The sequence below is a fragment of the Denitrobacterium detoxificans genome (assembly GCF_015062615.1).
GTDB classification, from domain to species: domain Bacteria; phylum Actinomycetota; class Coriobacteriia; order Coriobacteriales; family Eggerthellaceae; genus Denitrobacterium; species Denitrobacterium detoxificans_A.
Genome location: NZ_SUUH01000009.1, coordinates 1 through 57671, shown reverse-complemented (window position 1 = coordinate 57671; position 57671 = coordinate 1). Strand labels below are relative to the sequence as shown.

Here is a 57671-nt window from a genome sequence, read left to right as displayed (position 1 = left end):
GGAGCGCATTCGCAAGCGATGCTTTTCTGACAACAAGGAGGAGTAACGCGTATGTCAGACGTACAGCAGAAGAACGATGCTGCCGTACGGGGAGCGGAGGAAGCCGCTGCCCCTGCGAAGAGGATTACCCGCCGCGACGTGTTGACCATGTGCGGCTGCGGCGTCGCCGGACTTATCGTTGGTGGCGTGGTTGCCAAATGGGGCGCTACGGAAAAGGCCATTGCCGCCGGTCGTATCGAAATTTCGACGACGCCGCAGAAATTCATCGTCACCGATCGTGGACGATGCAGTGGCTGTCAGCGCTGCGAGATGATGTGCTCGCTGCGCAATGATGGCTGGGTGAGCCAGCAGACCGCACGCGTGCGCGTGTGGGAGAGCTACAACTTTGGCGCATCGCCCGACACGCTTGACGGCATCTACGACAATTGCCAGTTCACCATTAAGAGCTGCAAGCAGTGCAGCGACCCGGCATGCGTGGACAATTGCCCCGTGCATGCGATTTCCGCCGATCCGGAAACGGGTGCGCGCGTGGTGAACGAGGACGTATGCATTGGCTGCGGCATGTGCCACGAGGCCTGCCCCTGGAACATGCCTCAGGTTTCCAGCGAAACCGGCAAGTCCACGAAGTGCATTTCGTGCGGCCGCTGTGCCGAGCAGTGCCCCAATGGCGCTATCAAGTTCATCGACTGGCAGGACATCTATCAGGAATGCATCGAAGCCGGAATCATCAACACGGCCGACATCGCCGGCGCGCTCGTCCGTCCGTAAATGTGCACGTGGAAGGATGAGACGATGCAAGATACAACGATAACCCGCAGGGGTTTCCTGGCGACGGCGGCGGGTGCCGCGGTTGCCACCGCTGCGGTTGGCGCCTCGCGTTCCGCGTGGGACCAGGCGTTTGGCGTGAATTACCATTCGGATGAAGACGTTCGCGAAGTGCACTCGACGTGCTATGGCTGTGGCGCGAATTGTGGTTTCACCGCGTACGTAAACAAGGGCAAGCTGGGGAAGGTGATCGGCGATGCCGAGAATCCTTCTGCCGCTGGCAAGTTGTGCGCTATCGGCTATGCGTACCCGCGCGTGGCGGAGGGCGAAGATCGACTGGTGGAGCCGCTGAAGCGGAATGCCCAAGGCGGGTTCGACCCCATTACCTGGGATCAGGCGTTCAGCGAGATTGCCACGCGCATTGGCGGCATGCAGCCGCAGGAGCTGGCCTTCATCGGCGACGGCAGGCCCACGAGCTCGTTTTATGGCAAGCGCCTTATGTGGGCTTTGGGCAGCGCGAACGTCTATACCGACGATGCCGCCCATTCCCTTTCGCGCAAGGCGGGCACCTATGCCGCCATTGGGGCGGAAGGCTACACCCCCGATGTGGAGCATTCCCAGATGACGCTGTTCATTTGCGATGGCGCTCTGGATGGCATGCGTCCGGCGCATATTGCCGCCCTGGAAGCAGCGCGTCAGAACGGCGCGCGCATCGTCATGGCGGGTCCCGTACAGTCGGGAGATACGCGTTTTGCCAGCGAATGGCTGGGCCTCAAGCCCGGTTCGCAGCTTGCGCTCGTGCTTGCGCTTTCGGCCGAGCTGCTGCGAGATGGGTACGACAAGGCGTTTGTCGATGCCCAGGGTGCTGGGTTCGATGAGTATCGCGCTGCCGTTTCCTCGTACGGCGCGAAGTGGGCGGAAGGCGTTACGGGCCTGCCCGAGGATAGCATCGAGCGTCTGGCTGTGGAGCTGCGCAATGCCGCCCCGGCGTGCTCTGTGTCGCTTGGCCTTCGCGAGGGCAACGGTGCGCTGTACGGCAACTCGGGCGAGCTTGCTCGTGCGACGGCGCTGCTGAACGCACTGCTTGGCTGCTACAACCAGAAGGGCGGCGCGCTTGTTGACGTATGCGTTCGTCCTGGTGAACTGGATGGCATTGAAGCCGTTGCAGCGCCAAACGCGCAGCGTGTGGGCGATGTCGACTACCCGTTGGCTGCGCAGGTGGGCGGTTCGTCCGCCGTTGCCCTGAAGGCTGCGCACGAGGGTGCGCTGCATGGCGTCATCTTCTGCGAAACCGATTATGTGGCCGACGCTTCGAGCCCTTCGTACGTCCGTTCCGCCATCGAAGGGTGCGACCTTTCGGTGTACGTGGGTACCGAGCTCTGCGAAACCGCGCAGGCGTGCCAGTACGTGCTGCCCGATGTGAGCTATCTGGAGCGCGCGGATTTGCCGGCGTTCGTGGATGGTCCCACTCCCAGCGTGGTCATGCATGGCGCAGCGATTGATGTGCTGCATGCTGGAACGAAGCCCCTAGACGAGATTTTTGGCGGGCTGGCCAAAGCGTGTGGCGTGGGCGATGCGTTCGATTTCAGCTTGGAAGATGTTGCGCGCGCCCAGCTGGAAAGCGTGGGCGTAAGCTACGATGGCGCCGTGAGCGTGGGCACCGTTTCGCTCGCAGAAGATGCCGTGACGTATGGCGAACTGCCCGTGTGGGGCACTCCCAGCGGCAAGATCGAATTCGCAAGCGATACGTGCAAGGCGGCGGGCCTGTCGGCATCGCCCATGTGGGTCGAGCCGACGCACGTCCTGGCCGACGGCCAGCTTGCGCTGGCTTCGGGCGCCTTGCCCGTGAATGCCGGTGGGCTTGCTGCAGACGACGATGCCATTGCCATGCTTATTTCCAAGTACGATCTGTCGCGTGTGTGGCTGAACGAGGACGATGCGAAGCGCTTGGGTATTGCCGATGGCGATACCGTGACCTTGGCGAACCAATCTGATCTTACAGCGCGCGTGCGCGTGACGAACCGCGTTGTTCCGGGTGCGGTGTTCGTTCCCGAAGGGTTCGGCCGTATGAGTTCCGGTGAGGCCCATGCGAAGGGCGTGGGCGTGAACGTCGCCGATTTGGTTCCCTTTGCCGTGGAAGCCGCGTATGGCTCCGGCATGGTGCGTGACGCCGTGCTTACCGTTCAGAAAGCAGGTGCGTAATGACCCGTTTAGGAATGCTTATCGATACTACTAAGTGCGTGGGCTGCTATTCATGCGTTACCGCATGTCAGCGTCAGAATGGCCTGGAGCCAACCGAGCAGTTCATTCGCTTCGAGGAAGCCGAGGAGGGTGCCTATCCTTCGGTGGAATGGGAAACGATTCCTCTGCAGTGCATGCATTGCGAAGACGCTCCTTGCGCAAGCGTGTGCCCTACGGGTGCAACGCATATTACCGAAAGCGGCATCGTTGCCGTCGACCAGGGCCGTTGCATTGGCTGCAAGTATTGCATGGCGGCGTGCCCCTATCAGATTCGCCAGGTGAACGAGGAGACGGGCACGGTGGACAAGTGCCGCTTCTGTACCGCTTCCGCTTCCGATGGCACGACGATGTGCAGCTGCGTGGAGGCCTGCCTTACGGGCGCGCGCATCTTCGGCGACCTTGACGACCCGAATAGCGAGCTTTCGCGGGCCATTGCCGAAACGGGCGCCCAGCCCATCTCTGGCGATTTGACCAAGGCCAAGATTTATTACGTGAGGTGATAGAAGATGCAATTTGAACCTGTATGGGGCATTCCCATCGCGCTCTACCTGTTTCTGGCTGGCCTGGGTGGCGGTGCGTTCATCACCTCGGCCTTCGTGGCGTGGAAACATCCGCATGCCGTAACTACGCGTCGCATCGGGCATTTCATCGCCCCCGTGGTGGTGGCCATTGGCCTGGTGCTGCTCATGGTCGACGCGAAGGGCGGCCTGTTGAACCCGTGGCGCTTCGCACTGCTGATCCACAATGTGGGGTCGGTAATGACCTGGGGCGTCTACTTCCTTGCCGTTTTCGAGGTCATCGCCCTGGTCGTCGCGTTTCTCGAGATTCGCAAGATCGACATTCCGCGCTGGCTCGACCTGGTGGGCGTCGTGTTCGCCGTTTGCGTGGGTGCCTACACGGGCTGCCTGCTGGGTGTGGTGAAGACGTATCCGCTATGGAACAACGCGATCCTTCCCGTGCTGTTCCTGGTATCGGCGGTTTCCACGGGCGCTGCCGCAGTGGTGCTGGGCTCGCTAATCAAGGCTCCCCAGGAAGCCGAATCGCTGCCCGCGCTGAAGCGCGCCCATTATTGGCTGCCCATCGTGGAGCTGGTGCTGGTGGTGGCAATGCTGTTCATCGTGAATTCCTCCGGCGATACGGCTCATGCCACGGTATCGAACCTGGTAGCTGGCTCGTTCGCGCCCGCGTTCTGGATTGCGTTCGTGCTTGCGGGCCTGGTGTTGCCGGCGATCATCGAAACCTTCGAGCTGTTTGTGAACACGGGCGCCCCCTCCCGCACCCTGGACATGGGCAGCGAGGCCGGCGTGCTCATCGGCGGCTTTGCGCTGCGTGCGCTCATCGTGCTCGCTGCGCTTCCTGCCACCATTGTGGTCTCCTTTGCCTAATTCGCTAGGCGCCTCCCCTGGGTGAGCACCTGTTCCTCCCAAATGCGCGCGGACGTTCCCTACGTCCGCGTGCATTTTTCGTTTCTGCGTGGCGTGTTGCGTGGCAAACGTTTTTTGGCGGGTGGGACGTTTATACTAAACGGCGGAATATCTGCATGCGCCCTTATAGGCGCAGTTGAATAGGAGGCCCGTATGGCTCGTACGCTTGATTTTCCCGGTTATGCCAGCGATGTGATTCGCGCGTTCTTCAACGGCGGCGTATTGCTAACCACCAAGGCTGACGATGTGGTGAATAGCATGACCATCGGCTGGGGTTCCGTTGGCATGGAATGGAACAAGCCCATCTTCACGGCGTACATTCGCGAGGGTCGCCATACGGTAAGCCTGCTCGAAAAGAACCCCGAGTTCACCATCAGCGTTCCGAAGGGTCCTGCCGCCAAGGAAATCCTGAACATCTGCGGTTCGCGTTCGGGTCGTGACGTGAACAAGATCGAGGAATCTGGCATACAGCTGGTCGAGCCGCGTGTTGTCAGCGTGCCCGCCGTGGCGCAGCTGCCGCTTACGCTGGAATGCCGCGTGCTCTACACGCAGGCGCAGGAAATCGACCGCATGCTTCCCGACGAGCAGAAGTGGTATCCGCAGGACAAGCCCAGCACGTTCGTGGGCGCGAACAAGGACACGCATATCGCCTACTACGCCGAGATCGTCGACGCGTATTTGCTGTAGCGTCTGCGCCGCATGGTGCGTCGGGTTTTGGCGTAATCGTCGTACCGCGTATGGTGCGTCGGGTTTTGCGTAACGCTGCATTGACATGACAAACCGGGCTGCCCGCATGTGCTGGCAGCCCGGCTTTCGTTTGTGCGTATGCCTGCGCTGTTGTGGCCTGGGCTAGTGTGCGACCGTGAGGTCGCCCGGGGTCAAGCTCACCATGATTTCCGAGGCGATGTCCATTTCGTCGGTGTTGTCCGACTGTAGGGGGAAGTCGATATCGACTTCAACGATGGACCCGTCTCCCACGTAGGCAGCGTATACGTATTCCTTCGTGCTGTCGTACTGATACAGCATCCACAGGTTGTCGATGTTCTGGGTGCTAGCGCTGGTCGAGCCATTCCACCAGCCTTCTTCCAGCTGGCTGCCGTCCAGGCCGTTCGTGTTGTTGAATCCGAAGACCTTCACGGTCATGTTGTATTCGGAGTTGAAGTACGTGGCGCCGTCACCGTTAGCCGATTCGCTCAGCAACGTAAATCCGGCCGGTAGGGTGCAGCTGTACCCATAGCGGGTGTTGGAGTAGTTGATGGCCGACGAGCTGGAGCTAGAGCCCGACGAGCCACTGCCGGAAGAGCCGGAATTGCCCGAACTACCGGAATTGCCCGAGTTCGAGGAGCCGGAATTGGATGAGCCGGAATTGCCCGAGTTCGAGGAGTTTCCCGAATTCTTGTTGTCGCTCGAGCTGCCCGAATTGGTGTTTGGCTGAGTGCTTGTGACGGCGCTTTGCGTGGCGCTCGTCGCGGCCAGGTTCGTAAGGCTGCTCATCATGCTGGTGACGAAGAAGATCGAGGCGGCAACGTAAACCGCAAACAGAACGGTGACGACGACCTTGACCGCCTTTTCCCATTTGCATGTCTTCATCCACATGAGGATGAGGCCCACGGGCCAGAAGAAGATGAGGAAGAGAATGATGACCCAGGTCTTGCCGTACCAGGGTTCCGTAGCCGCGGGTGGGACGGTTCCCGGAGGCGTGTAGCCTGGCGTTGGGGTGGTTGGCGTACCAGCTGCGTTTGCCTGACTGGCGGCGCCCACGGGAGGTATGACGGCGGTGGGCTCCACGGGCGCAGTGGCAGGTGTCGAGGTTTCTAGGGGCTGTCCGTATTGGGGAGTTTGCCCTGTTTGCGGGCTTGCTTCTGGTGTTTCGAGCGGCTTGCCGCACGAGGGGCAGAACTTCGATCCGTCGGCAACGGATGCGTTACAGTGCGGGCAGAACATGATGACTCCCTTCCCCCTGAAAGTTATGCCGTGGGCGCATGACGCCACGAAACGGCACCTTAACGCCATCAATTATGGCATGTTCGTAATGGTCTCTCAAGAATCCTATTGCAAACGAAAATAGGTCTTGCGCGGCATGGGGCGCTTGGCCTATAGTGCTCCCCAAGATATCTGTTCAGGGCGAGGTGAAATTCCTCACTGGCGGTAAGGGGCGCAAGCCCTAAGTCCGCGACCCGCGCAAGCGGCTGATCTGGTGAGAATCCAGGACCAACGGTTACAGTCCGGATGGAAGAACGGAAACTGAAGCGCGACGTATGTCGTGCTGTACATGCCGTAGTGGCATGTCTTTCGGTTGCTACGCCCGTCAGGTTTCTGGCGGGCGTTTTTCATGTCCGCTTACCTGCACGAATACGCGTGTGGGCGGTATGGCGGGCGGGGCCCGCTTGGCAACGAAAGGACATGCGATGGCAAACGATTCCTCCAGCTTGCATCGTATCGAGGCGGTTGCGTCCGTGGTGCGTGACGCTGCGGCGGGCATTGCTCGTGGCGTGCAGCGTTCCGCCGATGAGCGCTTCATGGCGCAGGCCGTCGAGCTTGCGCGGTCCGCTGCGGGTTGGACGAATCCGAATCCGCTGGTAGGTGCCGTAGTCGTGAAGGCCGGTCGCGTGATTGGCGCTGGATGCCACGAGCGTTTTGGCGAAGCCCATGCGGAGCGTAATGCGCTTGCGGCCTGCGTGGCGGCGGGGGAGGACCCCGCGGGTGCGACCGTGTATGTCACGTTGGAGCCGTGCAGCCATACGGGGCATCAGCCCCCGTGTGCCGACGCGTTGGTAGACGCGGGTGTCTCGCGCGTGGTAATTGGCAGTCGCGACCCGAATCCCCTGGTAAGTGGCCGAGGTGTGGCGCGCTTGCGTGCGGCGGGCATTCGGGTCGACCAGGATTGCCTGCGTTCGGAATGCGATACGCTCAATCCCGCGTTCTTCCACTACATCACGCGCCGTCGTCCGTACGTGGTGGCCAAGTGGGCCATGACGGCCGACGGGAAGATTACCACATCCACGGGTGATGCCCGCTGGGTGTCGGGCGAGGAGTCGCGTGCCGACGTGCATGAACTTCGTCATCGCCTGGCGTCCATCTGTGTCGGCGTGAACACCGTGCTGGCCGATGATCCCTTGCTCACGTGCCGTCGCGCGGGCGAATCGCGTCAGCCCCTGCGCGTGATCGTGGATAGCAACCTGCGTATTCCGCTGGAAAGCGCGCTCGTGCGCACGGCACGTGAGGTGCCCGTGCTGGTTGCCTATGCGGCCGACTCCCATGGAAAACGCGAGGCGTTGGAGGCCGCGGGCATCAGGCTTGCGTGCCTGCCTGCCGCCGATGGGCGCGTCGATTTCGCGGCGCTTCTTGATTACCTGGGCGAACGCGAGGTCGACTCGATGCTTCTGGAGGGTGGCGCCACGTTGTTGGCGAGTGCCTTTGCAGGCGGGTTCGTGAACGAGGCGATTGCGTACGTTGCCCCCAAGATTGTGGGCGGCGACGCCAAGACGCCGGTGGCGGGCTTGGGCGTGGAGCTCATGGCGAACGCCCTGCCGCTAGGTGCGCCGCGCGTCGAGGTGTTGGGTTCCGATGTCAAGCTTACGTATTCCCTGATGCAGCCTTCGCGGGCGGAAGGAGATAGGTAATGTTCACGGGCATTGTAGAGGAAGTGGGCTCGGTTCGGCGCATGCCTCCGCGGGGCCAGGCGGGCAAGATCGTCATTGCGTGCCGCGCCGTCCTAGAGGGAACGCGCATCGGCGACAGCATTGCCACGAATGGCGTGTGCCTTACCGTGACGGCTATGGGCGCCGACGAGTTCAGCGCCGATGTCATGCCGCAAACGCTGAGCGCGTCCAACCTGGGCGAACTTGTGCCTGGAAGCCTCGTCGACTTGGAGCGCGCCATGCCGGCGAACGGGCGGTTCGGCGGTCATGTCGTGTCGGGGCACATCGATGGCGTGGGCACGATCGTGCAGCGTCGTGCCGAGGAAAACGCCGTGCGCGTACGCATTCGCACCGAGCCGCGCATCACGGCGCTCGTGGTTCCGCAGGGCTCCATCGCCATCGATGGCATCAGCCTGACCGTTGCCAGCGTTCAGGGCAACGAGTTCGAGGTGTCTGTCATTCCGCACACTGGTGCCCAGACGGTACTGCTGAGGAAACGCCCGGGTGACACGGTCAATCTGGAAAACGACATGCTGGGCAAGTACGTGCAAAAGCTGTTGGGTGGCGCGGCAGGCGGCATGCCTGCGGCCGACGCACCTGCAACTCCGCTCGCGTCTGCGCAGGCAGACGGCTCGAGCGGCCGCCCGTCGGGCCTCACGATGGAATTTCTCGCGCGCAACGGATTCTAACCGCGCGTCATTTGGAATCAACTTCTTCAAGGAGAGAGGAACTCATATGGAACTGAACACCGTAGCAGAGGCGATTGCCGAACTGCAGATGGGCCACCTGATCATGGTGGTGGACGACCCCGATCGCGAAAACGAGGGCGACCTGATCTGCGCGGCGGAATTCGCCACGCAGGCGAACGTGAACTTTATGGCGTCGCAGGCCAAGGGTCTTATTTGCATGCCCATGAGCCAGGAGCTCGCCCATAAGCTTAACTTCCAGCAAATGGTTTCCGAGAACACCGACAATCACGAGACTGCGTTCACCGTGTCTATCGACCACGTGGAGACCACGACGGGCATTTCGGCGGCCGAGCGCAGCCTGACGGCTATGAAGTGCGTCGATCCTGCGGCGCGTCCCGAGGATTTCCGCAGGCCTGGGCATATGTTCCCCTTGGTGGCCAAGCGCGGTGGCGTGCTGGAGCGCAACGGGCACACCGAGGCGACGGTCGACCTGCTGCGTCATGCTGGCATGGCGCAGTGCGGCCTGTGCTGCGAGATCATGCGCGAGGATGGCACTATGATGCGCACGAGCGAGCTGGTCGAAAAGGCTCGCGAATGGGGACTGTGCCTTATCTCCATCAAGCAGCTGCAGGATTATTGCCGTGTGCACGATAACCATATGCGCGAGGCTGCTACGGCCAAGTTGCCCACGCAGTATGGCGAGTTCCAGATTCACGGCTTCGTGAACGACATCACGGGCGAGGAGCACGTTGCCCTGGTGAAGGGCGAGATTGGCGACGGCTGTAACGTGCTGTGCCGCGTGCATTCCGAATGCCTGACGGGCGATGTGTTCGGTAGCCAGCGCTGCGATTGCGGCGACCAGCTGCATAGCGCTCTCAAGCAGATCGAGACCGAGGGTCGTGGCGTGCTGCTGTACATGCGTCAGGAAGGTCGCGGCATTGGCCTGATCAACAAGATTCGAGCATATGCGCTGCAGGAGCAGGGCATGGATACGGTAGAGGCCAACGTGGCGTTGGGGTTCAAGCCCGACCTGCGCGAATACTGGTCGGGGGCGCAGATTCTGCGCAACTTGGGCTGCCGTAGCATTCGTCTGCTCACCAACAATCCCGAAAAGGTGTATGGCCTGGGCGATTTCAACTTGGAGATCGTGGAGCGCGTGCCCATCGAAATCGAGCCGCAGGAGCACGACCGTGCGTATCTACAGACGAAGCGCGAGAAGATGGGCCACGTGTTCGAGAGCATTCTTCAAGAGCCCGCATTGGTGTAAGCGTGGGAAATAAGCGGCTATAAGGATCAACAGGAGGAAACCAACATGGCAATTAACGTAATCGAGGGTAAGGTCGTAAACGAGAATCTGCGCGTGGGCATTGTGGTGGCGCGCTTCAACGAGTTCATCACCGGCAAGCTGCTGGAGGGCGCCATCGATGGCCTGGTGCGCCACAACGTGCCCGAGGAGAACATTACGGCCGCCTGGGTGCCGGGCGCGTTCGAGATTCCCCTGGTGGCGCAGCGCATGGCCGAAAGCGGCAAGTTCGACGCGGTTATTTGCCTGGGCGCGGTGATTCGTGGCGCTACCAGCCATTACGATGTGGTCTGCAACGAGGTCTCGAAGGGCATTGCCCAGGTGTCGCTGAAAGCTGGCATCCCCGTTATGATGGGCGTGCTTACCACCGATACCATCGAGCAGGCCATCGAGCGTGCCGGCAGCAAGGTGGGCAACAAGGGCAGCGAGTGCGCGCTGGGGGCCATCGAGCTTTGCAATGTCATGGGGCAAATTTAGCGTTTTGCGATAGCGGCGCTGTTTGCGCGTTGCATCGTTTAGGGTAGAGCTACGGGGCAATCGGCTGGCCGGTTGCCCCGTTTGCTTACGTGCGTTCGAGAGGAGCGGGCATGAAGCCCTCCACGTTGGTTTTTGATTATGACGGCACGCTGCATGACAGCATGTACGTGTATGCCAATGCGTTTCCCGCGGGATACCAGACGCTGGTTGATGCGGGGAAGGCTCGTCCGCGCACGTTCGCACGCGAGGAATTGGAGCGCAACCTGGGCTTGAACGTATTCGAGGCCTGGGCGCGCCTGGCGCCCGAGATTCCGTGGGAGGTGGCCGAGCCGGCGGCGCTGCACGTGAAGGATGTCATGCTCCAGGCTGTGGCGGCGGGCAAGGCGCGGCTGTACGATGGCGTTCCTCAGATGCTCGATGCCGTGAAGGCGGCAGGGCATACGCTGGTGTTTCTGAGTAATTGCGCGACGGAGTATCAGGAGGCCGCGCGCAAGGCGTTTGGCTTGGACCAGTGGTTTTCCGGGTATTACAACGCTCAGCAGTTCGATTACGCGCCCAAGGAAGAGATCTTCAAGTCCATCGAGCGTGACTTCGAGGGGCCGTTTATTGCCATTGGCGATAGGCATAAGGATATTGCCTTGTCAGCGGCGCATAGCTTGCCATGCATTGGCTGCCTGTATGGCTTTGGCACGCCCGAAGAGCTGGCGGATGCCACCGAGCTCGCGCATGCGCCCGCGGATATTCCCGCGCTCGTGGCGCGCATCGAGACTGCTCGCGTGTAGCGGGGGCGTGCACGGACGGCAGTGGCGTTCGTGCAGGCGGCGCGGCCGTGCATGCGGGGTGTCGCGCACGTGGTGGTATGGCGTGGTTGCGCGTGTCAAATTTCCTTAGTAATTCGCCTGGGAGAACCGTTTTGGCAAAAAGCGCTGCTCTCATGTAAAAAATTCGTCGCTGTACAGGTGACATGGGCCGCAATTGGAGTCGTTTGGCGGCGGCAAAGGTGCAACGCGTAGGAAATGCTGGCATATCCCCAGTTCGCGAGCATCTCGGTGGTGTGAATGAGTTGGCTCGTACGCTGGTGAACCTGTACAGCGGCAAATTTTTTACAAAGCGAGCGCCGATTTTGCCGAGCGGGGTCTCCAGCGTGGAAATCGGGGCGCATCATGCCCCCTCTTCGTGTGTAGCGGGATGGCGCCGACCTGCGTAATTGGTCGCGCGGATGGTGAAATGGGTTCGTTCGGTCGCGCTCGGCAGGAAAATGAGCAAATTTGGCCGACTAAATGTAAGAAATGTCGCCGTTTACACGTTAATGAGCTCTTGATGAGGGCGATTCGGGCTTCAGATGGCTTGTTTGGGCGTTACGAGAGCGTATTGTCCCAGGTCGCGATTTTGCCTTACGGAGAGTGTCGCCTCCGCGGGCTCTCGCGACGTGTAAACGGCGACATTTTTTACAAAAGCATCGCTGATTTTGCCCAATTTGGTCTTTGCGGTGACGGAAGCCGCTGCGGGCGTTGTTGCTCGCTGCGGGATGGCGCACCCGTTGCCTGTGTTGGCCAGCACGCGGGGCTTTTCCGTGCGTGCCGGGTGGGCAAGTCCCTACGACTATGCCTTGCAAACGGGGTGGCGCACGACGGTCTTTAGCTTCTCGGGTTTGGCCTTGTTTGGGTCGGAGAGGTAGATCTCGTGGTGCCTGCGGTCGTCCGAGAAGTCGAGTTCGTAGCCCTGTGATGCTGCGAACTCGTGCATGAGGTCGATGGTTGCGGGTTCGTTATCGTAGGGGCCAATGTGCATGCATTGGACGCAGGTGCCCTCGTTTAGGTCGATGAGATGCACATGCGAGAGGTTGAGCTTCTTCTTTGCGGTGGCGGCTTCGATTGCCCAGGCGAACTGGGTGTCATCGACGAATTCCGGTACGCGTATGGCCGAGATCCAATGGAAGGTTGACTTGTTGGCGTAGTCGACGCCGGCGATGCCGGGCTGCCACCAGAAACCCTCCAGCGGCGGGACGACGTATTCGTAGAAGCCGGGGATGACGTGGTCGGTTTTGTAGCTCATTTTCAGCGTGTAGGCCACGGCGTAGAGCGCTCTCACGGCAATTGAGTATGCGCCGTTTTCTTCGTTTGGGTCGCCCGATCCCTCTATGGCGATGAAGCGCATGTTTGGCACGTCGACAATGGTCGGTTTCGTCTTGGGCTGGTATAGGTCGCGGTATTCCTTCTTGAAGTCGAATGCCATGGCGTGCCCTCCCTTGTGAGCGGATTACGTCGTATAGGTTGTATATCAGGTGCCGCGTGGGTTGGCAATGGGGGTGCTGGTGGTTGGTGTCCGATTGCTGATAATGTCTGCTTGACGATTGGGCGTTGGCTGTCTAATTCTTTGTTATTTTCCGGTCGGGAATAAAACAAACCCCGCGCGCGCCGAAGGTTGGCGCGGGCGGGGTTGCGTTTGCGGGTTGTTTGCGGCGCTCGTTTACAGCTCCAGCTGAGCGATGCGCTGCATGGCTTCCTTGGTTGCCTCGGCGTCGCCGAAGGCGGTAAGACGGATGTAGCCTTCGCCCGAGGGGCCGAAGCCCGCACCCGGCGTGGTGATGATGTTCGCCTTGGTCAGCAGCAGGTCGAAGAACTCCCAGGAGCCCATGCCCTCGGGCGTCTTGCACCAGACGTACGGGCTGTTCACAGCACCGAATACGGTGAAGCCAGCGGCCTCCAGGCCTTCCTTGATTACGCGTGCATTCGCGCGGTAGTAATCGAGCGTGTCCTCGATTTGCTGCTTGCCTTCGGGTGTGTAGATGGCCGCAGCGCCACGCTGGATGATGTAGCTTGCGCCGTTGAACTTCGTGGTCTGACGGCGGTTCCACATGGCGTTCAGACTCTGGCCGTCGCGCACCAGGTCCTTCGGCACCACGGTGTAACCGCAGCGTGCGCCGGTGAAGCCGGCCGTCTTCGAGAACGAACGGAACTCGATGGCGCAGGTCTTGGCACCGGGTACCTCGAAGATGCTGTGCGGCACGTTCTCTTCGGTGATGAAGCGCTCGTATGCGGCGTCGAACAGGATGATCGAGTCGTGCTCGTTGGCGTAGTCGACCCAGACCTTCAGCTGGTCGAAGTTGAGGACGGTGCCCGTGGGGTTGTTGGGCGAGCACAGGTAGATGATGTCGGCGTCGCGCTCGGGCAGGGCGGGGCAGAAGCCGTTCTCTGCGGTGGTGGGCATGTAGACGATGTTCGTCCAGTTCTGGGCGGCTTCGTCGTAGTCGCCTGCGCGGCCGGCCATGGCGTTAGTGTCCACGTACACGGGGTAGACGGGGTCGCATACGGCAACCACGTTGTCCACGTCGAACAGGTCGCCGATATTGCCGCAGTCGCTCTTGGCGCCGTCGGAGACGAAGATCTCGTCGGCGGCGATGTCGACGCCGCGGGCGGCGAAGTCGTTCTCGACGATGGCGTTGCGCAGGAAGTCGTAGCCCTGCTCGGGGCCGTAGCCGTGGAAGTTCTCGCTGGTGGACATGTCGTTGACGGCGTCGTGCATGGCTTCCAGTACTGCGGGAACCAGCGGGCGCGTGACGTCGCCGATGCCCATCTTGATCATCTTCGCGTCGGGGTGCTCTTCCATGTAGCGCGCCGTGCGGTGGGCGATTTCGGTGAACAGATAGCTGCCGGGCAGCTTGGCGTAATTTGCGTTGACTTTGGCCATGCGGGCTCCTTCCGCGTGTTCGCTTTTTGTTGGCGCCCATTATAGGAGAACGCTACGTGCGTAAATCCCTCACGCGCTTTAGCCCATCAAAGTGACAGGGAATGGAAACGCCGCTGCAATCTTTGGCTAGATGCGCGCGGGGCTTGCCAGATGCTGTACGCGGGCCCATGTCCCTTACCCAAACGCCCCACGCGTGCTCGTGATCGCGCTTCGCACGTCGGCGGGGGTGCGCAACCTGCGCGCGACGGGGATGTCGCATACTTCTTCTATCAGGTCGGTTACGGGGGTGCGGTAGTTGAACAAATACCAGTTCTGCTGCAGGTGCATGCCCTCCATGTGCAGCAACGCGTCGGCCATGCCCGCAGCGTTGTATTGCCAGTTCGTGCGCCAGCGCAGCATACGCAGCGCCATGAACGCCGCGTAGCACACCAGGAAGTGCGCGCGAATGTGGTCGGCGTGCGGAACGGGGTAGGGCATGGGGCTGAAGTCGGCTTCCATGACCTGGAACGGCTCCGTAAGGCGCCAGAGCTCGCGGAATAGGTTGAAGATGCGCGCGGCGCTCAGGCGCGTTTCGCTCGTGATGGTGCAGGCGTACCCCTGACTGCGCAGTACCACTTCCTTGATGGTGAGGCTGGCCCCCGGGGCTGCGTGGTCGCTCGCGCTTGCCTTGCCGGCCGTGCTCACGGTGTCGTTCGTGGTCGCGTTTTCGTTTGCGCCCGAGTGCCCGTCCGCATCTACCTGGTCGTTTTGGCTTTGCGTCCCGCCGCTTTCGCTGCTCGGCTCGTTCAGCGCCCCATCTTCCCCCGCGCTCACCGTGCGCGTGCGTGACTTGATGCGGTACGTCCCCTTCTCGCTGCGCACGTAGCCATGCGCCGTGCTTGCCCATTCCGCCAGCTCGCTTCCTGCGTGAACGGGCTCGTAGAACACGAATCCGTCTCCTTGCGCGGAAAGCTCCAGCATCGCATTCCCCAAATGGGAAAGGCGACCCGCAATCACCACCACGCGCTGCAGTCCGTGTTCGCGTCGCCCCCAACTTGCCAGTTCGGCAAGTGCGCTAGCGTCGGGCTCGCCCTCCACCAGCTGGTAATCCAGCGGAATCCCCTCGGCATCCATGAGCATGCACATCCAGTGCGTCTCGCGCGCAGATTCGTGGGGCGTGCTACTCGCTGCGCTTGCGCCGTCGTTCTCCGGGCCTGCGGGATGCACATCGGTCGTAGGCGAAAAGGCAAAGGGCGCGCATGCCAAATACCCGCACGAGCGGTCGTAGGGGCGAATGTTTTCGCAGGCCACGCGCATGGCGCGGGTAAGCTGGGCGTCGTGGTGCGCAAAGCACACGAGTGCGGCGTACACGTTTTCGAACGAGAATGCGCATGTGCGCGGAAATGCTCCTCGGCGCTCCCATGATTCGCGCTTGGACGCCACGTGCATCATGCGCTCGGTGGCGAGCATCTCGAAGATGCGCCCCGCGGCATGCGGGAAGTGCTCGTGGCTGCAGCGAGCATTGAAGAATTGCTTCACACCCAGTGCGTCCAAGCATCCCAGCGCCACGGCCGAACCCAGGCGCATGGCCGGCGCATCGGTGTCGCCAATTTGGGCGTCTCGGGAAAACCGCAGTTCAATCTTTGCGTTCCCTTCGGCTTCTCGTTCGTTCAGCTCTGCAACGTAGGCGCGGAAGTGCTCGATAGGATTGTCGTAATCCCCCTCATACGCGTCGGCGTACCCGATGGTTTCCACGGTGCGCGTCTTGGTGGTGCCGTTCTCCCGATAGTTTTGCACCACGGAAAGGTACTGCCGCCCCTTGCGCTTTTGAATCTTCAGATGCACCGCTTGCTCCTTCGGGTTACCCACATACATTCAAAGCAATGGTAGTCGTTGTTGCGAGCCGATACAATCACCAAGTCACAGTGCTTGCGCAGGGGTTAGGCGCAAGCGCGCATATATGCAGGAGAGGATCGCATGACCTACAGGGAGAAATTACTCCAGGCAAACAAGGAGGCGAAAGCGACGGTAGTTGCGCTCTTCGCGACCATCGTGGTGTGGATCCTGCTGGGCTTTGGCCTTTCGGGGCTCGACGTGCAGCTGTTCCATACCCCCATCTGGATCATTGGAGGCACGGTGGGCACCTGGCTCTTTGCTATTGCCGTCGCCGTTTTCTTGGGCAAGAAGGTCTTCGCCGACTTCTCGCTCGACGATGCGGAAGGGGAGGCGCACCATGACTAACGAAGTCTTGGCAGGTCTGCTGCCCATTTCGCTGTTCTTGCTCGTTGCCCTTGCGGCGGCGATCTACGCGCGCCACGCTGCGCGCGCCACGAGTTCGGGCGGATTCGTTTCGGAATACTTCATCGGCAATCGCAGCCTGGGCGGTTTCGTGCTTGCCATGACCACCATTGCCACGTATGGCTCGGTGAGCTCGTTCGTGGGCGGCCCTGGTCAGGCGTGGAGCATCGGCTTCGGCTGGGTGTACATGGCTGGCGTGCAGGTGACCACGCTGTTCATCCTGTACGGCATCATGGGCAAGAAGATGGCTCTCATCAGCCGTCGCATTGGAGCGGTAACGGTGGTGGACGTCATTCGCGAGCGCTATCAGTCCAATGTGCTTGCGGGCGTTGCCGCGCTCATTATCGTGGTCTTCTTCGCGGCCACTATGGTCGCCCAGTTCGTGGGCGGCGCCAAGCTGTTCGAGGCGGTAACGGGCTATTCCTACAACATTGGCCTGTGCATCTTCGGCATTGCAGTCATCCTGTTCACCACGGTGGGCGGCTTCCGCGGCGTGGCCATCACCGACGCCCTGTGCGGCATTGTGATGCTCATTGGCATCGTGGTGTTGGCAGGTGGCATTCTTTCCGCAGGTGGCGGCTACGAGAACATCATGGACTCCATCGCCTCGAATCATCCGGAAATGCTCGAGCCCACGTCGGGCGGCAACATGCCCATCTCGCTGTACTTCACGCAGTGGCTGCTCGTAGGCATCTTCACGTTCTGCCTGCCGCAGTCGGTGGTGCGTTGCATGGGCTACAAGGATACGAAGTCGCTGCGCCGCGCCATGATCCTGGGCACCGTCATCATTGGCGCCATGATGATTGGCGTTACCGCCCTGGGCGTGCTTGCTGCCGGCATTCTGCCTGGTAGCCTGGCCGATTACGGCGGCAGCGTCGACAATATCATTCCGCAGGCCATCGTAAGCAGCCTGCCGCCTTGGCTTGCCGGCATCGCCATCGTGGGCCCCATCGCAGCCAGCATTTCCACGGTGTCGAGCCTGCTCATTGCCAGCTCTTCCGCCATCGTGAAGGACCTGTGGCTCCATCACAGCGAGCGCGCGGAAAAGCAGCCGTCTGACCGCACCATCGCTCGTGCGAGTCAGGTGGTAACGCTGGTCATCGGCGTTGTGGTATTCGTGCTCTCCATCGTGCCGCCCAGCGTGATCTGGAAGATCAACATGTTCGCGTTTGGCGGTTTGGAGACGGCGTTCTGCTGGGTATTCGTGGGCGCGCTGTTCTGGAAGCGCGCTAACAAGACGGGCGCTATCGCTAGCATGGCGGGTGGCACGTTCGCCTACTGCCTGTGCATGGCCATCGGGTTCAAGCCCTTCGGTCTGCATCAAATCGTCATTGGCATCACCGTGGCGTTCCTGCTCATGGTAATTGGTTCCTACCTGGGCAAACCTTCCGACGAGAAGCGCCTTGAGGCCTTCTTCCCGCAGCGCTAGATTGCGGCTTGGTGGCGGTACCGCATGGTGCCGCCACCTTCTGGTATCCTTCTAGCGAAACACAACGAAGGAGTACCAATGTCTGAAGTGAAGGCGAATCCGCCTTTCGATAGTTTTACGTTTACCCTGGTCCAGGTGGGGCGCGGGCGTTCGCTGTTCCGTATGCGCCGAACTGAAGAGAATCTGTACGAACTGCAGGTGGAACAGGGCGTGGGCAATCCTCCTGCCGTGCGCTTTACGCGCGAGATGAGCCAGGAAGCCGCACAGCGTTTCAAGGACGAGCTCGACGCGGCAGGTGTGTTCGGCTGGGAAGAGGAATATGCCGACACCGCCATCGACCACGGCATGAAGTGGAGCCTCTCGGTCGTATTCAAAGAAGGCGTATTCAGCATGCGCTCTCGTGGCGGGTCCCTTACGCCTCCGCATTTCGACGATTTGCTGGAAGCCATGTACAAGCTCGACCTGCCGCGCCCCGAGGCAGCCAGCCAGAGCGCGCAGCAGGGCATGCCCGATATGTCTGCGCTGTTTGGCGGTGCGGGCGCTCCGCAAGGGCTCGACCCCGAGGCGATCCGGCAGATGCAGGACATGCTGAGCGAGGCGCAGGCGAACCCCCAGGCATTCAAGGAAGACATGCAGCGCGAGTTCCGCTCGCTTCCCGCCGAACAGCAGAATCAGCTGCTCGACATGTTGGGCAATTTCGGCATGGCCTCGCGCTCGTGGTGGGAAAACTTCCTGCGCGGCGGAATGTAGGAGAACGCAATGGCTATTAACTATCAGCTTGCCAAATTTGTTACGTCGAACGCCAAAGCCGAGCAGGTGGCGCCTTCGGTGCGTCCCGAAATCTCGTTCGTGGGGCGTTCCAACGTGGGCAAGAGCTCGCTCATGAACAAGATCTTTCGCAGGAAAGACCTGGTAAAGGTAGGTGGAACGCCGGGTAAGACCAGGCAGATCAACTTCTTCAACGTGGGCGACGTCGATTTCGTCGACCTTCCGGGCTACGGCTATGCAAAGGTTTCGAAGGCCGAGATGGATGCCTGGCGCCCCCTTATCGAGGGCTACTTCACGCAGGACCGCAAGTATGCGCTCTGCGTGCTGCTGGTGGACATTCGTCACGACGCTAGCCCGCTCGACGTGCAGATGATCGAGTTCCTGCAGGCGAACGAGATTCCGTTCATGATTGCCTTCACGAAGTCCGACAAGCTTGGCACGAACAAGCGTCGTCAACAGGTGTCTTCGCTTTGCCGTCAGCTTGCCGTTGCGGGTGATGTGGTGGTTGTGCCATGCAGCTCGCATTCTGGCGATGGCGTGGATGACATACGCACGCTCATCGAAGACGCCGTCGCCCAGATGGCGTAGGGGAAACCCAGAAAGCAACGGCCCGCATCTGCGGGCCGTTTTTCGTTAGGAAAGCTTTTTGCCGATCTTCTCACCCAGGTCTATGAGCTCCTGGCGGCTATGCACGCCCGTTTTGCCGTAGATGCGCCGCAGGTGCGTGTCGACGGTGCTCTTCGAAATGCCCAGCTCGGTGGCGATTCGTTCGCTCGTGCGGCCATGCAGGGCGTAGGGCAGGATTTCGGCTTCGCGCTTCGAGAGCTTGGCCTGGTTGCTGATATGCGTGCAAACCAGATTGAATTCGTCGCGGTCGGTAACGATTTCCGAAAGATCCGAGAAATCGCGTTCGCCGAACAGAAACACGTAGGAAAGCAGCACGAGCGTGCCGGCGATAACGACGACCACGTAGGGCGTGGTGCCCGTGTCCCATGCGGCATCGATGCCGTTGGCTACAAGCACGCCAGCAAGTTCGCCGGCGAACAGGGCCGTGAATCCAACCGAAAACGATGCGAAGGCGTCGATTCCCTCGATGCTAGCCATGACCAGGAACAACGAAATGAGAACCGCTTCCAGGCCCAGGTAGCCAGCGAGCACCACGGCATCGCCCGGCAGGGGCACTGCGCCCGATTCCGCCAGGGGCACCATGAGCGTGCCGAACAGCATGAGGAATACGGCCAGGCGGTACGTCTTGTTCAGCGCGGCGCCCTTGCCGAATCCATCGGACGTAAGCAACGAGATGGACCCGATGAGGAATGCCCCGAACAGCACCATGGAGAGCTGGTAGTGGGGGCTGGCCGCGGTGCCCGGATCGGTGCCGAACGTTTCCATGAGGCCTGCCGCCATGCCAAAGAGCAGCGTGCCGCTGAGAATCTTGAGGGTAAGATTGCCCGCCTGTTCGCGCACCGATTCGTTGGCGGCCAGGGGCGCGCGATCGCCGGGGTCGGACGCGTAGATGTACAGCGCGCTGATAATGGGCAGCAGGCGAATGGCGATGAGCATTTCGCTTGTGGTGACGAACGAGAACACCACGCAGAGGAAGGCGCCCAGAAGCGAGCCGGTGAACACTTCGGGCACCGAGGTGCGGGTGGATACGCGCCCGAACGACCGGCCCCAACCAGTTAGCAATAGCGAAGTGGGAATGCCGACGAGCGCGCCTTCGGCAACGACGAGCGCCTGGGGTGCGTCGGGGAAGAGTGTGGGCAGTAGCGATGCGATTGCCATGATGGCCGCGTACGCGAACATGAAGGGTCGCGCAAGCACCGTTTCGCGTGCTTTGTGCGGCAGGGCGCGGGGCACGCCGAAGCCCACTACCATGAAGAGAAGCACGAATGCCAAGTCGGCGCGTTCGAAGGAAAAGGCCCCCAAATCGAGCGGACGATTTAGGCCCATGTAGAACAGAAAGAAGACGAAGCCTTGGTTGCACGCGAAGCCGACAATGCGCCGCGAGGAGAGCTCGTTTGCGGGCTTTTGCGCTTCCGTCATGACCGTGAACCTCTCTTGCGCGGGTGGCAACTGCCACCGGTTCCGCGCCGATCTCGTTTCCTGCTGCCTTGATGATACCAGATGCTCGATTTGGGCGAAAATCGGGCCACTACTCACTTTGCATGACAAGAAAATGACGATATTTTCGGATTTCCTTATTTTGCGTGATAGAAGAACACCCAGCTCATAAGGCATACTGCTCAACGTGCCGACCGCACGGGGCGCCAAACCCCGAAATGCGGTGCATGACAGCGAAATAGGCTGTCATGCGGGGCGTGGGCCCGCAAATGGGTCCCTAAAACGAGAAGCAATGCATGCGAACATGCGAAGAATGAAGCCATAGGAGGCACTCATGAAATTTGGCGGTATTGGCGTTCCCGAGCTCGTTATCATCCTCGTTGTCGTTCTGCTCATCTTCGGGCCCAAGAACCTTCCAAAGCTCGGTAGCTCCATCGGTCGCACCATCAAGAACCTGCGTTCCGGCATGAAGGAAGGCGAAGAGGAGACCGAGACCGAGGCAGTAGAGGCCGAGGAAGAGTCCGAGCCCGAGAAGATCGAGGCCGAGGCTCCCAAGAAGAAGGTCGTGAAGAAGAAGGTCGTGAAGAAGGAAGCTGAAGCCGAAGAGGCGTAGGCCACCCATCTTCTAATCGCCTGCCGGCGCATCCCTCCCACTGCCGGCGTGTGCATGACTCGGGCCAGATGCTCATGAGATGCATCTGGCCCGATTTGATTTTGGTTGCGGCTTGGAAACCGTCCGCAGCGGACGATGCCGCATGAGCGGCTGTGCGTATAATGCTGCAAGACGAGAAAGCCCGAACCGATCGGGCGGATGCGCGTACGCTGCGCGCTGCATAAGGAGAAGGTATGCCCAACATCGCAGATACCGTCGAACTGCTTCAGAAGCTTGAGGGTTCGGCTATTCGGGTTCACGAACGCAAGTGCGTGGTCGTGCGCAATCGCAACGTGCGTTGCCGTCGGTGCGCCGAGGTATGTACTACGGGTGCAATCTCCGTCGACCCCTCCACGAACAGCCTTTCGGTGGAGCCCGATGCGTGCATCGGCTGCGGCACGTGCGCCACGGCATGCCCCACGGGTGCGTTGGAGCCCCGCGAACCTTCTGATGGCGAGTTCCTGCACAAGTGCGCTGCTGCCATGGGTGCGGTGGACGAGGCGGCTCGAGTGGCGGGCGAGGAAGAACCCCGCTTGGTCATCATTGCCTGCGAGCGCATGCTCAAGCAAGCCGAAGGGCTGTTCGAGCCTGCGAAGGTCGTATCCGTTCCCTGCGTGGGGCATGTGGACGAAAGCGCAGTGTGTGTGCTGGCATCCGCGGGGGCGCATCGCGTGCGCGTCGTGCATGGCGAATGCGAGGAGTGCCCGCATGCGACGGGGTTCCTTATGGCACAGGCGGTCGAGGCGAATGCGAACTTGCTGCTGGAAACCTGGAACAGCGATGCGCGTATGAAGCTTTCCGCGAAGTTGCCGCGTGCGGCACGTAAGGGCGACGCTGCATTCGACGCCGCACGCCGCGATTTCTTCCGCGGTATGCGTGGTAGTGCGCGTGAGGCTGCGGTGGTCACCGCCGATTTTGCACTCGAGAGCACGCTGGGCGTGAAGCCTCCCGAGGAGCCTAAGTTCAGTCGCGTCACGGAAGACGGCACGTTGCCGCATAGCGTTCCGCCGCGTCGCGAGCGTTTGCTATCAAGTTTGAACGAGCTGGGCGAACCCGAGGACTACCTCATTGAGTCGCGCATGTTTGGCCAGGTGGTCATCGATCACGACAAGTGCGCCGGGTGCCGCATGTGCGCCGTGTTTTGCCCCACGGGCGCCATTCGCATGTGGAACGGCGACGACGATGACGACGAGCGCTTCGGCATCGAGCATTACCCTGGCTACTGCGTGCAGTGTCGTACGTGCGAAGATGTGTGCCTGCGCGATGCGCTTACGCTCTCTACCGAGGTATTTGCGCAGGACGTGGCCAATGGGCGCACCGAGCGCACCGAGATGGAATATCCCGAGATGGAGAACAATTTCGGGATGATGAACTATCGCCGCAGCCTGAAGTATCACAAGAACAAGAATAAGTAGGCGCGCGTACGCGGGCGATCGAGGGGGTGCCCGCGTGCAACGCATGGTTTCAAGCCGTTTGCCGACGGCGCTTTTCCTGCACGTCGGGATTGCTATACTGGCAAATCAGCGACGATTTTCGGGGAGGATACATGGATTCAACGCGCATGATGCTGCAAAGCCCCGCGGTGGCTATCGTGGGACGTCACAATTCGGGCAAGACCACGCTCGTGGAAAAGATCATTGCCGAGCTGACGGCGCGCGGGCTCGACGTGGGCAGCGTGAAGCACCATGGTCATAGCGGGTTCGACATCGACATCCCCGGCAAGGACTCGTGGCGCCACCGCCAGGCGGGCGCTACGGAAGTAGTGATTTCTTCGCCTGGCCAGATTGCCACTATCCGCACGTTCGACGGCGAAGCCGAATGCAACGAGATCGTGCATCGCATGCCTGGTCACGATTTGGTAGTGGTGGAAGGCTATCGCAAGAGCGGCCTGCCCACCATCGAGGTCATGCGAGCCGGCAATCCCCATGACGAGCAGGTGGCGGAAACGTTTCTCGCCGCCGCCCGCGCAGGCGAACCCCTTACGGAGGACTTCGTGCAGGCCGCGCGTGCCGCGCGCTTGGGCGCTCCCGAGGAAGCGCCTGCTCCTGGTTCCGCGGTGCATCCCGGCAAGATGCCTACGAGCGCTACCGTTGCCGTTGCCACCGATATTCCAGCTGCCATCGAGGCGGCTCAGCTGTACGACATTCCGTCGTTCGACCTCAACGACACGCAAGAGCTTTGCGATTTCCTACAGGAGCGCTTTACGCGCCATCGCGTGAGCGTGGTCATTCAGGCCGGCGGCGAAAGCAGTCGCATGGGGCGCAGCAAGGCGACGGTGCCCTTCTGCGGTCGTCCGCTCATCATGCGCCTGGTGGAGCGCTTGTCTCCCGTGGCCGACGAGCTCATCATCACTACGAACGAGCCCGAGAACCTGGAATTCCTGCATAGCGTGTATCCCGAACGCGGTATTCGCCTGGTGCGCGACGTGCGCGATGAACGCGGGGCGCTTCCCGGTATGCTCACGGCGTTTCAGGCCGCAACGTTCCCGTTCGTGGCCGTTGTGGCGTGCGATATGGTGTTTGCCTCGCCGCGCCTGGTGAGCGCCGAGGCGTTCGAGCTGTGCCAGACGCGCGCCGACGTGGTGGTGCCCGTCAACAAGCATGGCTTCGAGCCCATGCATGCCGTGTATCGCCGCAAGACCTGCCTGGATGCGGTCGAAAAGATGCTCGAGCAGGGCGAAAAGCGTGTGCAGAGCTTCTACCCCCTGGTGAAGGTGTGCGAGTTCCCGCAGAAGCGAGTGCTCGACGCCGAGCCGCGTGGCCGTTGCTTCGTGAATGTGAACACGCCCGAAGAGCTGCGCGCTATGGAGCACGCCATTTTGCATGGCAGTGACGACGACTAGCGAACTGAGCGTACGACCACTTGGCCCCATCGTCTCGCGGCGGTGGGGCCTTCGCGTTTTCAGCGCGCATGCGTACGCTGCGCAAGCAGGCACGCCACCGTAACCTGTGTTCGTCTGCAGCATGACCCTCTCTCCCGCGCTTTACTGTGATAGAATATTCGGGTGCTTTAGCGTGCTAAAGTGAACGTAAACGATGCATGATAGGAACCGAAAGGACGCTTTGCGCCTGGGGAGGGGACTCATGAAGAAGAAGATCGCGGCAGTTGCCGCATGTGCGCTCGCAGCCTGCATGGCTGTGTTCGCCCTGGTAGGTTGCTCGGGCTCGAACTCAAGCAACAGCAAGACGCTCGTCGTGGGCTTCGATAGCGCCTACCCGCCGTACGGCTTCATCGCCGACGATGGCAGCTATACGGGCTTCGATCTGGATCTGGCCAAGGAAGTGTGCAACCGCAATGGCTGGGAGTTCAAGGCCGAACCCATCGACTGGAACGCCAAGGACGCCCTGCTGGGCAGTGGCGCCATCAATTGCATTTGGAATGGCTTCACCGTGGAAGGCCGCGAGGGCAACTATGCCTTCAGCGATTCCTACATGCTCAACGAGCAGGTAGTCGTGGTGCGCGCCGATAGCGGCATCACGAGCCTTTCCGACCTGTCGGGCAAGACGGTGCTCACGCAGGTCGATTCCGCTGCGCTCGATGTGCTCGAGGGCGATCAGGCCAGCTTGGCTGCCACCTTCAAGGACGGCGCTCCGCAGACCATCGGTGATTACAACAACGCCTTCCTGCAGCTGGAATCTGGCGCAGTCGACGCCGTTGCCTGCGACCTTTCCATCGCCCAGTATCAGATGGCCGCCAAGGATGGCGTGTACACCCAGCTGAGCGAGTCTCTTTCTAGCGAGCACTATGCTGTTGGCTTCGCCGTGGGCGACGAGGAGACCGCTGCCAAGGTTACGGCTACCCTGAAGGAAATGTATGCCGACGGTACTATCCAGAGCCTGTGCGAGAAATATGCGGAATATGGCCTGGACTATTCCAACTGGATTTTGAAATAGGCGATAATCGGGAACCCGTCTGCTTTGGCAGGCGGGTTCTTTGCGTTTTCGCGGGGTTTGCTCCTAACGGTTTCGGAGTGCTGAACACCGGAACATGCGCACCTGATGGCGCGTATGTTCCGTTGCTCAGACGAGTTCAATAAGAGGTGTGTAATGGATTTTGCAACGATGATGGGTCTGCTTGGCAGTGGCTTGCTGCTTACGGGGCAGATTTTTCTCGTCACGCTGGTAGGAGCCCTGCCCTTGGGCGTGCTGGTGGCGCTTGCGCGCATGAGCCGTTTCAAGCCGTTGGCTTGGTTCGCGCGTTTCTATATCTCCATCCTGCGCGGTACGCCGCTCATGCTGCAGCTCATGGCGCTCATGTTCGGGCCGTATTACCTGTTTGGCCTGCAGATGGGCTCCGACTGGAAGTTCTGGGCGTGTGACATTGGCTTCATCCTGAATTACGCCGCCTACTTCGCGGAAATCTACCGCAGTGGCATCCAGTCCATTCCCCGTGGCCAGTACGAGGCCGCCGAGGTATTGGGCTATTCCCGTACGCAGACCTTCATGAAGATCGTTTTCCCGCAGGTCATCAAGCGAATTCTTCCTGCCATGGGCAACGAGGTCATCACGCTGGTGAAGGACACGTCGCTGGCGTTCGTGCTTGGCCTTATGGAAATGTTCACGCGTGCGCAGGCCATTGCCGCCAGCCAGGTTTCCATGATGCCGTACCTTATTGCGGCGCTCATTTACTGGGCATGCTGCCTCATCATCGAATTCCTCATGAATCGAGCCGAAAAGAAGCTCGATTACTACCACGACTAGAAAGGACGCGCGGTGAAAACGGATTCCAATACGGTCGTGCGCCTTTCGCACGTACGCAAGAGCTTTGGCAAGAACGAGGTACTGAAGGATATTTCCCTCGATGTGCGCAATGGCCATGTGGTCAGCATCATCGGCCCTTCGGGCAGCGGCAAGTCCACGCTGCTGCGTTGCGCTACGCTGCTCGAGCGCTTCGATGACGGCTGCCTCTCGTTTGGCGACCTGGAGGTTGCCCATAGCGAGAACGGCACCGCCGTGTATGCCGGCAAGGAGCGCCTGCACGAGGCACGCCAGCATTTCGGCCTGGTATTCCAGAACTTCAACCTGTTCCCGCACTACACGGTGCTGAAGAACATCATGGACGCGCCCATCTGCGTGCAGAAGCGCGATCCCGAAGAGGTGGAAGAGGAAGCGCGCGAGCTCATCAAGCGCATGGGCCTGGCGGGCAACGAGAACAAGGTGCCCTGCGAGCTTTCCGGCGGCCAGCAGCAGCGCGTGGGCATTGCGCGTGCGCTGTGCATGAACCCGGAAGTGCTCTTCTTCGACGAGCCCACGAGCGCGCTCGACCCCGAGCTTACGCAGGAAGTTCTGCGCGTCATTCGCGACCTCGCTTCGCGTCACATGACGATGGTCATCGTTACGCACGAGATGGGCTTTGCCCGCGACGTGGCCGACCACATTGTCTTCATGGATGGCGGCGTCATCGTTGAAGAGGGTCGTCCCGAAGAAGTCATCGAGAATCCCCAGCACAATCGTACGAAGGCCTTCTTGAGCAAGATTGCCGACTAGCTTTTCGGCGCTGCTAGGGGCTGAACCGTTGCTCTCCCGTCGCTTGTCAGGAGGCGGGGGAGCGGTATAATTCAGCGGAACATGCGGCAATAGGGAGGAACGCGTGTCTCTGCAAAGAGCAGGAAATCTCATACGTGGTATGAGTTGGTATCATCTGGGTTTTGCCTTTTTCTGGGCCTTGTATTCCACAGGTCCGTTTGGAAATGCCGCCGTGGCCACCGCCGCCGCGCAGGCATTCGGTCGGGTGGAACCAACTTCCATATTTATATGTAATGTGCTTCAGCAGACGTGCCTCATTACGACCTTGGCCGTTCTGGCCATTATGGGGCGTCATCGCGAGCGCGTAGACCGGCGTATCGTCTGGGCGCTGGGCGCTGCCATGTGCCTGGGGCTCGTGCTGCGCTGGGTTGCGCCGCACGCGGGCGTGGCGCAGATGCCCGTGGCGTGCGCGGGCTCCGTGGTGCTGGGCGTTGCCTCGGGCATGTTCATGGTTGCCTGGCAGAATTTCTTCGCTAACGCTGGTACGGAGCGTTCCGTTGTGTGCATTCCTCTTTCCGCCGCTCTCTCCGTGGCGCTTTCGGCGCTTATCGCAATCATGCCGGCCATCGCGGGCATTGTGGCGCTTACGCTCGTGCTGCCCCTAGCGGCCTCGGCTTCGCTCACTTTATGCTTGCGCGAAACCGAGCCCTACCAGGCAAAACCCCTCACGAAGGAACTCGTGGGCATGCTTGCATCCGACATGGCGCGTCCTGTCATCTGCGTGTGCGTGGTCGGCTTCGTGTGGAAGGCGGTAAGCCATCTGAATGGCGGCGCCTCCGATGTGGCCGCGATCGCCGCAACGACGGGCATGGTGTTTGCTGCGTTGCTGGTCGCGGGCTTGGAGCTGTTCTGGGGCCGTGGCTTCGACATCATGCGCCTGTATCAGTTCATTTTCCCCGTGGTCACGGGCGTTTTGCTGCTTCCCGTGCTGCTGGGCAGCGAATGGCTGCCGTTCCTTTCGGGTTGCCTGATGTTCGGGTTCGAGATCCTCAATCTCATGCTCATCATCACGTGCGCGGCCTATGCGAGCAGGAATCACCTGAAGCCATCCCAGGTGTACGTACCCTGTGTGGGCCTTTCCCTGGTGGCGCTGCTGGTGGGCGATATCGTGGGCTATGCGGCCGAAGGCCACGTTCTGTACGACATGACTATCATGGCGGGTGCGCTGTTCGTGTGCGCGTACTTGCTTTCCGTTGCCATGTCGCTCGTTTCGTTTGCTCCGCGCAAGCGCGCTCAGGCTGTTGACGCCGTGAGCGTTGGGGTACCCGTGCAGGCCCAGAATGCGCCAGTCGCCGTGCCCGATGCGCCCGCTGAACCAATCGCGGTTGAATTGACCGACGAGGCCATGGCCGAGCCCGCGCCAAGCGAGCGCGAATTGCTCGAAGCTGCTATCGATGATCTTGCCCCCGCCGAGGCCGTGAGCAAGCGCGAAATCGACGTTCTCGAGCTGTATTTGCATGGCTGCAACGTTCCCACTGCTGCCCAGAAGCTCTATATCTCGGAAAATACGGTGCGTAGCCACACCAAGAGCCTGTACCGCAAGTTTGGCGTTCACAGTCGCCAGGAGCTCATTGGGCTCTTTTCTGCCTAGTTTCTCTTCCTTTCTACCAGGGGTTTTGTCAATTCACCCACTTTGAGGGGTGCAGGTTACCCGTGCTGAAACTATCTTTTTGGCCAGGCGGCGTCCGTGGGAGGGACGCCAGAACCTTGTAGGAGGGAATATGACTGAGAAGAACATTTCTCGACGCAGCCTGCTCCGCGGAGCGGGTCTTTCTGCCGCAGGCGTCGCGGCTCTGGGCATGTTTGGCTGTGCCAGCCCCAGCTCTTCTTCCAAGAAGGAAGAGGCTGCCAAGGCCGATGGCCAGCACACGTGGGAAGTGAAGCCCGATCCCATCACCGATATCGCCAAGACCGTTGACACCGAAGTGCTCGTCATCGGCGGCGGCTATTCCGGCACCTGCTGTGCGCTTTCCGCTGCGGAAAATGGCGCGAAGGTCGTGCTGGTGGAAAAGGACGCCATGCTGAATGGCCATGGCGTTGGCGGTACGGGTGCCGTGGGCTCGAGGGTGCTCGATCAGATGGGCATCAGCTTCGACAAGCCCGTCGAGATGGAGCGCTGGGTTTCCACGTGCGGCAACCGTTGCCGTGAGTCCCTGGTTGGCAAGTGGTTCCGTGAGAGCGAACGCTGCATGAACTGGTTCCTGGACCTGGCCGAGAAGAATGGTGCCAAGTGCATGGTTACCGTTGGTTCCCGCAGCACGGTTCACCCCGAGATCGACTGCTACCACATGATCATGGGCGGCCCCATCTTCGAGCAGCACACCATGGCCGACTTCGTTGAGTACATGTTCGAGTCCGAGGCTCTGGCCACGGGCAACTGCGAGTTCGTATACGAGAGCCCCGCGGTTCAGCTGGTGCAGGACGATTCCGGTAAGGTAACCGGCGCCATCTGCAAGACCAAGGAAGGCTACGTGCAGTACAACGCCAGCGAAGGCGTGGTTCTGGCTACGGGCGACGTAAGCTACAACGACGAATACCTCGAGGAGTACGCTCCCATCGCCAAGAAGGTTATGACGCGTCTCTGCTCCGACAAGGGCAACGTGGGCGACGGTCACAACATGGCTGCCTGGGCTGGCGCTGCATTCCAGGATGGCCCCTGGCCTCTGATGATGCATCCTCAGGCTGCTGCTATGTACTCCGGCCCGTTCCTGTTCATCAACCCCAAGGGCAAGCGCTTCATGAACGAGGCCACCTGGGTGCAGGGCAAGTGCGTAGGCACCATGGTGAACGGCGGCGATGACCACTGCTGGTCCATCTTCGATGCCAACTTCGAAGCCGACAACACCGATTCGCTGCAGTATGGCGGCGGCATGTTCTGGGATAGCTTCCGCGCTGTGGGCACTACCTACGCCGATGCTTCCGCCAAGAACGCCGAGACGGTCAAGAATGGCGTTACGCAGACGCCCGACTACTACAAGACCGCTGACACGATCGAGGACCTGCTGAAGCAGCTCGATGTGGACGTGACCGAGGCCAAGGAGACCATCGATCGCTACAACAAGATGTGCGAAGCCGGCGAAGACACCGACTTCTACAAGGAATCGCACTTCCTGTATCCCATCAAGCAGGGTCCCTTCTACGCAACCAAGCTGGGCGTTGGCCTGCTGGCCGTTGTGGGTGGCATCCACATCTCCGACGACTTCGAGGTTCTGACCGCCGACGACGAGCCCATCCCCGGCCTGTATGCCATCGGTAACTGCGCAGGCGACATCTACGCCTACGACTACCCGATCAACGTACAGGGCAACAGCCACGGCCGCTGCCTGGTCGAAGGCAAGTGCCTTGGCGAGCAGCTTGCTGGCGTGTACGATAAGGTAAAGGCATAGCCACTAACCATTACCGGGAGGTGGGGTTCGCGCCCCACCTCCCTTTTCTTTTGCCCAGGAAGGGGTGCTCATGGAAGAAGCCGATGTGGTATTCGCCCATCTTCAGGGGCTCATGGACCAGATTACCGAAATGGAGGTCCTGGGCACGCGCCTGGATGCGGCTCGGGCTGCGCAGGCGGTCATGGAAGCTGATGCGCATCGTGTGGGCCAGGTGAACCAGGAAGCGCAGATCAAGTCCTACGTAGACGGCTATATGGCCGAACGCGAGGAGGCGCTTGCCAAGGGCGACGCCGAAGCCGAACGTGCTGCACGTGAGGCGGCCCTTCAGTGTGGCAACATGCTGGCCATTCGCAAGGGCGCACGCGAGGATGCGGAACGCAAGTTGGCCGCGGCCCTGGAAGCGGGTGGCTTCGCCTCGGTGGATGCTGCGCGCGAGGCTGTTATGCCTGCTGGGGAGCTCGAGAAGGAAACCGAGCGCCTGCGTGCGTTCCAGGCGGATTACGCCCAGACGCTTCAGCGCGCCCGTGAGCTGGAGCCCGATTCCGAGGCGTAGGCTTGCTGATTTCGCCTGTGGGGCCGAGCATGGTGCATGCGCATAGTGCCCGGCCTTTTTGCTACGGGGAGCCTGCCGTAATTCGCGTGAACTGCGATAGAATAAAGGCAACTCAACCGCTAGAGAGAGGGGCTGTCATGGGTATCGAACAGGCTAACTGCATGAGGCGCTTCATCCGCATGTGCGATGATGGCTGGGTAGAAGGCTGGCACGAAAGCAACGGTGGCAACCTTTCCTATCGCCTGGACGAGGAAGACATCCGCGTGGTCATGCCGTACTTGAAGGTGTCGGGCGAAGGCCACGATTGGGTGGGCATCGGCCGCAAGGAGCCCGATATCGCCAATGCGCTCTTCTTGGTAACGGCAGCGGGCTCTCCTATGCGCAAGGTGAGCATTGACCCTACGCTGAACTGCGGCATTGTGGAAATCGACGAGTCCGGTTCTGCGTGGCGCCGCGTATGGGGCTTGCGCAATGCGCGTCCTACCAGCGAATTTTTGGGGCATTTGCTTGCGCATGCTGCACTCATTCGCGATGCCGACGGCGACAGCCGAGTGGTGTATCACGCCCATTGCCAGAGCGTGATCGCGCTCAGCCTCATTCTGAATGCGAGCGAAGCCGAATGGAACCGTGCGTTGTGGGGTGCCATGACCGAAGTCGTCATGCTTACCCCGCAGGGAGTGGGCGTGCTTCCGTGGATGCTGCCTGGCGGTCGCGAGCTGGCCGAGCAAACCGCGCAGAAGATTGCCAAGCATGCGGCGGTCGTGTGGTCGCAGCATGGCCTTATCGCAACGGGGCCCGATTTCGACGAGACGTTCGGCCTTACCCACACTATCGAAAAGGCAGCAAGCATTTACCTGAAGGCCCGCGCCGCGAATGGGGGCAGGGTTCCCGATCATTTGGTCACGTCTGCGCAGCTGCGGGAAGTGTGCGACGCCATTGGCGCCAGCTTCAACGAGGACCTGCTACAGTAGTTCCATATCCCACGTGGCACGGGACGGAGGCTTGTTCACGTACGCATCTTGCATCATGCAAGGTGCTGCGTGGACGGGCCTCCTATTTTTGCGCGCGATTCGCTGGTGACAGAGGGACGGTCCTTCTGTCACCTGCGGGGGTGAATTGTGGGAAGGTGACAGCAGAACCGTCCCTCTGTCACCCCGTGCCTTGTTCGCGGGGCTTCGAGTTAGGCTAAACGAACATATTCTCTTCTAATACTCTGCGCTCTACCTGCAAAAACGTAGAATTCACCAATAGTTGGTGAGTGATCAATCACCAAGAAAAACCCGTTGGTGAGAGTGGATTTCACGAACAATTGAAGTTGTTGCCCTTCGGGACCTTCCCGTACCTTCGTTTCTGTTCGGCGACGGTGGAGGAGGCCGTCGCAAGACGAAATCGGAGGAGCAATGGAATATCAGGACCACGCTGTGGCCCCCGCGGAAGCCGTGCCCAGCACGACGCATGACGGGGAATGCCCTGCCGCAAAAGCTAACGAAGAGATCCAGGCGGAGGCGCTCGACTGCCAGAGCGATCCCGAAGCCGTATTTGCGGAGGTTTGCTCCCATCTTTCCCTGAACCGTTCGAACACGCTGCCCATGTGCGCGTGCATGAATGCGTGTCGCGAGGCCGTTTCCTATCGCGAAGTTGAAGTGGCGTTGGCCGACCAGCCCGTTATGAACATGAGCACGCAGACACCTCATACGCTGCTGCGCATTCTCATTGATGCGGGCGCGATTGATGCGACCCCTATCTACGAAGAGGGCGTGGATCCCGAAGCCGAGGACGCGCGTGCCTACGACTACGAGCTCGTGACGTCGGAAGCGGGTCTGCGCGCTCTTGAACAGTACGATCCCTGCGCTCGCTTCGCACAGCTCATTGAGGAGGAGCCGGAAGGCTACGCCGATGCGTATCGCATTGTGCTCGATACCTGCCGTGAGGCGGTTGGCCTTCCTGCAATCGAGACGGCCCTTTCGGGGCATCCGGCCCTGCATTCCCCCAAGACCGTGTTTGCCGGCTATTTCGTATCGAAGCTGGAAACGGTGGGCGGAATCGTGTGGGATGGCGCCTGGCGCACCACCGAAGAGGGCATTCGCATGGCTGATTCTATTCCGGTTTGCGCATAGCACTGGGATTGATGAGGAAAGACAGGATATAGGGAGAAGGAAGGAATATGGGAGAAACCAAAATCACCCGCAGGGGATTCTGCAAATCCGCCGTAGCGCTTGGCGCCGTGGCTGGTTTGGGAATCAGCCTGAAGGACAGTCTGGTTGAAGCCGATCCCGCCAAAGCAGCTACCAGTGGGGAGGAGAAGATCTACAAGACCTCGTGTCGTGCGTGCATCGCATCGTGTGCCGTTCTGGCGCATGTGCGTGATGGCCGCGTGGTGCGTATCGAGGGAAACCCCGAGAGCCCCATGAGCCAGGGCGGCGTATGCGCCAAGGGCATGGCAGGCATTCAGGCCTTGTACCATCCGAACCGCAACAAGTATCCCATGCGTCGTGTGGGCGAGCGTGGTAAGAATACTTGGGAGCGCATTTCGTGGGACGAGGCTCTTACCGAAGTGGCCACGAAGATCAACGAGGTTTCCGACAAGTATGGTAGCGAAGCTATCAGCGTTTCCACCGGCGGTGGCGGAAATCCGCACTTTTCGAATATCAAGCGCTTTGGCGAGGCCATCAACACTCCGAACGTCTGGGAGCCCGGCTGCTCGCAGTGCTACCTGCCCCGCATGGGCGCATCGCTTTTGGCATATGGCGCTGGCAAGCCGAACAACCTTTCGTTCTCCGACTCGAATGGTTGGGACTACTACTTCACCGACAGCAAGGTGACGTCGCTGGTGCTGTGGGGTACCGACCCCAGCAACTCTTCGGCTGCCACGGGTGGTCGCGCTCTCGCCGAGCTGCGCAATCGTCCCCAGGGCCTGAAGACGGTCGTCGTTGACCCCCGTTACACGCTCGATGCCGCCAAGGCCGACGTGTGGCTGCCCATTCGCCCTGGTACGGACATCGCTCTGTTCCTGGCGTGGACGCGTTGGATCCTGGAAAACGAGAAGTACGACGCCGAATTCTGCCGTACGTGGACCAATATGCCGTACCTGATCAACCCGAATACCCGCCTCACGCTGAAGGCGACCGAAGCGGGTCTGGAGGGCACGGACAAGGATTACGTCATCTGGAATCCTGCCACCAACGCACCCGAAGTCGTTCAGTTCCCCATGGCCGAAGGCGTTCAGCCTGCACTCTTTGGCACCTATGAGGTCAATGGCATGAAGTGCAGCACCGCTGGCCAGCTGCTGAAGGAGAACTGCGAGGAGTGGACGCTCGAAAAGGCTGCCGAGACTTGCTGGCTCGATGCCAAGATGATCGAGAAGGCCCTGGAGATCTATACCGACCCCAACGGCCAGTCGAGCATAATGCAGGGCGTGTATGCCGACCAGACCGGTCAGACTCAGGCAAACGCCCTCGCTGCGCTTACCCTGGAATTCCTCATGGGCAACGTGGAGAAGCCTGGCACCATGCTTCAGAAGTTCCCGAATGCACCCGTGAAGGACCAGCTGGGCAACACCCCGCGTCTGCTCACGCAGGAAAAGGTCATGAAGCGCTGCGGCTACACCGAGTACAAGGGCCTCATCTGCTGGGATATGGCTCACATTCCTTCGGTGTTCAAGGCCATGAAGGACGGCGACCCCTACCAGATCCACATGTGGATCGAGCGTTCGGGCAACAAGCATGTCGTGCTCGGCAATTCCACCTGCCTGGACGACATCGTGCCGAACCTGGACTACATCGTGCACGTGTACATGTATCCTACGGCATTCTCCGTGCTGTGCGCCGACCTCATTCTTCCCTGCACCGAATGGCTCGAGACGAACCTCCCCATTCCGCAGCTCAACACGGTCGTCATGCGTCAGGCTGTTACGCATCTGTACGAGACCGTTGAAGAGGGCATCATCTGGACGCAGATCGTCCAGAAGTGCGCCGAGCTGGGCAACACGCATTGCCCCAAGGCATTCGATGCCAACGAGTGCATGACCACGCCGTTCTACAAGAACGAGTACGAGAAGCAGAAGCAGCACCTCTTCAAGCTGGCCGACAAGATGACCTGGGAAGAGGCTTGCGAAAAGGGCGTGTTCGAGTGGTGCACGGCTGACGAGTATCGCACGTACTACACCTACCTCAAGACCGACGACACCACGGGCAAGCCCAAGGGCTTTGGCACCCCGTCCAAGAAGCTCGAGGTGTACTGCGAGTCCAACACGATTCTTGGTCGCACGGGCTTCCCCTGGGCGCATTGCAAGGAAGCGGAGCATCTGGAGCTTCCCGCGGCATCGCAGGATTACGAGCCCATGCCCATCTATCATGAGCCCGCTGAGTCCCCGCTGACCGACACGGAATATCCGCTGGTCATCACCGAGGGCCGTCTGCCCATGTATCACCATGGCACGCTGCGCAACATCCCGTATCTGCGCGAGATCTATCCCGTGCCCGAGATGTGGATCAACCCCAAGGATGCCGAAAAGTACGGCATCACCGATAACGAGTGGGTCAACATCGAGAGCCGTCGCGGCAAGACGCATGGCAAGGCTCGCGTCACCACGGCCATCCCCGAGGGCGTTCTCTACCAGGAGCGCTTCTGGCTGCCCGAGCTGCTTGACTCCGATGACCCGGCTCAGGCGTATCGTGCATGCAATATCAACGTGCTCACGAAGAACGATCCCCCCTATGACCCGGTATATGGCTCGTACATTCTGCGTGGCTTCCAGGTAAAGGTGTCGCCCAGCAATGACGAGATCCTGAAGTCCATTTGGTCCGAACCCGAGCAGTTCGAGCCCTGGATGCCCGAGTTCTCTGATACCACTGAGGATGTGTTTGACTATGGCGCATAATTGCATTGTCGTTAACCTTGACCGCTGCACCGGCTGCTTCAGCTGCGAGGTGGCGTGCAAGATGGAAAATGGCGTGGCCCTGGGCGAGCGCTGGTCGCGCGTGCTGACCGTGGGCCCCGTGGGCGAGTACCCCAACATGACGCGCTATGCGCTGCCCACCATGTGCCAGCAGTGCGAAGATGCTCCCTGCGTGAACGTGTGTCCCACGGGCGCCAGCTACCGCGACCCGAAGACCAACGTCGTGCTGGTGAACAAGGAGCAGTGCATCGGCTGCAAGTATTGCATGATGGCCTGCCCCTATGGCGTGCGCGCCTGGAACAAGGAAGAGAAGTGCGTTGAGAAGTGCACCCTCTGCGGCCAGCTGACCAGCCAGGGCGAGCTTCCCGCATGCGTGAAGAGCTGCGCTGCCGGCGCTCGTTTCTACGGCGATCTGGATGATCCGAACTCCGACGTTTCGAAGGAGCTCGCGAAGTACTCCGACGACCAGATCCACACGCTGCAGGACGTGGGCAATCATCCTGCGACCCACTACATCATGACCGACATGATCGGCACGTGGTATCCGCGCATCAAGGCGCCCGAGTATCCGCGTACCGATGCGTATCCGGTAGACGGCGAATAGGAAGGAGAGCGTAATGGAAATCCAATGGTCCCTCGTTCTGTTCACCGCTATCGCGGGCACTGGTTCGTGGCTGCTGGGATGCGCGTGCATTGACGAGTTCAAGGGCATGGCAAAGAAGACGACCTCCCTGGCTGCCATCATCGCGATCATCCTCCTGATCGTGGGCGGCATCGTTTCGGCAACGCACCTGTCCCACGTCGATAGGATGTTCGGTGTTCTGGCTCACCCCGCTCCGGGCATCTTCCTAGAGGCACTGCTCTTGGGCATCGATGCGCTCATCGGTCTCATCCTGGTGCTGCTGTGGAAGCGCGATGCTTCTGCGAGCGCTCGTAAGGCGTTCGCTGCCCTGGGCGTCATCATGGCTCCGGTGTTCTCGTTCTCGTGCGGCTTCTCTTACATGATGTCCTCCCAGCTCGCATGGAACAACATTGGCCTGCCCCTGGGCTACCTGGGTACGGCTGCTGCCGCTGGCTGCGCCCTGTGGGCTCTGCTCTGCGCCTATCGCGGCGAGGCCGAAGAGGCCCTCGTGTTCGCTGGCTGGGAAACCGTGCTCGGCGGCGCGCTTGCCGTGGTGTTCGCGCTCGTGTTCGGCATGGTCTCCGGCGTTTCCGCTGGCGCTCAGGCTCCGCTGTTCTGGGGCGCCGTGGTCCTGGTTGGTGGCGTTGCCCCGCTGGCGTGCGGCGTTGCCATCACCCGCAAACCCGCATCCGCGCTTGCCTTCGCTGGCCTGGCGCTGGCATGTGGCTGCGTTGGCGCAATTGCGTTCCGCTGCCTTATGTGGCTCGGTAGCGATGCTCTCATGGCGCTGTTCGGCGTCACGCTGTAAGTAACAGCATTCGGGGCTCGCGGGGTCCCTTCCTCCCTCCAACCCGCGAGCCCATGTATAAAGGTCCCGGATGTCAGGTTCGCTGCAAGACCGTATGGCATCCGGGCACCCCGTCGCAGTTCCTGCGACGGGCGGCGAGTTTCAACGCGGCGGGGCATCCCGTTTCGCAAGATGAGGAGATAATCATGGACGTACAAGATGCGAAGCAGTTGGCTGAGGCGTGCAAGGCGCGTGCCGAGTTCTGCGGCTTCCTGGCAAGCGTGTATTTCAAGGAGCTTACCGAAGAGCAGATCGAGGCTCTTTCCCGCATCGAATTCGAGCGCGATGACTCGCTGGTTTCCCGTGGGTATGCCCGCATTGCCGACTATTTGAAGTATCGCGATTCGGGAACACGGCAGGATCTGGCCGTCGACTACGCTCGAGTATTTCTGGGCGCAGGTCAGTACGACAAGATCACGGCGCCGCCGTATGAATCCGTGTTTACGAGTGACGATGGGCTCCTGATGCAGGATGCCCGCGACAAGGCTCTGTCGTACTATCGCACGTTTGGCTATGACCTTCCCGAGGGCAACACCATTCCCGAAGACCACATCAGCTTCGAGCTTCAGTTTGCGGCGCTTCTGGCCGAAGAATCGGCGCGCGTGCTCGAGGCGGGGGACTACGATCGCTTTGCCGAGCTCGTGGCCCTGCAGCGTGGCTTCTTCCTGTATCACCAGAAGAACTGGTTCCCGCGCTTCTGCGATGCCGTCGATACGCATGCGCAGACCGACTTCTACCGCGCCATTGCGTTGATCACGCGTGGCTACCTGGATGAAGAGGCGGCGTTTCTTGATGGCGCAGCCGAGCTGGCCGGGGTTCAGGGCGATACGGGCGATCTGCACCCGGCCTGGATGGACGAAGAGCTTCCTGAAGCGGTGGCGGTGTAGTCGTGGCTGTCACCAGAAGGGCATTTGCCGGATTCCTGGGGGCCACCGCGGCTCTGGGTGCGCTTGGTGGCGCTACCCGCGCGTTCGCGGGCGACGGCTCGCTGCTGCGTCCCCCGGGCGGCCAGGATGAGGCTCAGTTCATCTCGCGTTGCGTGAAGTGCGATCGTTGCCGCAGCGTATGTCATACGGGCGCCATTACTCTGGCGACCGTGGAGGATGGCTTCTTGAATGCACGTACGCCCACGCTCGATTTTCATCGTGGCATCTGCGATTTCTGCGACGACTGCGCGCGCGTGTGCGCAACCGGTGCCATCGTTCCCTTCAACGAGGAGACCGAGAAGATCGGTATCGCCGTCGTTCAGTCGGATAGGTGTCTGTCGTACACCCAGTCGTGCGAGGACTGCGTGAATGTATGCCCGTACCAGGCCATCACGCTCGATTCGGGACGTCATCCCGTGGTGAATGCCGACTTGTGCAATGGGTGCGGCGTCTGCGAAAACGTGTGCCCAGCGTTGGTGTATGGGCAGTTTGCGGGCGGCAAGCGCCGCGGCATCGTGGTTCGCCCTGCATCTGAAGTGGAAGGATATGTGGTCCGATGAAGAAGAGCTCCGTTCTGCGCACGATAAGCGTGCTGTGCGTGCTGGGCGTCGTCTGCGTGGGCCTCGCGTTCCACACGGGCGTGGGCACGCCATCTCAGTGGGGCCTGTACGACATCACGGCCATTTGCCCCCTGGGTGCGCTCGAGACGCTTATCGCTTCCAAGACGTTCGTACCCCCGGCGCTAATCGCCCTTGCCATTACCGTGGTGGTCACTCTTATTCTGGGTCGCGCATTCTGCGCATGGGGTTGTCCCGTTCCGCTGGTGAAGCGCCTGTTTGGTGCCGACAAGCGTCATGCGAAGGCAGAGGCGCAGGCCATCGAGAAGGCCGAGTCCGCCAGCGATGCGAAGGCGGAAGAGGCAGCCGATGCCGAGAAGCCGGACTGTGCTGCCTGCGCGAGCGCTGCTCGCGGCGTCGAGGCGCACGGCGAGGACGCGGACGGTTCCGCCAAGGCTTCGGGGAAGAGCGGCGTGCTTTCGAAACTGTTCCCCGCAAACGTCAAGCGCGGTGGGTTGGATGACTCGCGAAACTGGGTGCTTGGCGGCACGTTGCTCACTACGGCCGTGTTCGGATTCCCCGTGTTCTGCCTTATCTGCCCCGTGGGTCTATCGTTTGCCACCATCATCGCGTTGTGGCGCCTGCTTCAGCTGAACGAGACGACGCTGTCGCTCGTGGTGTTCCCGGCGCTGCTGATCGTCGAAGTCGTGGTGCTGCGTTCGTGGTGCCATCGCTTCTGCCCGTTGGGAGCGCTGCTCTCGCTCATCTCGCGCGCTAATCGCACGTTCCGTCCGAAGAGCGATGCGTCGGTGTGCCTGAGGGAATCGAAGGGGCAGAAGTGCGATGCGTGCGCGAAGGCATGCCCCGAGGGTATCGATTTGCACGATGCCGTGAATTCTCAGCCCATGCACGATTGCACGAAGTGTCGCAAGTGCGCAGATGCCTGTCCCGTACATGCGATTACCTTCCCCTTGAGGGACTTGTCCAGCAAAAAGTCAAGAATGGACAAGGTGGAACCGTAGGCTATCCTAGGTAGCGTTTTACGTCTTGGGAGGACGTATTTGCGGAGGGAAGCGGTTATGCAGACGGAGAGCAAGGGCCGTGAATCGCGGGGCGTAGGGGATCTTGCCCGCGAGGTCGAAGAGCAGTGGCCCAGTTTGAAATACCTATCCCTTGGCTGCTATTACGCATGGATCTTTCTGTGCTATAGCAGTCAGGTTCTGGAAGCTTGGGCAGGGGTCGATTCCTTCGTGCCCAAGTTTTCCATGTACATATCATCCACCATCGCGCTTGCGGTGACGCTGGTACTTGCGGCTGTGTTCCATCGTCGTTTCGAACGGTTGCTGGAACGCCGCCGCTTCGTCATGCTTGCGGCGTTATTGGCGTCCCTGGCCACGGCTGCCCTTGCGTATGGCTTGCAGTCCGATCCCGAGGGTCCCATCTACCATGCTGGTTGCGTGCTTACGGGCGTGGGCACGGCGTTGATTGCGCTGCGCATCGGCATGGTGTACGGAAACCTCTCTGCACGTAAGGCTCTCATGCTCACATCGGTGTCGTTCCTGTTCGCCACCATGATCTACTTCGTGTGCATTGGCGTGCCTGCCGTACTTGGCCTCGACATTCTTACGTTGCTGCCGCTCATCGCGGCTGTGCTTACCCTTTCGTTTACGGGGAGCGGGCAGCGTGGCGTTGCGGAGAAATCCGCGGAAAGCCCCGATCATCACCTGCCCCATGGGTTCTTGGTTCGACTTGTCCTCACGATTTTCGTGTTCTCGCTTGCCGCGAGCTTTGCGAGCGGGGGCGCTCATTCTGCGGTGGGGCTTTCGTCCGTTTCCGATGATGGCTCCATTGCCATGTTCCTCATTGGCCTGGTGGCCATTGTCGTATTCGTTATTTCCGGTGTGCTGTCCGCCCGCTTTGACCTCGTGCGGTTGTACTATCCGCTCATTCTGCTGGCAAGCATCAGCTTGTTAGTCATTCCCGTGACGGGCGGCCATCTAGAGGGCCATGGTCTGCTGCCCACGGTGGTGTACAACGTATTCATCATGTTCATCTGGGTGCTGCTTTCGCACGTATCCGACCGCACGCAGCTTTCCGCCGTGCAGGTGTTTGGCTGGGGGCGTGGGGCGTCTGCCTTGGGTACGACGGCCGGAAACGTGCTTGCCATGGAAATCCAAACGGGCAGTAGCGACCCCACGAATATGATGGTCGTTGCCTCGGTTGCCCTGCTGTTTGCGCTTGCCGCTACGGCCATGGTGGTGCTCAAAGAGGGCGCGCTCGACGACATGTTCGCCAAGACGGGTGGCGATAATGCGCAGGGCTTCTCGGCGCTGCTCGACCCGTTTGCGCAGGATGCGGCTCTGGCGGGCAAGGGTTCTTGGATGCGCAGCTGCGAGGAGCTTGCCGACGCAGCTAACCTCTCGAAGCGCGAGCGCGAGGTGCTTGTGTTGCTCTCGAAGGGTCGTACCATCGAGTTCATTGCCGAGGACCTGGGTATTTCGTTCAACACGTTGAAATCGCACGTGCGTCACGTGTACGAGAAGACGGGCGTGCATACGCGCCAAGAGCTGCTCTCCCTCATCGAAACGCGCCGCAACGCCATGCGCGGGTGACAGAGGGACGCAAGGTGACAGAGGGACGGTCCTTCTGTCACCCTGTCCGCTGTCACGGGGGCGAATTGTGGGAAGGTGACAGCAGAACCGTCCCTCTGTCACCTGACTTCCCATTTCCTGCCTGTTTGGGGTGTTTGGGCAAAATCGAGGCTCATATTGTAAAAAATTCGTCGCTCTGAACATTGTTTTTCCGTTTGGCGTCTTATTTTGCGTGCATGCGCTACGTCTCGTACGCATAATGCCTGGTGGCGTCTTTCGATGAGCGAGTAATTGCCCTCGAAAATGTTCAGAACGACGAATTTTTTACACGGGCAAGGCCGATTTTGCCCAAATAGGGTTTTAGCCTTTTCCGCCAAGCTATTCTGGGCATAAAAGGGCGCCTGCTCTAGAGGAACAGGCGCCCTTCGTGTGCTATGCGAGCTAGAGCTAGATCTGCTTCAGCAGGCCGTAACCGCCATTATCGCGGCGATACAGGATGCGGAAGGTGTCGGTGTCGCGGTCGATGTAGCCGAAGAAGTCGTGGCCCAGCAGGTCGATCTGCACGAGCGCTTCCTCTTCCGTGAGGGGCAGGAACTCAACGTCCTTCTCGCGTACGACAGCGTCGTCGGCGAGCTCTTCCATAAGGGCGTCGAAGTCGGTTTCCTCGGCGGTGGTGCGGATGGTCTCGGCCTTGGTGCGGGTCTTGTGCTCGACTACGCGCGTCTTGAACTTGCGCAGCTGGCGCAGGACCTTGGCGGCGGCGACGTCGATTGCCGCGTACATATCTTCCTCGCGCTCTTCAACGCGGATGATGTGGCCCTTGGCGGTCATGGTTACCTCGCATACGGCGGGGCAGGCGATAGCAGGGTTCTGCTCCATGTGCAGGACGACTTCCGCGATCAGCGGGTCGATGTCCATAACCTTCATGGAATTGCCGATTTTCTCTTCCGCATAGGACTTGAGAGCGTCGGTGATGGGCATCTTGCGGCCGGTGACGGTAATCTCCATGAAAATCACCTCTCAGAAATATGGGGTATAAAAAACAGCTGGACGAGTGGCGGCACAGGGTGATGACGTGTGCGGCGACTCCTTTCCGAGCTGGTATATCCAGTATAGCGCTTTATTGGCGGTTTTAAGGAAAATAGGCCATGGAATGGCACGCCCGGGGCAGTGGTCGGGGCGTCTTCGTGGCGGGCGCTCTGCGCGGCGTTGGATCCTGGGGGAGCGCGCTCTGCTCGAAACGGCCGCGAGCGCAAGCCATGCGTAGAATCTTCACAGAAATGTGGAGCTTGGAAAACGGGTTCATTTGCGGAATGATACCGTGCCAGTAACTAACGACCACAATATCTAGTTGACTTGGCGAAATAAGGCCCAATGAATCTAGTGGATGTATGCCCGCTCGGCAAAATTGCCCCTCCGAACAGCCACTATTTCGTCTCGCTCGTCTCCACATTAGTTGCCTTTTGTCCAATGTCACCCTAAAATGACTGAAGCCGAAGTACTACCGACTAAAGTAGGCAGGGAATACATGAACACTAAAATCACCTCGTTCCCTCGACGTTCGTTCATTGCGGGAGCAGCCGCCCTTGGCGCCATGACGCTTGCGAATCCCTCGTTTGCGCTTGCCGATGAAATCACCGACAAGCAGGCCGAGGCCGATACCGCGCTTGCTTCCCTTAAAGCTATGCAGGCAAGCCTGGATCAGGCTTCCGACGATTACACCACTGCTCTTCAGGAGCAGGAGGACGCCGAGACGAAGCGCGATGAAGCGCAAGTCAAGATCGACGAGCAGAATGAAAAGATTGCCGCTCTTCAGGAGCGTCTGGGCACGCGTGCTCGTTCCATGTACCGCAACGGTTCCAGCACCTTCTTGGAAGTGCTCACGGGTGCGGCTACGTTTGCCGATTTTGCCACGGGTCTCGATCTGCTTTCCGACATGAACGAAGAAGACGCTCAGCTCGTCGAGGACGTGAAGACGGAACGCCAGGTTCTGCAGGAGGCCAAGGACGAATACTCCGCGCAGGCCGAAACCGCTCGCCAGAAGGCCAACGAGGCTGCTCAGGTGCAGGCCGAGGCCGAGGCTACGGTTGCCGAAATGCAGGCATACTACGACAGCCTTAGCGCTGAAGTCGCCGAGCTGGTCGAGCAGAAGCGTGCGGCTGAAGAAGCTGCCGCTGCCGCGGCCGCTGCGGCCGTCGTTGAGGCTTCCGCTGCAGAAGGTGCCGCAAGCGAATCTTCGAGCGGCGGTTCCAGCACCGGTTCGAGCGGCGGCGGTAGCTCTAGCTCTTACGACGATGATGACGATGATTCCGGTTCTTCTTCGGGCGGCGTGTACGAAGGCGGCAGCGATGCCGTAAGCCGTGCGTACTCGTGCCTGGGTGCTCCCTATGTGTGGGGCGCTGTTGGCCCCTCCAGCTACGACTGCTCGGGCTTGGTAAGCTACTGCATCACCGGTCGTCATGCGCGCGTGTTCACCTCCAGTAGCCTGATGGGCTACTCTGCAGTGAGCAACCCCAGCCCCGGTGACGTTGCGGTAAAGTCCGGTCACTGCGGCATCTACATTGGCGGTGGCCAGATGATTCATGCAGCCGACTACGGCATTGGTGTTATCGTCGGTTCCGTGCAGAGTGGCATGAAGATCGTTCGCCCGTAACTTCCCCTGAACTTGAAAGCCCGCTTCGGCGGGCTTTTTGTTGCTCGCGTTTTTTATCCCGACCGCGCCCGACCGTGGTGGCTCCTTGGGGCACCCGCTCCGCTGCTCGCGTGGTTTCGGCCCCGCACGGGCCGAAACCTACGCTCGTGCGCTCGCTGGTTCATGCTTTTACTTGCGCTGTTCGGGGCTTCGCTTCGTCGATGCTGGAAACTTCGTTTCCCGCCCGCCTCAGCGAAGCCCCGAACATAGCGCGTTCTTTTGAATGTTTTCACAGTGCCCCCAAGGGGCCACCGCGGCCGGGCGCTGCCGTTCCGGGCGGTGCCGCTTGCAACGCGACCGCCGAAGTTGGGTTGTCCTGCTCGGGAAGTTGCGGGCTCGCTGGGACCGGGGGCTGGGTCGGGGAACGTTCGGCTTAGCCTCCGTTTCGGGTGCTTGGGGGTGCTAGAGCTCTGCCTCTCGATTTCAGCGATATTGTCGGGGTCAAAACGGTTTATTTCGTCACTCCGAAACGACCCTCGTTTTTTCGGCTAGCCCATTTGGCTGCGTCCGTTCGGGGATGCCCCTTGGGACGTTGTGAAAGTAAACTGAATGCGCCTGGCTTTGCCAGGCGCAAGAAAAAGCATAGATCACGAGCGCAGCGGAGCGGGTGCTTTAAAGGGCATGCCCGAACGGACGTCGGGATGGATTACTAGCGGAAGAAGCGCGGGATAGTTACGTCGAGCGCGAGCTCCTCCTGGGCTCCTACGAGCGTTGTGCGCGTGAGCTGGGCAAGGCCCTGGTAGAAGGGGTGTTTTGCCTCTTGCTGCATGATCTCCAGGAAATGCGGCGCCCACGTGAGCAGGTGCAGCTCCAGGTACTCGCGGGTGAGCTCGGGTCGATTCGTTGCGATCCACGCAGCCAGCATGAGCATGAGGCCGATGTGGTCTTCGGGTTCGTGTTTTTCCTTTACGACCGACTCAATGCCGTGCTCGCCCATCCAGTCGCGCAGGTCCAGACATGTTTTGCCGAAGATGACGCTCTCTCGGTCGGTGTAGACCGAGCCCCAGGGTGCGGCAGCCTTGCGCGCCGGTCCCACGAAGAGGCGGCGGAACTCTTCGGCCAGCGTCGTCTTGTCGTTCTTCGTTTCGCGCAGGGCCGAAACGATGAGCCCAAGCGCCTCTGCGTTTTCAGCCTCCTTTGCAAAAGGCCAGGCAGCAGCGGTCTCGGTGACGTTGATGCCGCCAAGCGCCTCGAAGAGCGCGTTGGTGGTGCCGCTTGCGGGGTCGTGATAGAACAGCGGGCCCAGCGTATTGCCCACGAAGGCGATGGCCTCAAGCTGCTCTTGCGTAATTTCGGGTTGGCTTTGCGCCATGGCATGCCCCTTCCTCGTCTGATTTCACGCGTATTGTACGGTAGCTGCGGCCCGTCGCGCATCGTATACACGGCAACAACGCATGAGACGGTGTCGCTCGCCGCATGCGCTTTGACTCGGCTCGGGTTGGTTCCGTGCGGTGCTCGCGCGACGTCCCTTCGACATGCTCTTATTCGTCATGAAGGTATAGCCTCTTCGTTTCGTAACGGCTTGCTTTCTTTATGTGACTAAACTCATGCCATTTAGCCTAGGCTTGCTATACTCGAGGGACGCGGAATGGGGTGCCGCGAGTTAGTTGGTCGCGCATGAAGAAGCAAAATGCAAGGGGCATGTTCTATGCCCGTCGTGCACGAATGGGGCGAACGCTTGGCGTTGCTTGTGCTTTGCTGTGCCTGGTAATTTGGGGCGTCGTTTCCTCTGTCCCAGCTCAGCAGCCTGCCCTGATTCAGGAACCACTCAAGAGTGCGGCGGTTCCAGAGGCCGATGACGCATCTCAACCCGATACCCCCTTGACTGCCTCCCCCGAGCCCAGCGATTCGACTGGCGACTCGGATGACTCCGCTGGCGAATCGCCCGAATCCGCCGTTGCCCCGGCCCTTTCCCTGGAAGAAGCCGCTCGCGCGAATATCGTTGTAAGCACCCCGGGCGAATTGCTGCTCTCCGTTAGCGAGGGAGCAACTGTCGAAAGTATCAATGCCTTTCTCCGTACAGTCGATTTCATCGTTACGGAAGACGTGTCCGACCAGGATCTATCGTTGGGTTTCGTGCAGGTTGCCCTGTCGGATGACGTAACGCCCGAGCAGGCCAGCGAGCGCCTGCGCGAAATGGGCGCCCAGGCGCAGCCCAACTACGTCTATTACCTTATGGACGACGACGTGTCGGCGCAGGCAATCGAGGCGACGGCCGAACAAGGCGGGCAAGGGGAGCTGGGAGCCTCAAGCGACGATGCTGCGCACGGTAGGACTGCCGGAGAAGCAGCGGATGCACTAGATTCCCAGATCGAGAGCGCAGACGATGCGGCTGCGGGGGCGCATTCCGAATCCTCCTTGGCCGCAGCTGACGTCGATGCCGCGCAGTCCAGCGCTCTGCCGGCGCAGTCGGAGGTAGAACCGGCGTCAGACCTGGTGGCGCAGTCGCTCGTTATCGACGACCCCGACCAGTCTTGGATGCTCGATTCCGTGAAGGCGCGTGCGGCGTGGGAACTCGCTGGCGTCGATGACGCGGAAAGCGGCTTTTCGCCCGTTATCGTTGCCGTCGTGGATTCGGGTTGCAACGTGAACCACCCCGACTTGGTGGAGAACGTTGTGGGTGCGTATAACGTGGTAACGGGCGAATCGGGCCTTTCCGCTATGACTGACACCAACGGACATGGTACGCATGTGGCGGGCATCATTGCGGCCACGGCGAACAACGCCGAAGGCGTGGCAGGCGTTTCGTATAACGCGCAGCTGTACCCCGTGAAGGTCATGACGGGTCGTTCCACCGACTCCGCCAAGCTAGCGAAGGCGTACAGCCATCTCATTTCCCAGAAGCAACGCGGGGCCAACATCCGCGTAATCAACCTGAGTATCGGCGGGTACCAAACCTCGACCGACGTTGACGACCTCCAGCTGATGAGCTACATGAATCGTGCGTACCAGAACGGCATTCTCACCGTGTGCGCCGCGGGCAATTCTACGTCGCACAAGGTGCCCTATAGCTGCTTCCCGTGCGACTTCGTGGAAAGCACGGTGGGTGTTATCAATCTGGATCGCGCGGGCGATTCCGTGCGCCGTGCCACGGGCTCGAACTACAATGAGGCGTCCCAGACCACCAAGGACATTTCGGCGCCTGGCACGGATATCACGAGTACCTGGTGCGATGGCTCGTACGCGACGGAATCTGGCACGTCTATGGCATCTCCGTGCGTGGCGGGCGTCGCGGCCCTCATGTTCGGCGTAAATGGCAGCCTTACCCCGTATGGCGCAACGTATCTGCTTGCCCAGTCGGCGAACGACCTGGTGTACACCAACGGCGGGGAAGTCGCCGGGGAAGGCTGGGATGTCTACACCGGCTATGGCGAAGTGAACGCCTATGAAGCCGTGAAGCAGGAAATGCAATACATCGCAAGTGGGAATTCCCTGTTCGTGGGCGGCACGTTGCGCGTGTCCGCGAATAATACGGGCGGCTCTTCGTACGAATGGAGCTGCGAATCGCAGGGAATCATTTCATTGGAAGGAGCGGGCTCGTCGTGCGTGGTGACGGGGCTTTCGTCGGGTGAGGCGAAAGTTTCCGTAACGTATACGGCATATGTGTGGCCGTACGGAATGAGGACGGTTACCGAGAGCGCGACCGTTACCGTATACGACGCCTCCATCTGCGATGCCCAATCCATAGAGTTCGGCGGCTCCACAGCGTATTCCGTTGCATGTGACCCCAACGCAACGTGGCTGTGGAGCTCGTCGGACGAAAGCGTGGCCACAGTGGACGAAACCGACGGCACGGTGACGGGCGCGGGCGTGGGAACCGCCACGATCAGGGCGACCATGCTTTCGAATTCCTCGCTCACGCTCGAGCAGACGGTAACGGTGGGGCCCACGAGCATATCCAAGGCCTCCATCCAGGCCATCTCCTCGCAGGAATACACGGGTTCTGCCGTGAAGCCCAAGCCCGTGGTTACCGCCAATGGCGTAACGCTGGAAGAGGGTGTGGACTATACGCTTTCCTACGAGAACAACGTGGCGCCGGGCAAGGGGTCCGTCATCGTTTCCGGCAAGGGCAATTACACGGGTTCGATACGTGCTGCGTTCAATATCGTTCAGGGCTCGAAGAATATGTATCGCCTGTACAACCCGAATTCGGGGGAGCACTTCTATACGGCGAGCACCTCCGAGCGCGATGGCCTGCGCAAGCTGGGCTGGCGCTACGAGGGCGTTGGATGGCTGGCCCCGAAGACGGGCAATGCGGTGTATCGCCTGTATAACCCCAATGGCGGCGATCACCATTACACCATGAGCGTGGAAGAGCGCGATGGCTTGCGCAAGCTGGGCTGGCGCTACGAGGGCATCGGCTGGTATTCCGATACGTACAAGGCAACGCCGCTCTATCGACAGTACAACCCGAATGCCAAATCGGGTTCGCATAATTACACCGTGAGCAAGTCGGAAAACGACAAGCTGGTGAGACTCGGCTGGCGTGCCGAGGGCATCGGCTGGTATGGGTTGTGATGCTCATGGCTCTGCGTGCGAAAACGAACGGACGCGTGAAGCGTGGCGCTATTGCGGGGGTCGTCCTGGCCGCTTGTGCAGGTGTGGCGCTTGCGTTCGTGCTGGGCGTTCCGGGTTCGCAGAGGCCCAGCGAGGTGCTGGTCGGACCTGTGAACGACGTTTCGCAGGCGGATGTCAATCCGTCCGGGGGCTACGAGCTGCAAGACCTCGCGCCTGGTGATGCCGGCGATGCCGGTGAGGCTGGCATGGAGGCGGTTGCTTCCCCTGCCGCGGCCACGGTAGGCCCCGATGATATCTATGTTCCCAACCAGCTGCTCTTGCTGCTCGAGGAATCCGACACCATCCAGAGCGCCGAGGCATTTCTAGCGGACTTGGATGTGTCCGTAACCAAGCGCGTGACCAGCGAGGACATCGCGTTAGGCTTTGTGGTGCTCGAGCTGGCCGAAGGCGTGGACGTGCTCACGGCGCAGGCTGCCGTGGAGGAGGCGGGCGGGTCGTGCCAGCCCAACTACGTGTATCACCTTATGGACGATGGGCTGGCAGCCCAAGATGCGAGCGCCCAGATTGCGGCTGGGGCCGCAAGTTCGGAAGGGGCGTCGGGCGATGGTGGCCTAGTGCCGCTTTCGGCATCTTCCCCCTTGGCCGATGCGTACGTGATCAATGACAACTATTACACCAAGACGGACGACATCAAGCAGGGTTACCTGTGGGGCATCGATTCGGTGAATGCCCGCGAGGCGTGGAGCATCGTGCGGTGCTTGGATACCGACCAGGAGCCCAGCTCGAACACGGTAACCATCGCGACGCTTGATACGGGCTGCGATGTCAATCACGAGGACCTGAAGGACCGTGTGGTCTTCGCCTATGATGCGGTGCGCCAGACGTCGACGAACGTCACCTCCGTGTCGGGCCATGGCACGCACGTTGCGGGCATTGCTGCAGCGACGGCAAACAACGCCAAGGGCGTGGCGGGCTATTCGTACAACGCAAATCTGCTTCCTATTACCGTGTTTAAGCAGGTGGGCAGTGGGGTGACTGCCTATTCGAACGAGATTGCCCGCGCGTATAGCTTCGTCATAAACAACAAGGACGCCTACGGCTCCGTCCGCGTGATCAATCTGAGCGTGGGGATGGTGTACACGCAGGAACAGATTGACCGCCTCAATTCGGGCGTAATGAGTTCCGACAAGATGCTCGTTGCCCGTATCAAGGAAGCTCATGATGCGGGCATTCTCACCGTGAGCGCGGCGGGGAACAGCACGGAGGCGACGGTGCCCTATGTGTGCTACCCCGGCGATCTTTCCGAAACGCTCAATGTGATGAACCTGCAGTATGACCAGGCATTGGGCCAGGTTGTACGTTCGGAAACTTCGAACTACAACACGGCTTCGCAGGTGCAGGGGGCTACGAACAAGAAGATTAGCGCCCCCGGCACGAGCATTGCGAGCACGTGGGATGCGAGTTTCCCGCTTTCGGGGACGACCACATCGTATGCCCTGATGAATGGCACGTCCATGGCTGCTCCGTGCGTGTCGGGCATTGCGGCGCTGCTGTTCGCCTACGACCCGTCGCTCACGCCTGATGAAGTGGAGGGAATCCTTTGCGCATCGGCGACCGACGTGGCGTACACGACGTATGACGATGAAGGCGCGGTGGTGGAAGAGGCCGTGGAGGGCTGGGACCCGTATACGGGCTACGGCGAGGTGAATGCGTATCATGCGCTGCAGCTGCTGAAGATACAGCGTGGCGAAGCCGACTTCCAAGAGCGCAGCGATGCGACGTTCAAGCAGATGACGACAACTGACGGTTCGACGTATACGTATGTCACGGCCGAGGTGGGCGATTCCTTCACGCTCGCGTTGCCGTTCGATGGCTCGTATCCGTTCTCGTGGGAAACGAGCGACGCGTCCATAGCCACGGTGGATGCGAACGGCGTGGTGACGGCACACGCTTCGGGCTCGGCGACCATCACGGCTCGCATGAGCGATCCGTTGGCGGAAGACATCACCTGTTCCATCGAGCTGAAGGTAACGCCGCTCAATATCAACAGGGCGGTCATTGGCTATATCGAGAATCAGGTGTATGCGGGGAGCCCCATTTGCCCAGGTATCGTTGCTACGGCCGAACAGGGCGGACGCTCGTTGGTGGAGGGCGTGGACTACGTGCTCACGTACGCAAACAACGAGAACGTGGGTCTTGCCACGGTGACGATTCAGGGCAAGGGCGAATGCTATGGAACCACCAGCCGGACGTTCAACATCATGCATGCCGACATTGCGCAGGCCGACATATCCATTCCCAGTGTTACCTATACCGGCAAGGAGCTAAAGCCCAAGGTGACGGTGACGTATGGCGCCAAGACGCTGCAGGAAGGAACCGATTACACGTTGCAGTATTCGAGCAACGTGAATCCGGGTACGGGCTCGGTGCGCGTGAAGGCGGTGTCGGGCGGGAACTTCACGGGGGTGACCACGGGTACGTTTTCCATCACGCAGGGCAGCCAGTCGATGCATCGCCTGTATAACCCCAATTCAGGCGAGCACTTCTATACGGCAAGCACCTCTGAGCGCGACAATTTGAAGCGCCTGGGCTGGCGTTACGAGGGCGTAGGCTGGATGGCGCCCACGTCGGGTGCCGAGGTGTATCGCCTCTACAACCCCAACGGGGGAGACCACCATTACACCATGAGCGCTTCCGAGCGCGACGGCCTGCGCAAGCTGGGCTGGCGCTACGAGGGCGTGGGCTGGTATTCCGATACGTCCAAGACCACGCCGCTCTATCGCCAGTACAACCCGAACGCCAAGTCGGGTTCGCATAACTACACCACGAGCAAGGCCGAGAATAATTTCCTCGTAAAGGCCGGATGGCGCTACGAGGGCATCGGCTGGTACGGGCTGTAGCATGGCGCGGGATACGACGACATATCGGCGGCGCAAGCGCATCGCATGCATAGCGGCGGCGGCCGTGGCATGCGTGGCGGTTGCCGTCGTTGCGTGGTGGTGCGGCTTGGGCACATCGCCGGCTCCGTCGGCTGGCGAGGGCGCTTCCGCTTGGGATAAGGCGGCGGTCGTTGACGGCCAGGCAAGCGGGGCTGCTTCGAGTGACCCTGCGAGCGCAGCCGATACGCAATCGAATCCGACGCCCACGTATGAGCTGGTGAGAGACGATGCAACGGCAGACTTGGAGCCCTACATGCCGTCGGAGGTCATGTTGCTGTTGGGCGAGGAGGATGCCCCCGAAGAGGTTTCCACGTTCGTGGCGTCGATGGAGTGTGTGCAACCGCAGAAGGTTACCCAGGAAGACATCGATCTGGGTTTCGTCGTGCTTCACCTTGCCGAGGGCTACGACGTGCCGGCGGCAGTGTCTGCCCTGGAAACGGCGGGCCGGGTGGCTCAGCCCGATTATTGCTACTACCTGGCTGAAGACGATGGCTCTTCGGCTGGTTCGTTGTTTGCGGATTCGTCCGACGACGGATTGGTTGCTCCGTCTTCGGCTCTTCTGCCTGCGGTAACGTCGATTGATGACTCGAAGCAATCTCTCTTGTGGGGCCTGTCTTCCATGGCGGCGTATGAGGCGTGGGATATTCAGCGCACGGAGGGCCGCGTGGTGGTTGCCGTGCTGGATAGCGGGTGCCGCATGGACCATGAGGACCTGGCCGATAACATCGTGGATAGTTACATGGCCGTCGACGCCCATGATTACGAGGACAAGGATTACATATACGACGTCGATGAATCGTCCATTGAGGACATGACGGATATTCTGGGTCATGGTACGCACGTGGCGGGTATTGTGGCGGGTGTGGCGAATAACGGGAAGGGCGTTGCGGGTGTTTCCTACAATGCAGGCCTGATGCCCGTCAAGGTGTTCTATTCGCTTACGGAAACGAAGAAGGATACGGGCATACAGAAGTCGATGACCATCGCGAACAGCAGCGACCTGGTGCGGGCGTATGCGTACATCGCGTCGTATAACGCCGAGCATCCCGAGGCCCCTGTTCGCGTGGTCAATATGAGTCTGGGTGGTTCGATGGACTCAGTGGGGTCCGAGGACCAGGCGTTCGTTAACGCCATGGATGCCGCCTCTGCGCAGGGTATTCTTTCGGTTGGTGCGGCTGGCAATGATGGCACCGACGGCCCCGACGTGAACTATCCCAGCGACTACGGCACGTGCCTGGGCGTCATCAACGTGACGCGAAATACTTCGACGGGCGTGATTACGCGCTATACGAGCTCCAATTACAATACCTCCAGCCAGACGAAGGGGAACTCCAACAAGAACATTTGCGCGCCGGGAACGACGATTTACAGTACCGTGTATGGTTCGACGAGTTCGTATGGTTACAAGTCGGGCACCTCCATGGCCTGCCCGTATGTGGCGGGCGTCGCTGCTTTGCTGTACGCTCGCGATGACGGCTTGAGCGTCGATAGGGCGAAGTCTGTCATGTACGCCACCGCCACCGACCTGGTCTACACGAATTACAACACCAATGGTTCCGTGCGCGACAATGCCACGGCGGGCTGGGATCCCTACACGGGCTACGGTCTGGTTAACGCCTACCATGCGCTTCAGCTGCTTGATATCGTGAATGGCAACGCCACGTTGGGCGGTCATTCCGTCATTCCTGGCGAGTCGTGTACCCTTACCGTTCCCTACGATGGCGACGGCTCATGGACGTGGGTTTCCAGCAATCCCTCCGTTGCCGGCGTTACGCAGGATGGCGTTGTCACTGGCTACAGCACGGGCTCGGTAACCATTACGGCAACGTTTTCGAATGAGTTTGGCCTTACAGCCGTCGTAACGGGCACGGTGGACGTACGTCCCTATAGCCTTTCGGATGCCACGATCGACGCCATTGCGAGCCAGACGTTTACCGGCTCGCTCATAATGCCCTCGTTCGTCGTGCGCTATGGCGGCGCGGTGCTCACTCCGGGCGTCGATTATTCCGTTTCGTACATGGACAATGTGAACGCGGGGCAAGCTGTGGCCGTGGCAACGGGCTTGGGGCAGTACGCCGGCAGCGTTTCCGCTCCGTTCACCATTGCGCAAAAGGATCTGTCGGGAGCCGTTGTTACCGCGCCCGACTGCGAATATGCTGGGCAGGCGCAGTCTCCCGCGCCAACCGTTGTGCTGGATGGCGTTACGCTGCGTTCGGGTGTGGACTATACCGTTGGCTATAACGCCAACGTGAATGTTGGCACCGCCACCGTCTCCGTTACGGGCAAGGGGAATTACAAGGGTACGGCCACGGGGTCGTTCAACATCGTGAAGGCATCCCTTTCTTCGGCATCCGTTTCCGCAGCGGCGCAGGTATACACGGGGGCTGCCTTGACTCCCGTGCCCACGGTATCGCTGGCTGGCAAGACGCTTGCGGTCAATACTGATTTCACGGTGGTGTCGTACGCGGATAACGTTCGTCCGGGCCTTGCGCGCGTTACCGTTCAGGGGGCGGGCAACTACGAGGGGCAGGCGTCGGGGTACTTTGTCGTAATGGGGCTTATGGACAATACGTCGTTTGTCCAGGTGGTGGGGTTGCATCCCATGGAGTACGCGGGTAGCGCCATCGAGCCAGATCCCGTTATTGGCTTTGCGGGCGTGGGGCTTACGCGTGGGGTGGACTACCAGCTTTCCTATGCGAATAACGTTGACGTGGGCGAGGCTTCGATGGTTGTCTCGGGCTTGGGGCCCTATTATGCGAACCAGAGTGCCTATGCGTTTCGGATCGCGCCCGCAACTCTTTCCGTAGCCGTATCTGACGTTACGTTGCCGTATGGCTCTGCGGCGCCCGCGTCGTACGAAAGCACGGTCTCGGGCTTGCGGGGCAGCGACGCGTGCGGCGTTACGGTGCGCGTTTGCTACGAAGATGACGAGACCGAAGTGACCCAGGATGTCAGCGAGCTGCCCGCGGGTTCGTACGCGTTGGTTCCCTCCGTCGATCTGGGCGCCAAGGCGGGCAACTATAGCGTTACCTGCAGTAATGGCACGCTTACCATTCAGGCCGTTTCGCTCGAAGGGGCTCAGATTGCGCTGCCTAACCAGTCGTATGCGTTCGCGGGTGCCGCAATTGAGCCCGAGCCCCAGGTAACGATTGGGGGCGCGGTGCTGCAGAAGGGCGTCGATTACGCTGTGTCCTATGCGGACAATGAGCTTCCAGGCGTGGCATCCGTTACCGTTACGGGCGTGGGTAACTACGAGGGAAGCGCCGTCGCTACGTTCGACATAACGGGCGGTAACATTGCCGATGCGACCGTCCAGGTGAGCGATGCACCGTATACTGGCTCTGCCGTTTCGCCCGAGCCAGTGGTTACGTTCCGCGGGAAGCAGCTTACCAGGGACGTTGACTATACGGTTTCGTATGCGAACAATGTGGCCGTGGGCCAGGCAGCCGTAACCATTGCGGGCATTGGGAATTTCCTGGGCTCCACGCAGGCTGCGTTCCAGGTAACGCGGGCCGATATCTCGGGGGCAAGCGTCACTGCGGAAGGCGCGACGTATACGGGTTCGGCTATTACCTCCGATCCCGTTGTCGTGCTGAATGGTGTAACCCTTACCGCGGGTTCCGACTATACCGTTTCCTATGGCAACAACGTTGCCGTGGGAACCGCCACGGTGTACGTCACGGGTGCAGGCTCGTATGCGGGAACCGCCACGGGTACGTTCACGATTTCCAAGAAGCCATCGCAGGGTATGTATCGCCTGTACAACCCCAACGGGGGAGAGCACTTCTATACGGCGAGCTCGAGCGAACGCGATCATTTGCGCAAGTTGGGTTGGCGTTACGAGGGCATTGGCTGGAATGCGCCCACTACGGGCGATCCGGTATACCGCCTGTACAACCCTAATGGCGGCGACCACCATTACACCAAGAGCAAGGAAGAGTGCGATGGCCTGCGCAAGCTGGGCTGGCGCTACGAAGGCGTGGGTTGGTATTCCGATACCGCAAAGTCGGTGCCGCTGTATCGTCAGTACAACCCGAATGCCAAGTCGGGTTCGCACAACTACACGACGAGCAAATCCGAAAATGACATGCTCGTGCGCGTGGGGTGGCGCGCCGAGGGCATTGGCTGGTATGGCGTGTAGCGTCTCATTTCAACATGCATACAAGGTGTGGCGCATGGCGTAACGCCGTGTGTAGGGCCCGTGGTGCCATGCGCGATTCGTATTGCGCATACGAGTGAGCGTGCTAGAATAGCGAAGTTTCTTATTACACATGCGTGCCGGACTCGTGCCCGCTAGTGGCCACCGAAAAAGGCTGCGGACCGGGGTTGAACGCGCGCAGAGGATTAACGAATGGAGTAAACATGGAGAAGGTCTCTATCCAGACCCTGCTCGACGCAGGTGCGCATTTCGGTCATCAGACCCGCCGCTGGAACCCCAAGATGAAGCCGTACATCTTCGGCAATCGTGGTGACATCTACATCCTCGACCTGAAGAAGACCCTCGTGGGCATGGACCAGGCATACACCTTCGTGCGCAACCTGGCTGCCAACGGTGGCACCATCCTCTTCGTGGGTACCAAGAAGCAGGCTCAGGAAAGCGTTGCTGAAGCTGCCAACAGCTGCGGCATGCCCTACGTGAACGCTCGCTGGCTCGGCGGTATGCTCACCAACTTCGTCACCATCCGCTCTCGCGTTGCTCGCATGGAAGAGCTCGAGGCCATGGACGCCGACGGCCGCATGGAGCTGCTGCCCAAGAAGGAGCAGATGCTGCTGCACAAGGAACTCACCAAGCTGCAGACGAACCTCAACGGTATCCGCAGCATGAAGAAGGCTCCCGACGCCATCTTCGTAGTCGACACCAACCGTGAGCTCATCGCCATCCACGAGGCTCAGCGCCTGCACATCCCCGTTGTGGGCACCATCGACACCAACTGCGATCCCGACGACGTCGACTTCGGCATCCCCGCAAACGACGACGCCATCCGCTCCGTCAAGCTGTTCTGCAAGTTCATCGCTGCCGCTGTCATCGACGGCATCGGTGCTCCCGTCACGCTTGAGGAAATGGCTGCCGAGGGCGAAGCTGCTCCCGAGGCCGCTGCTGAGGCCCCTGCCGAAGCTGCCGCTCCTGCCGCCGAATAGCATTCGTAATGAATGGGGCGGCTTCGCGCCGCCCCTCTTTCCATAGAGAGAGGAAACCCACATGGCTCAGATTACCGCCGCAATGGTCAAGGAACTCCGCGAAATGACGGGCGCCGGCATGATGGAATGCAAGAAGGCCCTCACCGAAGCCGACGGCGACATGGACGGCGCCGTAGACGTTCTGCGTACCCGTGGTCTGGCCGCTGCCGCCAAGAAGGCTGGCCGTGCCACCAACGAGGGTCGCGTCGTTGCTCTGGTCTGCGAAGACAACCCCACGGTTGGCTCCGTGTGCCAGGTGAACTGCGAAACCGACTTCGTTGCCCTCACCGATAAGTTCCAGGCTTACGCCGAGAACTTCACGAAGGCCGTTGCCGCGAACAACCCGGCTTCCGTGGAAGAGCTGCTGGAAGGCGAGTTCGAAGGCGAGAAGGTTCAGGATGCTCTCACCGAGGCCATCCACGTGATCGGCGAGAACATGCAGATCGCCAACTTCAAGCGCCTCGAGGTTTCCGGCACGGGCGCCCTGGTTCCCTACATCCACATGAACGGCAAGATCGGCGTTCTGGTGGCCTTCAGCTTCAACAACGAGGCTACCGCTGCTGCTCCTGCCTTCGCTCAGATGGGCAAGGACGTTGCCATGCAGATCGCTGCTACGTCTCCCGTTTCCCTCGACGAAACCAGCGTTCCCGAGGAAATCCGCGAGCACGAAATGGCCATCTACAAGGCTCAGGCTGCTGAATCCGGTAAGCCCGAGGCCATCCAGGAAAAGATCGCTACTGGCCGCATGCAGAAGTTCTACAAGGAAAACTGCCTGGTCGACCAGGACTTCGTGAAGGATCCCGACCAGACGGTCGCTGCCTACATCGCCGGCGTTGCCAAGGAACTCGGCGACGAGATCAAGGTTGTCGACTTCGCTCGCATCGCCCTGGGCGACTAACAGCGAATCAACCATATCGCTTTGGGAGGATGCCTCGTGCATCCTCCTTTTTAATATGAGCAGGACATTGTCAAGAGGCAAAACCGGGCCTGACCCCCAATTCGAGGGGCCAGGCCCTTCCT

Annotated in this window: 45 protein-coding genes and 1 riboswitch; of the genes, 38 read left to right on the top strand and 7 right to left on the bottom strand. The window is 60.4% G+C overall.

The annotated features are described in order from the left end of the window. The first annotated feature begins 51 nt into the window (after window positions 1–51). The 5 genes from E7002_RS09235 (at window position 52) to E7002_RS09215 (ending at window position 5117) form a co-directional block, all read left to right on the top strand. A complete protein-coding gene (locus tag E7002_RS09235) occupies window positions 52–768 on the top strand; it encodes a 4Fe-4S binding protein (protein WP_303728618.1) in 717 nt (238 codons plus the stop codon). A gap of 24 nt (window positions 769–792) precedes the next feature. After that, the gene (locus E7002_RS09230; RefSeq protein ID WP_303728617.1) at window positions 793–2967 is read left to right on the top strand and encodes a molybdopterin-dependent oxidoreductase; all 2175 of its coding nucleotides are present in this window, start codon (window positions 793–795) and stop codon (window positions 2965–2967) included. Continuing rightward, a complete protein-coding gene (locus tag E7002_RS09225; protein WP_303728616.1) occupies window positions 2967–3506 on the top strand; it encodes a 4Fe-4S dicluster domain-containing protein in 540 nt (179 codons plus the stop codon). Before E7002_RS09230 ends, E7002_RS09225 begins: the two co-directional genes overlap by 1 nt. Window positions 3507–3512: 6 nt before the next feature. Further along, complete coding sequence (gene nrfD / locus E7002_RS09220) at window positions 3513–4391, top strand: NrfD/PsrC family molybdoenzyme membrane anchor subunit (RefSeq protein ID WP_303728615.1); 879 nt, start codon at window positions 3513–3515, stop codon at window positions 4389–4391. Between the two features lie 192 nt (window positions 4392–4583). Further along, window positions 4584–5117, top strand: coding sequence for a flavin reductase family protein (locus E7002_RS09215; protein WP_303728614.1), 534 nt, complete (start codon window positions 4584–4586; stop codon window positions 5115–5117). Window positions 5118–5279: 162 nt separating this feature from the next. On the opposite strand, the gene E7002_RS09210 is transcribed toward E7002_RS09215, so the two are convergent. Next, window positions 5280–6374 (bottom strand): zinc ribbon domain-containing protein, encoded by a 1095-nt coding sequence (locus E7002_RS09210; protein WP_303728613.1) that lies wholly within the window; start codon window positions 6372–6374, stop codon window positions 5280–5282. Between the two features lie 167 nt (window positions 6375–6541). Continuing rightward, window positions 6542–6675, top strand: a riboswitch (FMN riboswitch). 163 nt (window positions 6676–6838) lie between these two features. Here E7002_RS09210 and ribD point away from each other — a divergent pair. The 5 genes from ribD (at window position 6839) to E7002_RS09185 (ending at window position 11322) form a co-directional block, all read left to right on the top strand. Beyond that, a complete protein-coding gene (gene ribD / locus E7002_RS09205; protein ID WP_303728612.1) occupies window positions 6839–8053 on the top strand; it encodes a bifunctional diaminohydroxyphosphoribosylaminopyrimidine deaminase/5-amino-6-(5-phosphoribosylamino)uracil reductase RibD in 1215 nt (404 codons plus the stop codon). After that, the gene (locus E7002_RS09200) at window positions 8053–8760 is read left to right on the top strand and encodes a riboflavin synthase (RefSeq protein ID WP_303728611.1); all 708 of its coding nucleotides are present in this window, start codon (window positions 8053–8055) and stop codon (window positions 8758–8760) included. Before ribD ends, E7002_RS09200 begins: the two co-directional genes overlap by 1 nt. Window positions 8761–8806: 46 nt before the next feature. Further along, window positions 8807–10027, top strand: coding sequence for a bifunctional 3,4-dihydroxy-2-butanone-4-phosphate synthase/GTP cyclohydrolase II (locus E7002_RS09195; RefSeq protein ID WP_303728609.1), 1221 nt, complete (start codon window positions 8807–8809; stop codon window positions 10025–10027). A 45-nt stretch (window positions 10028–10072) separates the two neighbouring features. Further along, window positions 10073–10540: a 6,7-dimethyl-8-ribityllumazine synthase gene (gene ribE / locus E7002_RS09190; RefSeq protein WP_177168493.1), complete on the top strand. Its 468-nt coding sequence runs from the start codon at window positions 10073–10075 to the stop codon at window positions 10538–10540. Between the two features lie 110 nt (window positions 10541–10650). Further along, entirely contained in the window at window positions 10651–11322 is a 672-nt protein-coding gene (locus E7002_RS09185) for an HAD family hydrolase (protein ID WP_303728607.1), read from the top strand. Window positions 11323–12142: 820 nt separating this feature from the next. Here E7002_RS09185 and E7002_RS09180 read toward each other — a convergent pair. The 3 genes from E7002_RS09180 to E7002_RS09170 form a co-directional block, all read right to left on the bottom strand. Continuing rightward, a complete protein-coding gene (locus tag E7002_RS09180; protein WP_303728606.1) occupies window positions 12143–12775 on the bottom strand; it encodes a GyrI-like domain-containing protein in 633 nt (210 codons plus the stop codon). A gap of 234 nt (window positions 12776–13009) precedes the next feature. Further along, window positions 13010–14230 carry an LL-diaminopimelate aminotransferase gene (locus E7002_RS09175; RefSeq protein WP_303728605.1) on the bottom strand — a complete coding sequence of 407 codons (1221 nt, stop codon included), beginning with the start codon at window positions 14228–14230 and terminating at the stop codon, window positions 13010–13012. A gap of 174 nt (window positions 14231–14404) precedes the next feature. Beyond that, window positions 14405–16054 (bottom strand): hypothetical protein, encoded by a 1650-nt coding sequence (locus E7002_RS09170; RefSeq protein ID WP_303728604.1) that lies wholly within the window; start codon window positions 16052–16054, stop codon window positions 14405–14407. A gap of 132 nt (window positions 16055–16186) precedes the next feature. On the opposite strand from E7002_RS09170, the gene E7002_RS09165 reads away from it, so the two are divergent. The 4 genes from E7002_RS09165 to yihA all read left to right on the top strand — a co-directional run bounded on the left by E7002_RS09165 (window position 16187) and on the right by yihA (window position 19292). Continuing rightward, complete coding sequence (locus E7002_RS09165; RefSeq protein ID WP_066663911.1) at window positions 16187–16450, top strand: YhdT family protein; 264 nt, start codon at window positions 16187–16189, stop codon at window positions 16448–16450. Beyond that, window positions 16443–17936: a sodium/pantothenate symporter gene (panF, locus tag E7002_RS09160; RefSeq protein ID WP_303728603.1), complete on the top strand. Its 1494-nt coding sequence runs from the start codon at window positions 16443–16445 to the stop codon at window positions 17934–17936. Before E7002_RS09165 ends, panF begins: the two co-directional genes overlap by 8 nt. A 78-nt stretch (window positions 17937–18014) precedes the next feature. Beyond that, complete coding sequence (locus tag E7002_RS09155) at window positions 18015–18686, top strand: hypothetical protein (protein ID WP_303728602.1); 672 nt, start codon at window positions 18015–18017, stop codon at window positions 18684–18686. A 9-nt stretch (window positions 18687–18695) separates the two neighbouring features. Then, the gene (gene yihA / locus E7002_RS09150; RefSeq protein WP_303728601.1) at window positions 18696–19292 is read left to right on the top strand and encodes a ribosome biogenesis GTP-binding protein YihA/YsxC; all 597 of its coding nucleotides are present in this window, start codon (window positions 18696–18698) and stop codon (window positions 19290–19292) included. A 45-nt stretch (window positions 19293–19337) separates the two neighbouring features. Here the strand turns inward: yihA and E7002_RS09145 are convergent, their stop codons facing one another. Beyond that, window positions 19338–20750 (bottom strand): helix-turn-helix transcriptional regulator, encoded by a 1413-nt coding sequence (locus E7002_RS09145; protein WP_303728600.1) that lies wholly within the window; start codon window positions 20748–20750, stop codon window positions 19338–19340. A 352-nt stretch (window positions 20751–21102) separates the two neighbouring features. On the opposite strand from E7002_RS09145, the gene tatA reads away from it, so the two are divergent. From tatA to E7002_RS09055, 18 genes are all read left to right on the top strand, one after another. Beyond that, complete coding sequence (tatA, locus tag E7002_RS09140; RefSeq protein WP_066663890.1) at window positions 21103–21381, top strand: twin-arginine translocase TatA/TatE family subunit; 279 nt, start codon at window positions 21103–21105, stop codon at window positions 21379–21381. A gap of 233 nt (window positions 21382–21614) precedes the next feature. After that, on the top strand, window positions 21615–22835 hold the full coding sequence (locus E7002_RS09135) for a 4Fe-4S binding protein (RefSeq protein WP_303728599.1): 1221 nt from the start codon (window positions 21615–21617) through the stop codon (window positions 22833–22835). Between the two features lie 131 nt (window positions 22836–22966). Next, window positions 22967–24262, top strand: a complete 1296-nt coding sequence (mobB, locus tag E7002_RS09130) for a molybdopterin-guanine dinucleotide biosynthesis protein B (RefSeq protein ID WP_303728597.1) — start codon at window positions 22967–22969, stop codon at window positions 24260–24262. Between the two features lie 289 nt (window positions 24263–24551). Further along, entirely contained in the window at window positions 24552–25313 is a 762-nt protein-coding gene (locus tag E7002_RS09125; RefSeq protein ID WP_303728636.1) for a transporter substrate-binding domain-containing protein, read from the top strand. 153 nt (window positions 25314–25466) lie between these two features. Further along, window positions 25467–26120, top strand: a complete 654-nt coding sequence (locus E7002_RS09120) for an amino acid ABC transporter permease (RefSeq protein ID WP_303728596.1) — start codon at window positions 25467–25469, stop codon at window positions 26118–26120. 12 nt (window positions 26121–26132) lie between these two features. Then, complete coding sequence (locus E7002_RS09115) at window positions 26133–26906, top strand: amino acid ABC transporter ATP-binding protein (protein WP_303728594.1); 774 nt, start codon at window positions 26133–26135, stop codon at window positions 26904–26906. 139 nt (window positions 26907–27045) lie between these two features. Continuing rightward, window positions 27046–28536 carry a response regulator transcription factor gene (locus E7002_RS09110; protein WP_303728592.1) on the top strand — a complete coding sequence of 497 codons (1491 nt, stop codon included), beginning with the start codon at window positions 27046–27048 and terminating at the stop codon, window positions 28534–28536. A gap of 130 nt (window positions 28537–28666) precedes the next feature. After that, entirely contained in the window at window positions 28667–30331 is a 1665-nt protein-coding gene (locus tag E7002_RS09105; protein ID WP_303728591.1) for an FAD-dependent oxidoreductase, read from the top strand. Between the two features lie 70 nt (window positions 30332–30401). Beyond that, on the top strand, window positions 30402–30884 hold the full coding sequence (locus tag E7002_RS09100) for a hypothetical protein (protein WP_303728589.1): 483 nt from the start codon (window positions 30402–30404) through the stop codon (window positions 30882–30884). Window positions 30885–31021: 137 nt separating this feature from the next. Continuing rightward, entirely contained in the window at window positions 31022–31855 is an 834-nt protein-coding gene (gene rhaD, locus E7002_RS09095; RefSeq protein ID WP_303728588.1) for a rhamnulose-1-phosphate aldolase, read from the top strand. Window positions 31856–32284: 429 nt separating this feature from the next. Beyond that, window positions 32285–33001: a hypothetical protein gene (locus E7002_RS09090; RefSeq protein ID WP_303728587.1), complete on the top strand. Its 717-nt coding sequence runs from the start codon at window positions 32285–32287 to the stop codon at window positions 32999–33001. Window positions 33002–33048: 47 nt separating this feature from the next. Next, complete coding sequence (locus tag E7002_RS09085) at window positions 33049–35763, top strand: molybdopterin-dependent oxidoreductase (RefSeq protein WP_303728586.1); 2715 nt, start codon at window positions 33049–33051, stop codon at window positions 35761–35763. Beyond that, a complete protein-coding gene (locus E7002_RS09080; RefSeq protein WP_303728585.1) occupies window positions 35753–36385 on the top strand; it encodes a 4Fe-4S dicluster domain-containing protein in 633 nt (210 codons plus the stop codon). Before E7002_RS09085 ends, E7002_RS09080 begins: the two co-directional genes overlap by 11 nt. 13 nt (window positions 36386–36398) lie before the next feature. Continuing rightward, complete coding sequence (locus E7002_RS09075; RefSeq protein WP_303728584.1) at window positions 36399–37211, top strand: DmsC/YnfH family molybdoenzyme membrane anchor subunit; 813 nt, start codon at window positions 36399–36401, stop codon at window positions 37209–37211. A 185-nt stretch (window positions 37212–37396) separates the two neighbouring features. Beyond that, on the top strand, window positions 37397–38137 hold the full coding sequence (locus E7002_RS09070; protein ID WP_303728583.1) for a molecular chaperone: 741 nt from the start codon (window positions 37397–37399) through the stop codon (window positions 38135–38137). A 2-nt stretch (window positions 38138–38139) separates the two neighbouring features. Further along, window positions 38140–38736 (top strand): 4Fe-4S dicluster domain-containing protein, encoded by a 597-nt coding sequence (locus E7002_RS09065; RefSeq protein WP_303728582.1) that lies wholly within the window; start codon window positions 38140–38142, stop codon window positions 38734–38736. Then, window positions 38733–39755, top strand: coding sequence for a 4Fe-4S binding protein (locus tag E7002_RS09060; protein ID WP_303728580.1), 1023 nt, complete (start codon window positions 38733–38735; stop codon window positions 39753–39755). Before E7002_RS09065 ends, E7002_RS09060 begins: the two co-directional genes overlap by 4 nt. A 57-nt stretch (window positions 39756–39812) precedes the next feature. Then, on the top strand, window positions 39813–41345 hold the full coding sequence (locus E7002_RS09055; protein WP_303728579.1) for a LuxR C-terminal-related transcriptional regulator: 1533 nt from the start codon (window positions 39813–39815) through the stop codon (window positions 41343–41345). 426 nt (window positions 41346–41771) lie between these two features. On the opposite strand, the gene raiA is transcribed toward E7002_RS09055, so the two are convergent. Beyond that, the gene (gene raiA / locus E7002_RS09050; protein ID WP_303728577.1) at window positions 41772–42332 is read right to left on the bottom strand and encodes a ribosome hibernation-promoting factor, HPF/YfiA family; all 561 of its coding nucleotides are present in this window, start codon (window positions 42330–42332) and stop codon (window positions 41772–41774) included. 520 nt (window positions 42333–42852) lie between these two features. Here raiA and E7002_RS09045 point away from each other — a divergent pair. After that, window positions 42853–43977, top strand: coding sequence for an NlpC/P60 family protein (locus E7002_RS09045; protein ID WP_303728576.1), 1125 nt, complete (start codon window positions 42853–42855; stop codon window positions 43975–43977). 688 nt (window positions 43978–44665) lie between these two features. Here E7002_RS09045 and dmsD read toward each other — a convergent pair. Further along, window positions 44666–45328: a Tat proofreading chaperone DmsD gene (gene dmsD, locus E7002_RS09040; protein WP_303728575.1), complete on the bottom strand. Its 663-nt coding sequence runs from the start codon at window positions 45326–45328 to the stop codon at window positions 44666–44668. A 305-nt stretch (window positions 45329–45633) separates the two neighbouring features. Between dmsD and E7002_RS09035 the strand changes: the two genes are divergently transcribed. The 5 genes from E7002_RS09035 to tsf all read left to right on the top strand — a co-directional run bounded on the left by E7002_RS09035 (window position 45634) and on the right by tsf (window position 57549). Continuing rightward, complete coding sequence (locus E7002_RS09035; protein WP_303728574.1) at window positions 45634–48534, top strand: S8 family serine peptidase; 2901 nt, start codon at window positions 45634–45636, stop codon at window positions 48532–48534. Between the two features lie 5 nt (window positions 48535–48539). Further along, on the top strand, window positions 48540–51434 hold the full coding sequence (locus E7002_RS09030; RefSeq protein WP_303728573.1) for a S8 family serine peptidase: 2895 nt from the start codon (window positions 48540–48542) through the stop codon (window positions 51432–51434). Between the two features lies 1 nt (window position 51435). Then, window positions 51436–55614: a S8 family serine peptidase gene (locus E7002_RS09025; protein WP_303728572.1), complete on the top strand. Its 4179-nt coding sequence runs from the start codon at window positions 51436–51438 to the stop codon at window positions 55612–55614. A gap of 221 nt (window positions 55615–55835) precedes the next feature. After that, window positions 55836–56612 (top strand): 30S ribosomal protein S2, encoded by a 777-nt coding sequence (rpsB, locus tag E7002_RS09020; RefSeq protein ID WP_066663835.1) that lies wholly within the window; start codon window positions 55836–55838, stop codon window positions 56610–56612. Window positions 56613–56673: 61 nt separating this feature from the next. Continuing rightward, a complete protein-coding gene (gene tsf / locus E7002_RS09015) occupies window positions 56674–57549 on the top strand; it encodes a translation elongation factor Ts (protein ID WP_303728571.1) in 876 nt (291 codons plus the stop codon). Window positions 57550–57671: the final 122 nt, after the last annotated feature.

Bases quoted from the DNA above. Each gene is read 5' to 3' on its own strand.
- E7002_RS09235 (WP_303728618.1), top strand. From the start codon at position 52: ATGTCAGACGTACAGCAGAAGAACGATGCTGCCGTACGGGGAGCGGAG.
- E7002_RS09230 (WP_303728617.1), top strand. From the start codon at position 793: ATGCAAGATACAACGATAACCCGCAGGGGTTTCCTGGCGACGGCGGCG.
- E7002_RS09225 (WP_303728616.1), top strand. From the start codon at position 2,967: ATGACCCGTTTAGGAATGCTTATCGATACTACTAAGTGCGTGGGCTGC.
- nrfD (WP_303728615.1), top strand. From the start codon at position 3,513: ATGCAATTTGAACCTGTATGGGGCATTCCCATCGCGCTCTACCTGTTT.
- E7002_RS09215 (WP_303728614.1), top strand. From the start codon at position 4,584: ATGGCTCGTACGCTTGATTTTCCCGGTTATGCCAGCGATGTGATTCGC.
- E7002_RS09210 (WP_303728613.1), bottom strand. From the start codon at position 6,374: ATGTTCTGCCCGCACTGTAACGCATCCGTTGCCGACGGATCGAAGTTC.
- ribD (WP_303728612.1), top strand. From the start codon at position 6,839: ATGGCAAACGATTCCTCCAGCTTGCATCGTATCGAGGCGGTTGCGTCC.
- E7002_RS09200 (WP_303728611.1), top strand. From the start codon at position 8,053: ATGTTCACGGGCATTGTAGAGGAAGTGGGCTCGGTTCGGCGCATGCCT.
- E7002_RS09195 (WP_303728609.1), top strand. From the start codon at position 8,807: ATGGAACTGAACACCGTAGCAGAGGCGATTGCCGAACTGCAGATGGGC.
- ribE (WP_177168493.1), top strand. From the start codon at position 10,073: ATGGCAATTAACGTAATCGAGGGTAAGGTCGTAAACGAGAATCTGCGC.
- E7002_RS09185 (WP_303728607.1), top strand. From the start codon at position 10,651: ATGAAGCCCTCCACGTTGGTTTTTGATTATGACGGCACGCTGCATGAC.
- E7002_RS09180 (WP_303728606.1), bottom strand. From the start codon at position 12,775: ATGGCATTCGACTTCAAGAAGGAATACCGCGACCTATACCAGCCCAAG.
- E7002_RS09175 (WP_303728605.1), bottom strand. From the start codon at position 14,230: ATGGCCAAAGTCAACGCAAATTACGCCAAGCTGCCCGGCAGCTATCTG.
- E7002_RS09165 (WP_066663911.1), top strand. From the start codon at position 16,187: ATGACCTACAGGGAGAAATTACTCCAGGCAAACAAGGAGGCGAAAGCG.
- panF (WP_303728603.1), top strand. From the start codon at position 16,443: ATGACTAACGAAGTCTTGGCAGGTCTGCTGCCCATTTCGCTGTTCTTG.
- E7002_RS09155 (WP_303728602.1), top strand. From the start codon at position 18,015: ATGTCTGAAGTGAAGGCGAATCCGCCTTTCGATAGTTTTACGTTTACC.
- yihA (WP_303728601.1), top strand. From the start codon at position 18,696: ATGGCTATTAACTATCAGCTTGCCAAATTTGTTACGTCGAACGCCAAA.
- E7002_RS09145 (WP_303728600.1), bottom strand. From the start codon at position 20,750: ATGACGGAAGCGCAAAAGCCCGCAAACGAGCTCTCCTCGCGGCGCATT.
- tatA (WP_066663890.1), top strand. From the start codon at position 21,103: ATGAAATTTGGCGGTATTGGCGTTCCCGAGCTCGTTATCATCCTCGTT.
- E7002_RS09135 (WP_303728599.1), top strand. From the start codon at position 21,615: ATGCCCAACATCGCAGATACCGTCGAACTGCTTCAGAAGCTTGAGGGT.
- mobB (WP_303728597.1), top strand. From the start codon at position 22,967: ATGGATTCAACGCGCATGATGCTGCAAAGCCCCGCGGTGGCTATCGTG.
- E7002_RS09125 (WP_303728636.1), top strand. From the start codon at position 24,552: ATGGCTGTGTTCGCCCTGGTAGGTTGCTCGGGCTCGAACTCAAGCAAC.
- E7002_RS09120 (WP_303728596.1), top strand. From the start codon at position 25,467: ATGGATTTTGCAACGATGATGGGTCTGCTTGGCAGTGGCTTGCTGCTT.
- E7002_RS09110 (WP_303728592.1), top strand. From the start codon at position 27,046: ATGAGTTGGTATCATCTGGGTTTTGCCTTTTTCTGGGCCTTGTATTCC.
- E7002_RS09105 (WP_303728591.1), top strand. From the start codon at position 28,667: ATGACTGAGAAGAACATTTCTCGACGCAGCCTGCTCCGCGGAGCGGGT.
- E7002_RS09100 (WP_303728589.1), top strand. From the start codon at position 30,402: ATGGAAGAAGCCGATGTGGTATTCGCCCATCTTCAGGGGCTCATGGAC.
- rhaD (WP_303728588.1), top strand. From the start codon at position 31,022: ATGGGTATCGAACAGGCTAACTGCATGAGGCGCTTCATCCGCATGTGC.
- E7002_RS09090 (WP_303728587.1), top strand. From the start codon at position 32,285: ATGGAATATCAGGACCACGCTGTGGCCCCCGCGGAAGCCGTGCCCAGC.
- E7002_RS09085 (WP_303728586.1), top strand. From the start codon at position 33,049: ATGGGAGAAACCAAAATCACCCGCAGGGGATTCTGCAAATCCGCCGTA.
- E7002_RS09080 (WP_303728585.1), top strand. From the start codon at position 35,753: ATGGCGCATAATTGCATTGTCGTTAACCTTGACCGCTGCACCGGCTGC.
- E7002_RS09075 (WP_303728584.1), top strand. From the start codon at position 36,399: ATGGAAATCCAATGGTCCCTCGTTCTGTTCACCGCTATCGCGGGCACT.
- E7002_RS09070 (WP_303728583.1), top strand. From the start codon at position 37,397: ATGGACGTACAAGATGCGAAGCAGTTGGCTGAGGCGTGCAAGGCGCGT.
- E7002_RS09060 (WP_303728580.1), top strand. From the start codon at position 38,733: ATGAAGAAGAGCTCCGTTCTGCGCACGATAAGCGTGCTGTGCGTGCTG.
- E7002_RS09055 (WP_303728579.1), top strand. From the start codon at position 39,813: ATGCAGACGGAGAGCAAGGGCCGTGAATCGCGGGGCGTAGGGGATCTT.
- raiA (WP_303728577.1), bottom strand. From the start codon at position 42,332: ATGGAGATTACCGTCACCGGCCGCAAGATGCCCATCACCGACGCTCTC.
- E7002_RS09045 (WP_303728576.1), top strand. From the start codon at position 42,853: ATGAACACTAAAATCACCTCGTTCCCTCGACGTTCGTTCATTGCGGGA.
- dmsD (WP_303728575.1), bottom strand. From the start codon at position 45,328: ATGGCGCAAAGCCAACCCGAAATTACGCAAGAGCAGCTTGAGGCCATC.
- E7002_RS09035 (WP_303728574.1), top strand. From the start codon at position 45,634: ATGAAGAAGCAAAATGCAAGGGGCATGTTCTATGCCCGTCGTGCACGA.
- E7002_RS09030 (WP_303728573.1), top strand. From the start codon at position 48,540: ATGGCTCTGCGTGCGAAAACGAACGGACGCGTGAAGCGTGGCGCTATT.
- E7002_RS09025 (WP_303728572.1), top strand. From the start codon at position 51,436: ATGGCGCGGGATACGACGACATATCGGCGGCGCAAGCGCATCGCATGC.
- rpsB (WP_066663835.1), top strand. From the start codon at position 55,836: ATGGAGAAGGTCTCTATCCAGACCCTGCTCGACGCAGGTGCGCATTTC.
- tsf (WP_303728571.1), top strand. From the start codon at position 56,674: ATGGCTCAGATTACCGCCGCAATGGTCAAGGAACTCCGCGAAATGACG.